Origin of the sequence: Enterobacter cloacae complex sp. SYL003, from assembly GCF_049236925.1 — a bacterium.
GTDB lineage: Bacteria > Pseudomonadota > Gammaproteobacteria > Enterobacterales > Enterobacteriaceae > Enterobacter > Enterobacter intestinihominis.
Genome location: NZ_JBMKJK010000006.1, coordinates 114,014 through 170,539 on the forward strand (window position 1 = coordinate 114,014; position 56,526 = coordinate 170,539).

The window sequence follows — 56,526 nt, forward strand, 5'->3', positions numbered from 1 at the left end:
GCAGTTCGGACAGAACTGTATCGATGCCTTTCTTATCGATTACACGCATACCTTTAGCAGATACGCGCAGGGTGACAAAACGCTTCTCGCTCTCAACCCAGAAACGGTGAGAGTGCAGGTTCGGCAGGAAACGGCGTTTAGTCGCGTTCAGTGCGTGGGAACGGTTGTTACCGGTCACCGGACGCTTGCCAGTAACTTGGCAGACTCGGGACATGTCTATTCTCCAAAAATCAAATTAGCTCGAGCTTCGTATGGGGTATCGGCGCCTCGTCAGGCTTTACAGCCCGGTCATCGCATAGTTCTATTGAACTCTCGATTGCCAGGCCCAAATGCCAAACCCGAGATTCTCAAAGGTGGCGTAGTATACGCTGACTCGGCGGTGTGCTCAAGTCCCGAACAGACAAAGATCCCGACGGATCGCGAGAAAAGGCCTAAATCCAGCCACGTTCGGCAAAAGAAATGTACTCTCCGCGGCCAATTATCAGATGGTCCAGCACACGAATGTCCATGAATTGACAGCATTTGATAATACGTTCGGTAATTGCTTTGTCAGCTCTGCTTGGTTCTGCACAGCCAGAGGGGTGATTATGCGCGAGGATCACGCCGGCTGCATTCACTTTTATCGCTTCCCGCACAATTTCACGCGGATGCACCTCAACGTGGCTCAATGTTCCCGAAAAAAGGCGGGTATGTTTCAGTACCCGGTTTTTGTTGTCGAGAAAGATCACCATAAAGATCTCCCGCTCCAGATCGGAAAGCTGGCTTTGCAGAAATTCGCGGGTCATATCGGGGGTGAGGATCGGGTCTTCTTCCTCCATACGCACGTTGTAAAATCTCCGGGCCAGCTCCGCAATGCCCCGCAGCTGGGCATATTTCGCCACGCCAATACCCTCAACGTGCGTAAACGCCTCCAGCTCGGCGGTCAACAATCCATACAGTGAGCCGAAATGCTCTATCAGCTCTTTCGCCAGCGTAAATACCGTTTTCCCCGGCGTGCCTGTGCGTAAAAAGAGCGCCAGCAGCTCGTCGTCCTTTAACAACGTGACGCCATGGCGCAGCATTTTTTCACGCGGTAGCAGCAGTTCAGTCTCTTCCATGCCCGGCCTCCTTCTGTTTGCCATTATGCTGCCACAGGCAAATTCGGGGCTCGACGCTGGCGTTTCGTTCTTGCGTAGCGCCTCGCAAAGTGAATTGAGGACATCATCACCCCGTTTTAGGGATTGTGATAAAATGCCCGCTCTCTGGTGAAACCCAACAGGAAAGAATCATGATGAGCCTGGCCGGTAAAAAAATCGTTCTTGGCGTCAGCGGCGGTATTGCTGCCTATAAAACGCCAGACCTGGTGCGCCGTTTGCGCGAGCGCGGGGCCGACGTACGGGTCGCGATCACCGAAGGCGGCAAAGCCTTTATCACCCCGCTGAGCCTGCAAGCCGTCTCGGGATACCCGGTATCCGACAGCCTTCTCGACCCGGCAGCCGAAGCCGCAATGGGCCATATTGAGCTGGGGAAATGGGCCGATCTGGTTATCCTTGCCCCCGCCACGGCAGATGTAATTGCCCGCGTGGCGGCCGGGATGGCGAACGATCTGGTAACGACCATTTGCCTCGCCACGCCTGCGCCCGTCGCGGTTGTACCCGCAATGAACCAGCAGATGTATCGCAACGCCGCTACCCAGCATAATCTGGATACGCTGGCCTCGCGCGGCCTGCTAATTTGGGGACCGGAGAGCGGCAGCCAGGCCTGTGGCGACGTGGGGCCAGGGCGTATGCTCGACCCATTGACGATTGTTGATATGGCCGCCGCCCATTTCTCGCCTGTCAACGATCTGCAACATCTCAACATCATGATTACCGCGGGCCCCACGCGCGAGCCGCTGGATCCGGTGCGATACATCACCAACCACAGCTCCGGCAAAATGGGCTTTGCAATTGCTGCCGCGGCAGCCAAACGAGGCGCGAACGTGACGCTGGTGAGCGGCCCGGTGTCGCTTACCACCCCTGCGTTTGTGCGGCGTATTGATGTAACTACCGCGCTGGAAATGGAAGCCGCCGTACAGGCGCATGCTCAACAACAGCATATTTTTATCGGCTGTGCGGCCGTCGCTGATTACCGCGCCGAAACCATTGCCGACGCCAAAATTAAAAAGCAAGGTGATGAATTAACAATAAAAATGGTGAAGAACCCGGATATCGTTGCCGGTGTCGCCGCATTGAAAACTCATCGTCCTTACGTTGTTGGGTTTGCCGCAGAAACGAATAATGTGGAAGAATATGCCCGGCAAAAACGTACCCGCAAAAACCTCGATTTGATTTGCGCGAACGACGTATCGCTGTCCACGCAAGGATTTAACAGCGACAGCAACGCATTGCACCTTTTCTGGCAGGATGGAGATAAAGTCTTACCGCTTGAGCGCAAAGAACTCCTGGGCCAACAATTACTGGACGAGATCGTTACCCGTTATGATGAAAAAAATCGACGTTAAGATTCTGGACCCGCGCGTTGGCAAGCAATTTCCGCTGCCAACGTATGCCACCTCCGGCTCTGCCGGTCTTGACCTGCGCGCCTGTCTCGATGACGCCGTAGAACTGGCGCCGGGTGCAACGACCCTGATCCCGACCGGGCTGGCGATTCACATTGCTGACCCGTCACTGGCAGCGGTGATCCTGCCGCGCTCTGGCCTGGGCCATAAGCATGGCGTCGTGCTGGGTAACCTGGTCGGCCTGATCGACTCTGACTATCAGGGTCAGCTGATGGTATCCGTCTGGAACCGTGGCCAGGACAGCTTCACCATTGAACCGGGCGAGCGTATCGCGCAGATGGTGTTTGTACCGGTGGTGCAGGCAGAATTTAACCTGGTGGCAGACTTCGACGCTACCGACCGTGGCGAAGGCGGCTTCGGCCATTCCGGGCGCAAATAACCGCCCGACAAACACGCATCTCAGAGCGCCATAATGCAATAACAAACCGCAAACGTCAGTTTGCGGGTCGCTGTGTGGTTGCCAGCCTGACAAGTGCTTATTTTCAGGGGTATTTTGTAACATGGCAGAAAAACAAACCGCGAAAAGGAATCGTCGCGAAGAAATACTTCAATCTCTGGCTCTGATGCTTGAATCCAGCGACGGCAGTCAACGCATCACCACCGCCAAGCTGGCGGCCTCTGTGGGCGTGTCAGAGGCGGCGCTGTATCGTCATTTCCCGAGCAAAACCCGGATGTTCGACAGCCTGATCGAGTTTATCGAAGATAGCCTGATCACGCGCATCAACCTGATTCTGAAGGATGAAAAAGACACCAGCACGCGTCTGCGTCTGATTGTGCTGCTGATTCTGGGCTTTGGTGAACGTAACCCGGGTCTGACCCGTATTCTTACCGGCCACGCGCTGATGTTTGAACAGGATCGTCTGCAAGGCCGTATAAACCAGCTTTTTGAGCGTATCGAAGCCCAGCTTCGTCAGGTTCTGCGCGAGAAGAAAATGCGGGAAGGTGAGGGATATAATACGGATGAGACGCTGCTGGCAAGCCAGATCCTGGCATTTTGCGAAGGGATGCTCTCCCGGTTTGTGCGCAGCGAGTTTAAATATCGACCAACGGACGATTTTGACGCCCGCTGGCCGTTAGTGGCAGCACAATTACAGTAACGCCATCGCCGGATGGCGGCTTCGCCTTATCCGGCCTACGAACAGGTAGGCCCGGTAAGCGTAGCGCCACCGGGCAACTGAATTATACGCCAAACTCTTCGCGGTATTGACGTACCGCCGCCAGGTGATCCGCCATCTCAGGCTTCTCTTCCAGATATGCAATCAGGTCTGTCAGCGTGATGATAGAGATCACTTTGCAGCCATAATCGCGTTCCACTTCCTGAATAGCAGAGATGTCGCCACGCCCGCGTTCCTGACGATCAAGCGAAATCAGCACACCCGCAAGCGTTGCACCGTTAGCCTGGATAATTTCCATCGATTCACGGATCGCGGTACCTGCGGTGATCACGTCATCCACCAGCATCACGCGGCCCTGCAACGCACTGCCGACCAGATTGCCGCCTTCACCGTGGGTTTTGGCCTCTTTACGGTTAAAGCAGTACGGTACGTCGCGGTCATGGTGCTCCGCCAGCGCCACCGCCGTGGTGGTTGCAATTGGAATGCCTTTGTACGCGGGGCCAAACAGCAGATCGAAATCAATCCCGGAATCTACCAGCGCTTCGGCATAGAAGCGGCCTAACAGTGCCAGGTCGCGCCCGGTATTAAACAGCCCGGCGTTGAAGAAATACGGGCTTTTACGCCCGGATTTCAGCGTGAACTCGCCAAACTTAAGTACCTGCTTGTTAAGCGCAAACTCAATAAACTGGCGCTGATACGATTTCATGGATTTGCTCCTTTGTCTTTTCAGTCTTACAGGCAAAAAAAAGGCGACTCATTGGTCGCCTTAAAATCAATTTTCTAACGCCGCTTTCTGCGTCGCTACAATAGATTCAATACCCCCTCGGGCCAACGCCAGCAAGGTGAGTAGTTCTTCGTGAGTGAATGGCTCGCCTTCTGCCGTGCCCTGCACTTCAATGATGCGACCATCTTCGGTCATCACCACGTTCATGTCGGTTTCTGCGGCAGAATCTTCAACGTATTCCAGATCGCAAAGCGCTTCGCCGTTAACAATACCAACGGAGACAGCAGCAACCATCCCTTTCATTGGGTTGGTTTTCAGCTTACCGGCGGAAACCAGCTTGTTCAGCGCATCTGCCAGCGCCACACAGGCACCGGTAATGGAGGCCGTACGCGTGCCGCCATCGGCCTGGATCACGTCGCAGTCCAGCGTGATGGTGAACTCACCCAGCGTTTTTAAGTCAACCGCGGCGCGGAGCGCACGTGCGATCAGGCGCTGGATCTCCATAGTACGGCCGCCCTGCTTACCTTTTGCCGCTTCACGGGCATTACGGGTATGGGTTGCGCGCGGCAACATACCGTATTCCGCGGTGATCCACCCCTGCCCCTGACCTTTCAGGAAGCGAGGCACGCCCTCTTCGATGGACGCGGTGCAAAGCACTTTGGTGTCACCAAACTCAACCAGCACGGAGCCTTCAGCGTGTTTTGTATAGTTACGGGTCAGGGTGACGGGACGCACCTGGTTGGTGCTACGACCTGCTGGACGCATGATGGATTCTCCGGCTTGAAACGAATGTGGCTGCGCATTATACGGATAAAGGACGCTTATTCCTATCCTGAGAAGCCCCTGAAAGCTATAATCCCCCCATCTCTCCTTTAAAAACGGGAATGTCTATGATCCGCAGTATGACCGCCTACGCCCGGCGTGAAATCAAGGGTAGCTGGGGTAGCGCTACCTGGGAAATGCGCTCGGTAAACCAGCGCTATCTGGAAACATATTTCCGTATGCCGGAACAGTTCCGCAGCCTGGAGCCTGTGGTGCGTGAGCGTATCCGTACGCGTCTGACCCGCGGGAAAGTGGAATGTAACCTGCGTTTTGAGCCCGATGCCAGTGCACAGGGCGAACTGATCCTGAACGAAAAGCTGGCAAAACAGCTGGTTAATGCGGCGAACTGGGTCAAAATGCAAAGCGATGAAGGCGAGATCAACCCGGTTGATATTCTGCGCTGGCCTGGCGTGATGGCCGCCGGAGAGCAGGATCTGGACGCGATTACCGCTGAAATCCTGGCTGCACTCGACGGCACGCTGGATGACTTTATCGTTGCCCGCGAAACCGAAGGCCAGGCGCTGAAAGCGATGATTGAGCAACGCCTTGAAGGCGTGAGCGCCGAAGTGGCTAAAGTGCGCGCGCATATGCCAGAAGTGCTGCAATGGCAGCGTGAGCGACTTGTCGCCAAACTGGAAGAGGCGGAAGTTCAGCTGGAAAACAACCGTCTGGAACAAGAGCTGGTGCTGATGGCGCAGCGTGTAGACGTGGCTGAAGAGCTGGATCGTCTGGAAGCGCACGTTAAAGAGACCTACAACATCCTGAAGAAGAAAGAAGCGGTAGGCCGCCGTCTCGACTTTATGATGCAGGAGTTCAACCGCGAGTCGAACACGCTGGCGTCTAAGTCTATCAATGCAGAGGTGACCAATTCAGCAATTGAACTGAAGGTCCTGATTGAGCAGATGCGCGAGCAGATCCAGAATATCGAGTAATACCTTTCAGGGTGGTGTCTGGCACATCACCCATTACTTTTTCTAATCCTTATTTATCCTTACTTTCTTTGCCTCCCGCCTTATCACAAGCCCGCCTGGCATGCGTTGATAAATTCCTTTAGGGCAAATCCCCTCGCCTTAGAAAATCTCAATCGTGATCTTGCGCACAAATCGCTAATCTCCTCCTCTTCATTCCGGAGGGTTTATGCTGCTTCACATTCTCTATCTTATTGGCATTACCGCTGAAGCCATGACCGGCGCGCTCGCCGCCGGACGTCGCCGTATGGACACCTTCGGCGTGATCATTATTGCCACGGCCACTGCGCTCGGCGGCGGGTCCGTGCGCGATATCCTGCTTGGCCATTATCCGCTCGGCTGGGTTAAAAACCCTGAGTACGTCATTATCGTGGCAACGGCAGCCGTGCTAACCACGATTGTGGCCCCGGTGATGCCTCATCTGCGCCGCTTGTTCCTGGTGCTGGATGCGCTTGGGCTGATTGTTTTTTCCATCATTGGCGCACAAATTGCTCTCGATATGGGTGAAGGCCCGGTTATCGCCACCATTGCGGCGGTGATCACGGGCGTGTTTGGCGGGGTGCTGCGCGATATGTTCTGCAAACGTATCCCGCTGGTTTTCCAGAAGGAACTGTATGCCGGCATCTCCTTTGCCGCGGCAGTGCTTTATGTCGCCTTGCAGCACTATGTCACCAACCACGATGTGGTGGTTATCTCCACGCTGCTGTTTGGTTTCACCGCGCGTATGCTGGCATTGCGCCTGAAGCTGGGCCTGCCGGTTTTTCATTACAAGCACAATGCGCATTAAGGTCAGAACCCGTTAATGTGCTGCTCAGCCAGCCACCTTGCCAGCCTATCAACAGGAGGCGCATGCAGCCAGTTAACGACCTGCTGCGCCTTCTCTTCACCTGTTCCCGGCAAAGCCTGCCAGTCAGCGGCGCTCCGCTGATTCAGCGCCTGCCACGACGCCGCCCCAACCGCATTCAGCGTGGCTTTTGTCAGCGGGATCCCCATCGCTGTGACCCAGCGAATAAAAGGTTGCTTGCGCACCATATTAAAACGATGCCAGAGCGATAACCCGCGCCCGGCGGAAAAGCCAGGCGTGGACTGTAGCTGCGCCTGCGTCAGTGTTAACCACGAAAAAATATGCTCGAAACGATGCGTCTGATGAAGCGTTCGCCAGCCCGCCTCGCCTAACCCCTCGATCCCTAGCCCTTGTTTTGAGCTAAGCCACGTCAACCGGGCAAAGAACTGTTCCATACACGCTGGTGAGGCATAAAAACAGGTCAGCGAGTGGTACTGCAGGGCCGGAGGTTCTGGTTTTTCCCTGTTCGCTCCCCGCCAGACAACTCGATCGAATCGGGGGATCCCCTGCCCGGCGAGGCTTATCAGAACCTGATCGCCGGGAACAATATCCAGCCGCTGCCAGCGTGTGACCGACCCCAGGCTCACCCGCCGCACCTGTTTATCATCAAGCTTTACTGGATCCAGTTCGGCTACAACGGACACCTTGCCCGTTCGCCCGACGCCAAACTGTATCCCTCGCACTTCAGCAACCTGAGCGACAGGCGTATATTTCCATGCGACAACCCAACGGCCTTCACCGGGTAACCAACCGTCGCCCGCGGGTTCATCCGCTGAACGCACCACAATGCCGTCCGTGGCAAAGGGCAATGCTGTTGTATGCCACGCTGAACGCTGCGCTTCGACCGCATTCACAGACGCGGCGGGCAGCGTATAACGCGCCGTCAGGGTGAACCCGGCTTTTGACAACGCATCCAGAGATACCTGCATCTCTTTAGGTCCATCCGGCCAGGCCCAGATAAACACGCCGAGCTGCCTGAGAAGTGCGCTATCGTTATGACGCATCATGGCGCCCGCCACTTTTGCCCGCATGTTTATCCCCCCCATCTGACGCTGGATGTGGTTTTCATGAATCCAGAACAGTTCACCCTGTAAGACGCTATTTGCCAGGGGGCCGGACAGGTTTTGCGGAACAGAGGGGATTGATCGAACCTGCGCCGTCCAGTCTTCACCTTTCACACCGTTGCCACGGCTAATGGCCCGGACAAGCTTCCCGCCCTGGTACACCAGCGTCACAGCCACGCCATCCACTTTGGGCTGCATCCAGAGATGTTGCCGGGCTCGCATCCACTGGCTGAGCTCAGCTTTACTGGCAACCTTATGCACGCCCGTATGCGCAACCGGGTGTGTCACACTACCTGTCAGAGGTGGCGGTCTCTCTTCGGAAGAGACATGACCAAAGCAGCGCTGCCACTGGTTCAACCGCGCGTTAAGCTGATCGTAAACCCCGTCATCAACGTCACTGACTCCCTGCTTCCAGTAAGCATCGTCCCAGCGTTTGATCTGCGCGCTCAGCGCTACAATTTCCTTTTCTGCTTTTGCCTGCGACCATACCGGGCATACCGCTAACCCGGTGCTACACCACAACAGCGCAAACCCGCTTATCCATCGCCACATTATTACCCCTCCTTTGCGTTGGAGGAGGTATAACCCGGTATTGAAAACGACGCGAATGGCAACGTTACGCTTTACGAGGCGTTATCCAGCGTTTCTTTTTGTTGCTGCAAACCGCAGACAAAACCTGAAAACGGCACGCAAAATTTAATCATCCACGGGAAAAAGTGTGACAAAGGCTACGTCACACAGCGGCGACGTGTATAATAAGCCCGTATGTAGGACTTCTTCGTTAACACATACAAAAGACTCTCATGGCTCAAGGCACGCTTTATATTGTTTCTGCCCCTAGTGGCGCGGGTAAATCCAGCCTTATTCAGGCACTGTTAAAAACCCAACCGTTGTACGATACGCAGGTTTCTGTTTCTCACACCACGCGAGCACCGCGTCCGGGTGAGGTGCACGGTGAACACTATTTCTTTGTGAATCACGACGAATTCAGAGCGATGATTGGCAGAGACGCGTTTCTTGAACACGCAGAAGTATTCGGTAACTACTACGGTACTTCGCGTGAAACCATTGAGCAGGTTCTGGCGACCGGCGTGAACGTGTTCCTGGATATCGACTGGCAGGGCGCGCAGCAAATTCGTAAGAAAATGCCTGATTCGCGCAGTATTTTTATTCTACCGCCATCGAAAGATGAACTGGATCGCCGCCTGCGGGGTCGCGGCCAGGACAGCGAAGAAGTTATCGCGAAGCGTATGGCACAGGCTGTTGCAGAAATGAGCCATTACGCGGAATATGATTACCTTATTGTGAATGATGATTTTGATGCCGCGCTGAGCGATCTCAAAACTATCCTTCGCGCAGAACGTCTGCGTATGAGCCGCCAGAAGCAGCGACATGACGCATTAATCACCAAACTGTTGGCAGACTGAACCCACTTTCAGTATCATGCCCAGTCATTTCTTCACCTGTGGAGCATTTTAAGTATGGCACGCGTAACTGTTCAGGACGCTGTAGAGAAAATTGGTAACCGTTTTGACCTGGTACTGGTCGCCGCGCGTCGCGCTCGTCAGATGCAGGTAGGCGGTAAAGATCCGCTGGTACCGGAAGAAAACGATAAAACCACCGTTATTGCACTTCGCGAAATCGAAGAAGGTCTGATCAACAACCAGATCCTCGACGTGCGTGAGCGCCAGGAGCAGCAAGAGCAGGAAGCCGCAGAACTGCAGGCCGTAACCGCCATTGCTGAAGGTCGTCGTTAATTAAACCTGCGGGTCGCCCTTGTATCTGTTTGAAAGCCTGAATCAACTGATTCAAACCTACCTGCCTGAAGACCAGATTAAGCGTCTTCAGCAGGCGTATCTCGTTGCACGTGACGCTCACGAGGGCCAGACACGTTCAAGCGGTGAACCCTATATCACGCACCCGGTAGCGGTGGCCTGTATTCTGGCCGAGATGAAACTCGACTACGAAACGCTCATGGCCGCCCTGCTGCATGACGTGATTGAAGATACCCCTGCCACCTACCAGGACATGGAACAGCTGTTTGGCAAAAGCGTTGCCGAGCTGGTGGAAGGGGTCTCTAAGCTTGATAAGCTGAAATTCCGCGATAAGAAAGAGGCGCAGGCCGAAAACTTTCGCAAGATGATCATGGCGATGGTGCAGGATATCCGCGTCATTCTCATCAAACTTGCTGACCGCACCCACAATATGCGCACGCTGGGCTCACTTCGCCCGGATAAACGTCGCCGCATCGCCCGTGAAACCCTCGAAATCTACAGTCCGCTGGCGCACCGTTTAGGTATTCATCACATTAAAACCGAGCTGGAAGAGCTGGGTTTTGAAGCGTTATACCCGAACCGCTATCGCGTGATTAAAGAGGTGGTGAAAGCCGCTCGCGGTAACCGTAAAGAGATGATTCAAAAGATCCTCTCTGAAATCGAAGGGCGCTTGCAGGAAGCCGGTATTCCGTGCCGCGTCAGCGGTCGCGAAAAGCATTTGTACTCTATCTACTGCAAAATGGTGCTCAAGGAGCAGCGTTTTCACTCGATCATGGATATCTACGCGTTCCGCGTCATCGTCCACGACTCGGACACCTGCTACCGCGTGCTGGGGCAGATGCATAGCCTGTACAAGCCACGTCCGGGGCGCGTCAAAGATTACATCGCCATTCCAAAAGCGAACGGATACCAGTCTTTGCACACCTCGATGATTGGCCCGCACGGCGTTCCGGTTGAGGTGCAAATTCGTACCGAAGACATGGATCAGATGGCGGAAATGGGTGTCGCGGCGCACTGGGCTTATAAAGAGCACGGCGGCGAAAGCAGCACCACCGCGCAAATCCGCGCCCAGCGCTGGATGCAGAGCCTGCTGGAGCTGCAACAGAGTGCAGGTAGCTCGTTTGAATTTATCGAGAGCGTTAAATCCGATCTCTTCCCGGATGAGATTTACGTTTTCACGCCGGAAGGGCGCATTGTCGAACTGCCTGCGGGCGCGACGCCGGTCGACTTCGCTTACGCCGTGCATACCGATATCGGCCATGCCTGCGTGGGTGCCCGCGTCGACAGGCAGCCTTATCCGCTGTCGCAGCCGCTCTTCAGCGGGCAGACTGTCGAAATTATTACCGCGCCGGGCGCACGTCCTAACGCCGCCTGGCTGAACTTTGTCGTGAGCTCAAAAGCGCGCGCAAAAATCCGCCAGCTGCTGAAAAATCTCAAGCGCGACGACTCCGTTAGCCTGGGGCGTCGTCTGCTCAATCACGCGCTGGGTGGCAGCCGCAAACTGGCAGAGATCCCACCAGAAAACATTCAGCATGAGCTGGAGCGTATGAAGCTCGCCTCGCTGGATGACCTGCTGGCAGAGATTGGCCTCGGAAACGCCATGAGCGTGGTCGTGGCGAAGAACCTGCAACAGGGCGAAACGACAGCCGTTCCTGCTAACGCGCAAAATCATGGTCACCTGCCAATCAAAGGCGCTGACGGGGTGCTCATCACCTTCGCCAAATGCTGCCGCCCTATCCCGGGCGACCCGATTATTGCGCACGTCAGCCCGGGTAAAGGGCTGGTGATCCACCACGAATCCTGCCGTAACATCCGTGGCTATCAGAAAGAGCCTGAGAAGTTCATGGCGGTCGAATGGGATAAAGAGACAGCGCAGGAATTTATCACTGAAATCAAGGTGGATATGTTTAACCACCAGGGTGCACTGGCGAACCTGACGGCAGCGATCAACACGGCCTCGTCAAACATTCAGAGCCTGAATACTGAAGAAAAAGATGGCCGCGTTTACAGCGCCTTTATTCGCCTGACCGCCCGTGACCGCGTACATCTGGCCAATATTATGCGCAAGATCCGCGTGATGCCGGATGTCATTAAAGTCACCCGTAACCGAAACTAGCATTATGAATTCAACACGTTACGAGCGAATCTGCGAAATGCTCGCCAGGCGTCAGCCTGATCTGACGGTTTGCATGGAGCAGGTCCATAAACCTCATAACGTTTCTGCTATCGTCCGCACCGCAGATGCCGTCGGCGTGCATGAAGTCCACGCCGTCTGGCCAGGCGCACGTATGCGTACCATGGCCTCCACCGCCGCAGGCAGCAACAGCTGGGTATCCGTGAAAACTCACCAGACCATTGGTGAAGCGGTCTCGCACCTGAAAGGGCGTGGCATGCAGGTTCTGGCAACCAACCTCTCTGCTAAAGCCGTGGATTTCCGTGAGATCGACTACACCCGTCCGACCTGCATTTTAATGGGCCAGGAGAAAACGGGGATCACGCAGGAAGCACTGGATTTGGCTGACCGGGACATCATCATTCCGATGATCGGCATGGTCCAGTCACTCAACGTGTCGGTCGCCTCAGCGCTGATCCTGTATGAAGCGCAGCGCCAGCGTCAGAATGCCGGAATGTACGAGCGCAGCAACAGCATGCTGCCGGAAGAGGAGCAGCAGCGCCTGCTGTTTGAAGGTGGCTATCCGGTGCTGGCTCGCGTTGCGAAGCAGAAGAAATTGCCTTACCCCCACGTCAACGCGCAGGGCGAAATTGAAGCCGATGCCGAGTGGTGGTCCACCATGCAGTACGCAGGGTAAATCATGGAAGGCCGCCTGCTGGACGCCATACCGCTCAACAGCCTGACGGGCGTGGGCGCGGCACAAAGCAGTAAACTGGCGAAGATTGGCCTGCACACCGTGCAGGATCTCCTGCTCCACCTCCCCCTGCGTTACGAAGACCGTACTCAACTTTATAAAATTGGCGATCTGCTGCCCGCTATTTACGCCACCGTTGAAGGGGAAGTGCTGAACTGCAACATCACCTTTGGCGGACGCAGGATGATGACCTGCCAGATCAGCGACGGCACCGGCATTCTCACCATGCGCTTTTTCAACTTCAATGCGGCGATGAAAAACAGCCTTGCCACCGGACGACGCGTACTTGCGTACGGTGAAGCCAAACGGGGCAAATACGGCGCGGAGATGATCCACCCGGAATACCGCGTGCAGGGCGATCTCAGCTCACCTGAGCTACAGGAGACGCTCACGCCGGTCTATCCAACCACCGAAGGCATTAAGCAGGCCACGCTGCGCAAGCTCACCGACCAGGCGCTGGAGCTGCTCGATACCTGCGCCATTAACGAGCTGCTGCCGCCGGAGCTGGCGCAGGGCATGATGAGCCTGCCGGAGGCGTTGCGCACCCTGCACCGTCCACCGCCAACGCTTCAGCTCGTTGATTTAGAAAGCGGTAAACATCCCGCCCAACGGCGTCTTATCCTTGAGGAATTACTGGCTCACAACCTGAGCATGCTGGCCCTGCGCGCAGGTGCGCAGCGTTTCCACGCGCAGCCATTAAGCCCGCATGATGAGCTCAAAGATAAGCTGCTGGCCACACTGCCGTTTAAACCCACCGGCGCCCAGGCGCGGGTCACCGCCGAGATCGAACGCGATATGGCGCTGAATGTGCCGATGATGCGCCTGGTGCAGGGCGACGTGGGTTCCGGGAAAACGCTGGTTGCCGCGCTGGCCGCGTTACGCGCTATCGCCCACGGCAAGCAGGTGGCGCTGATGGCGCCGACAGAACTGCTGGCCGAGCAGCACGCCAACAATTTCCGTAACTGGTTCGCCCCACTGGGGATCGAAGTGGGCTGGCTGGCCGGGAAGCAGAAGGGCAAAGCACGTCTTGCGCAGCAGGAAGCCATTGCCAGCGGGCAGGTGCAGATGATTGTCGGCACGCACGCCATTTTCCAGGAACAGGTGCAGTTTAACGGCCTGGCGCTGGTCATTATCGACGAACAACACCGCTTTGGTGTTCATCAGCGTCTGGCGCTGTGGGAGAAAGGTCTGCAACAGGGCTTCCACCCGCATCAGCTGATCATGACCGCCACGCCGATTCCGCGCACCCTGGCGATGACGGCCTATGCCGATCTGGATACCTCCACCATCGACGAGTTGCCGCCGGGCCGAACGCCGGTGACCACGGTTGCCATACCGGACACGCGGCGCAGCGACATCATTGACCGCGTGCGCAACGCCTGTACGCAGGAAGGGCGTCAGGCGTACTGGGTCTGCACCCTGATTGAAGAGTCTGAGCTGCTGGAAGCGCAGGCTGCCGAAGCCACATGGGAAGAGTTAAAGCTCGCCCTGCCAGAGCTGAACGTCGGTCTGGTTCACGGGCGCATGAAGCCTGCCGAGAAGCAGGCGGTGATGCAGTCGTTCAAACAGGGCGAGCTGCACTTACTCGTTGCGACCACGGTTATCGAAGTGGGCGTGGATGTGCCGAACTCCAGCCTGATGATTATTGAGAACCCGGAGCGTCTGGGCCTGGCGCAGCTCCACCAGCTACGAGGCCGCGTGGGCCGTGGTGCGATCGCCTCTCACTGCGTGCTGCTCTACAAAGCCCCGCTGTCGAAAACCGCGCAGATGCGTTTGCAGGTATTACGCGACAGCAATGACGGCTTCGTCATTGCGCAAAAAGATCTGGAGATCCGCGGCCCGGGCGAACTGCTGGGCACGCGTCAGACGGGTAACGCCGAATTTAAAGTGGCGGATTTGCTGCGCGATCAGGCCATGATCCCCGAAGTACAACGCCTTGCGCGTCATATTCATGAACGCTACCCCGAACAGGCGGCAGCGTTAATTGAACGCTGGATGCCGGAAACCGAGCGGTATTCCAACGCCTGACGGTCAGCCAAACATCGGCAGCATCAGGTAGAGCTTAATGACCAGCGCGTTGACGATATCAATGAAGAATGCGCCCACCATCGGCACCACCAGAAACGCCATGTGCGACGGGCCGAACCGTTCGGTGATCGCCTGCATATTCGCGATGGCCGTTGGCGTCGCTCCCAGACCAAACCCACAGTGGCCCGCAGCCAGTACTGCCGCATCATAGTTTTTGCCCATCATGCGCCAGGTAACAAAGATGGCATACAGCGCCATAAACACGGCCTGTACCGCCAGGATCGCCACCATCGGCAGCGCCAGCGAGGCCAGCTCCCACAGCTTGAGGCTCATAAGCGCCATCGCCAGGAACAGCGACAGGCTGACGTTACCCAGCACGGACACCGCGCGTTCGAAGACGCGGTAGAAGCCCATCTGCGCCAGACCGTTGCTCAGGATCACCCCGATAAACAGCACGCAGACAAAGGTTGGCAGTTCGAAAGCCGTTCCCGCCAGCCATTGCGCAACGATTTTGCCCACGGTGAGGCAGATGGCAATCATGGCGATGGTTTCAATCATCACCAACGAGGTGATGCTGCGACCAACGTCCGGTTTTTCGAACGCGGTCGGCACCATTTCATCGTCTGGTCTGCCTTCCGGCGTAGTGGAATGTTTCACCAGATAGCGCGCCACCGGGCCGCCAATCAGCCCGCCAAGCACCAGGCCAAAGGTCGCGCAGGCCATTGCCACTTCCGTTGCGTTTTCAAAGCCATAGCGTTCGATGAACAGCTTGCTCCACGCCGCGCCCGTTCCGTGGCCACCTGACAGGGTAATCGACCCCGCCAGCAGACCCATCAGCGGATCCAGCCCCAGCAGCGACGCCATACCGATGCCGATGGCGTTTTGCATCAGCAGCAGGCCCACCACGACAATCAAAAACACGCCCAGCACCTTGCCACCCGAACGCAGGCTTGCGAGGTTAGCGTTCAGGCCGATAGTGGCAAAGAAGGCCAGCATCAACGGATCTTTCAGGGACATATCAAAATCAATTTCCCAACCCATGCTTTTTTTCAGTACCAGCAGGGCCAGCGCCACCAGCAATCCACCGGCTACAGGTTCAGGAATTGTGTACTTTTTCAGAAAGGAAACACTGTGTACCAGCTTGCGACCAAGCAGAAGAACCAGCGTTGCGGCAACAAGGGTCGACAACGTATCGAGATGAATCATAAAAGGCTCCTGTTATGCGCGTGTTCCATACACACGCGGCGTTATCCTGGGCCGGGTGATGCTCGTCATGAGCCGCCGGCGCGAAAAGTGTAATTTTTTTTTCCTGTTCGTTGTAGAAAACCTGCTCACACCGGCAGATTTTCTCTCTTTTTTTTGCTGGCAATCGTTTGCTTTTACCAGGTGGTCAGCTAAAATGCCCGCTTTTCCACCGTGGGATTGCCGCCGATGTCTGTTAACACTCTGGAGTCTGCTGATGCGCAACCGATTGCGCAGAAGCAAAACAGTGAACTGATTTACCGCCTTGAAGATCGTCCCCCGCTACCTCAAACCCTGTTTGCCGCCTGCCAGCATCTGCTGGCGATGTTCGTTGCGGTCATCACGCCGGCTCTGCTGATTTGTCAGGCGCTGGGGTTACCGGCGCAGGATACGCAACACATCATCAGTATGTCTCTGTTCGCTTCCGGTGTAGCCTCCATCATTCAAATTAAAGCCTGGGGTCCGGTGGGTTCGGGGTTGCTGTCGATTCAGGGCACCAGCTTTAACTTTGTGGCGCCGCTGATCATGGGCGGTACGGCACTGAAAACCGGCGGCGCAGATGTCCCGACGATGATGGCGGCGCTATTCGGCACCCTGATGCTGGCAAGCTGCACAGAGATGATCATCTCCCGCGTTCTGCACCTTGCGCGCCGGGTGATCACCCCGCTGGTCTCCGGCGTGGTGGTGATGATTATCGGCCTGTCGCTGATTCAGGTGGGTCTGACCTCCATCGGGGGCGGCTACGCGGCAATGAGCGACCATACCTTCGGCGCGCCGAAAAACCTGCTGCTGGCAGGCGTGGTGCTGGCGATCATTATTCTGCTTAACCGCCAGCGTAACCCGTACCTGCGCGTGGCTTCGCTGGTGATCGCCATGGCGGCCGGTTACCTGCTGGCGTGGGCGCTGGGCATGCTGCCGGAAAACACCACCCCAACCAACAGCGCGTTGATTACCGTGCCAACGCCGCTCTACTACGGCCTGGGCATTGACTGGAGTCTGCTCCTGCCACTGATGCTGGTCTTTATGATCACCTCGCTGGAAACCATTGGCGATATCACTGCCACCTCCGACGTGTCCGAGCAGCCGGTCTCCGGCCCGCTGTACATGAAACGTCTGAAAGGCGGCGTGCTGGCGAACGGACTGAACTCGTTTGTCTCGGCGGTGTTCAACACATTCCCGAACTCCTGCTTCGGCCAGAACAATGGCGTGATCCAGCTGACCGGGGTTGCCAGCCGCTACGTGGGCTTTGTGGTGGCGCTGATGCTGGTGGTCCTCGGCCTGTTCCCGGCGGTAAGCGGGTTTGTGCAGCACATCCCTGAGCCGGTCCTGGGCGGCGCGACGCTGGTCATGTTCGGTACCATCGCGGCCTCCGGCGTGCGTATCGTCTCCCGCGAGCCGCTGAACCGCCGCGCAATCATGATTATTGCGCTGTCTCTCGCCGTAGGGCTTGGCGTCTCCCAGCAGCCGATGATTTTGCAGTTTGCCCCGGACTGGGTGAAAAACCTGCTCTCTTCCGGCATCGCCGCGGGCGGTATTACCGCTATCGTGCTGAATCTCATTTTCCCGCCTGAAAAGAACTGATCCCCACACGGCAGGCTGTCAATGCCTGCCGTGACATCTCTTTACACCATTCCCGCCTTGAGCATTGCGCATAAATCGTGCATAACACCCTTATGTGCGTTTCGCGGGAAGGAAGACCATGAAATTTATTGGAAAGCTGCTTATCTATCTTCTGGTAGCCCTGCTCATTGTAGTGCTCGCCTTTTATTTTCTGCTCCAGACCCGCTGGGGCGCATCGCAGGTCAGTAGCTGGATCACGGTGAATACCGATTACGAGCTCAACTTTGACCTGATGGATCACCGCTTTTCATCCCCTTCTCACATTCTTCTGGAAAACGTTACCTTCGGACGAGATGGCAAACCGGCCACGCTGGTCGCTAAAAAAGTGGATATTGGCTTAAGCAGCCGCCAGATCACCGACCCGCTGCATATGGACGCCATCACCCTGTTCGATGGCACGCTGAATTTATCTCCACAGACGGCGCCGCTGCCGTTCCAGGCCGATCGTCTGCAACTGAATAACATGGCCTTTAACAGCCCGAATACGGAGTGGGATCTCAGTGCGCAAAAGGTGACCGGTGGCGTCAGCCCGTGGCAGCCCGAGGCGGGGAACGTACTGGGGAAAAATGCGCAAATCCAGATGAGCGCCGGGTCGCTCACGCTCAACGGCATACCGGCCAACAACGTGCTGATTCAGGGACAACTCAACGGCAAAGAGGTGGTGCTCAATACCATCGGTGCCGATATGGCGCGCGGCTCGCTTACGGGGTCGGCTCAGCGTAATGCCGACGGTGGCTGGGTTATCGACACCCTGCGTCTGAATGAGATCCGCCTGCAAAGCGACAAATCGCTGCTGGATTTCTTCGCCCCTCTCTCCACCCTGCCTTCGTTACAGATTGGGCGGCTGGAAGTGACCGATGCCCGTCTACAGGGGCCAGACTGGGCGGTAACCGACCTTGATCTTAGCCTGCGTAACCTCACCCTGACTAAAGGTGACTGGCAAAGCCAGGAGGGACGGTTATCCATGAACGCCAGCGAATTTATCTACGGCTCGCTGCATCTTTTTGACCCTATCCTGAACGCGGAATTCTCCCCGCAGGGCATTGCGCTGCGTCAGTTCACTTCCCGCTGGGAAGGGGGCATGGTGCGCACCTCCGGCAACTGGCTGCGCGACGGGAACGCGCTGGTGCTGGACGACGTTGCCATTGCCGGGCTGGAATATACGCTTCCGGAAAACTGGAAAACGCTGTGGATGGATCCGCTTCCGGCATGGCTGAACAGCGTGACGCTGAAAAAATTCGGCCTGAGCCGCAACCTGGCGATCGACATCGATCCGGCGTTCCCATGGCAGATCACCTCCCTCGACGGTTATGGCGCTAATCTGCGTCTGGCGCAAGACCACAAGTGGGGCGTGTGGGGCGGTAACGCAACCCTGAACGGGGCGGCAGCAACCTTTAACCGCGTCGACGTGCGACGCCCGTCGCTGGCGCTGAATGCCAACGCCGCAACGGTAAACATTACCGACCTGAGCGCCTTTACCGAGAAAGGGATCCTGGAAGCGACCGCCACCGTGTCACAGCTGCCACAGCGACAAACCACCGTGAGCCTGAACGGGCGCGGTGTACCGCTCAACGTCTTGCAGCAGTGGGGCTGGCCAGCGCTGCCGATTGCGGGCGACGGCAATATTCAGCTCACCGCCAGCGGCAGCGTGCAGGCGAATGCGCCGCTGAAGCCGACGGTGAACGGGAAGCTGAGCGCGGTAAATATGGATAAACAGCAGGTGCAGCAGACGATGACCGGCGGGATGGTGTCGGCGGTGGCTCCGGCACAGTAAAAAGCCGGGTGGCGGCTTCGCCTTACCCGGCCTACGAGGTTTTGGTTCCCTCTCCCCGTGGGTGAGGGCATCAGACCGCATAATTACCGTAGGCCCGGTAAGCGAAGCGCCACCGGGCATTTTTCCAGCTCAGAGGTGGATCACCACCTCATCCCCCTCGGCTTTCACCACCACACCCCATTCGCTGCCCGCATGTGAACCGCCTTTTACGCCGCCGACCTTCTGCACGTTGCGCAAGCACACCGACCAGTTTTGCGCATCTCCCGTGCCGGTAAAGGTCACGACGTCGCCCTGACGTGACGCCTTCAGCGTAAACAACACGGAACCGTCCGCCGCAGGCACTTCACTCACCGCCGTTGCGCCATCGCTCAGGTTGAAGAGCTGGAAGGTTGTCCCCTCGTGCCACGCATAGTCCGGCTTCTGGTTATTATTGCCGAGCGCCAGCAGCGTGTTGTCGCGCACATAGACCGGCAGGCTCTGGAAATCGTGCTGCTGCTTATGCCAGCGGCTGCCCTCGATTTCATCGTTGTGCCACAGGTGCGTCCAGCGCCCTTCCGGCAGCCAGAACTGCACGTCGCCCGCCTCGGAGAACACCGGCGCCACCATCATCGAATCCCCCAGCATGTACTGGCGGTCGAGGTAATCGCACGCCGGGTCGTCCGGGAACTCCAGCATCATCGCCCGCAGCATCGGCGTGCCGAACTCGCGGGCCAGCGCAGCCTGACGATACAGGTACGGCATCAGCTGGCATTTCAGCTGGGTGAAGTGGCGCACCACGTCGCAGGACTCATCATCGTACGCCCACGGCACGCGGTAGGATTTGCTGCCGTGCAGGCGGCTGTGGCTGGAGAACAGCCCGAAAGCGCACCAGCGCTTATAGACGTGCGCCGGAGCGGTGTTTTCAAACCCGCCGATATCGTGGCTCCAGAATCCGAAGCCGGACAGGCCAATCGACAGCCCGCCGCGCAGGCTTTCCGCCATCGATTCATAGTTGGCGTAGCAGTCGCCGCCCCAGTGCACCGGGAACTGTTGCGCACCCACGGAGGCAGAACGGGCAAACAGCACCGCCTCTTCTTCTCCCACCATCTCTTTCAGCACGTTCCACACCAGTTCGTTGTAGATGTAGGCGTAATGGTTGTGCATCTTCTGCGGATCGGAACCGTCAAACCACTGGACGTCCGTCGGGATACGCTCGCCGAAGTCGGTCTTGAAGCAGTCGACGCCGATCTCCACCAGGCCTTTCAGCTTGTCGGCGTACCACCGGCACGCGTCCGGGTTGGTGAAGTCGTAGATCGCCAGCCCCGGCTGCCATTTGTCCCACTGCCACAGGGAGCCGTCCGGGCGCTTCAGCAGGTAGCCCTTCTCTTTCAGCTCACGGAAGATCGGCGATTTCTGGCCGATGTACGGGTTGATCCACACGCAGACCTTCAGCCCTTTCTCTTTCAGGCGGCGGATCATCCCTTCCGGGTCGGGGAAGGTCACCGGGTCCCACTCAAAATCGCACCACTGGAAGGCTTTCATCCAGAAGCAGTCGAAGTGGAACACGTGCAGCGGCAGGTCGCGCTCGGCCATGCCGTCGATAAAGCTGTTGACCGTCGCTTCGTCGTAGTTAGTGGTGAAGGAGGTGGTCAGCCACAGGCCGAACGACCACGCCGGCGGCAGCGCCGGACGGCCGGTGAACTGCGTATAGCGGTTTAATACCTCTTTTGGCGTCGGGCCGTCGATCACGAAGTACTCCAGATACTCCCCTTCCACGCTGAACTGCACTTTGGACACTTTCTCGGAGCCGACTTCAAACGAGACATTTTCCGGGTGATTCACCAGCACGCCATAACCACGGTTGGTCAGGTAGAACGGAATGTTTTTGTAGGACTGCTCGGTGCTGGTGCCGCCGTCGCGGTTCCAGGTTTCGACCGTCTGACCGTTGCGCACCAGGGCGGTAAAGCGCTCGCCCAGACCGTAGACCGTTTCCCCCACGCCCAGATCCAGACGTTCAAACACATAGTTGCGATCGGTGTTGGTATCCTGCACGTAGCCGTTGTTTTTCAGCTGGCTGCCGGTAATGCGCTGGCCGTTGCGCAGGAAATCCAGCGCCCAGAACTCGCCTTTGGTGACGCGCACGCTGACGCTGCCGCTTTTCAGCTCGGCAAATTCGGCGTTGTTTTCAATCTCAACTTTTACATCCTTCAGAACGTTCAGCGGATAGTGCGGGCCGTTGTTCAGCGCACCCTGGAAGTGCTCAATGCGCACCCCGATAATCCCTTCCTGCGGAGCAAACAGGCGCACCGTGAACATCAACGTGTCGAGCTGCCAGGTGCGTTCGCGCACGTCACGCGGCGCCACATACACCACCAGGTCATTGCCCTGCTGCTCCACGTCGAACACCTGTACCGGATACGTCACGTTAAGGCCCGGTTGGATAAGCCAGTTTCCATCACTGATTTTCATGCTTACGTCCTCTTAGTTCTGCAATTCTTTACTGACCGGCAGGTTTTCAAACTCCTGCTGATTGCGGCGCGCACCCTGCGCCAGCTCGCGCAGGATTTTGGTCAGGAAGGGGGTTTTCAGCGTGTAGTAGCGTTTGGCGATAATGGCGCTCAGCACGTAGCAGATCGCCGGAGCCAGCGTAAACAGACCGATAATGATGCTGATGGTCGCGCTGTTCTGGGTTTTGGCTGCCGCGTCGTAGCCGCCGCCTGCCAGCATCCAGCCGATCATCGCCCCGCCCAGCGCCAGGCCGAGTTTCAGCACGAACAGCGTACCCGCAAAGCTGATGCCGGTCAGACGTTTGCCGTTGGTCCATTCGCCGTAGTCGACGGTATCGGACATCATTACCCACTGAATCGGCGTCACCAGCTGGTGCAGCACGCCGATAACAAAGATAAAGCCGAACATCAGCACGGTGGCATGCATCGGCACGAAGAACATCGCCACGCTGACCACCGCCAGCGCGGCGTTGGTCCACCAGAAGATGCTGACCTTACACTTCCAGTCGGTGAGCGGTTTCGCCAGCGCCGAGCCAATCAGGTTGCCGACGCAGTAGGTGGTCAGGAACGCGACGAACACCTCCGGCGAGCCCATGATCCAGGTGCAGTAGTACATCATCGCCCCGCCGCGCACGCAGACGGCGAGAATGTTGAGGATGGTGAGCACGCCGACGATGCGCCACTGGTCGTTTTGCCAGATATCACGCAGATCTTCACGCATGGAGGTGGTGCTCGGCGGCACCTGGATGCGCTCTTTGGTGGTGAAGAAGCAGAACGCCAGCATCAGGAACGCGACCACCGACAGCACGGCGATCCCGCCCTGGAAGCCGAACGCCTTATCGTCGCCGCCGATCAGGTTCACCAGCGGCATCATCAGCACCGTGGAGAGCATGCCGCCCGCCGTCGCCAGCACAAAGCGCCAGGACTGAAGGGAGATACGCTGTGTCGGGTCGTTGGTGATCACCCCGCCCAGCGCGCAGTACGGGATGTTGACCACGGTATAAAGCAGGGTCAGCAGCGTGTAGGTGATAGCGGCGTAAACCATTTTGCCGTTGAGGCTGAGGTCCGGCGTGGTGTAGGCCAGCACGCAGACGATGCCGAACGGAATGGCGCCGAACAAAATCCACGGACGGAACTTGCCCCAGCGGCTGCGGGTGCGGTCGGCAATCAGCCCCATGCACGGGTCGGAGATCGCATCCAGCGCGCGCGCCAGCAGGAACATAGTGCCGACAAACCCGGCGGGAATACCAAAAATATCGGTGTAGAAAAACATCATGTAAAGCATGACGTTATCAAAAATGATATGGCTGGCGGCGTCTCCCATGCCGTAGCCAATCTTCTCTTTTACTGACAGTACTTCGCTCATATTTTTATCCTTCACGCTGTAGGGGGCGCTGAGACCGGTTGCATTGGTTTTAAACCATTGTTTCAGGAGCGGGTATTGCGTTTTCTGGTTAAGAGATTACGTTTCTTGTTTTTTGTGATCGGGATAAAAGTTGATGAGCACGAAATGCTAACCTGAGGATTTTCTTAAGAATTAGCTGAAACAGGGGGATTCAGGTCAAAAGAGAGGTGAAAAAAGTGGTGTGGGGTATGTGGTAAATGCCTGAAAGTAGCTATAATGCGCCCCGCCTCCATGTAGCAATGCAGGCGCGGAAGATCGTCATCTCCGGTGAGGTGGCTGGACTTCAAATCCAGTTGGGGGCGCCAGCGTTCCCGGGCAGGTTCGACTCCTGTGATCTTCCGCCAATAATTTTGGTGTGTATTCTTATGCAAAATTTTAAATATCAAATTCAGCTTGAATTTTTGACAAAATTTTTGGTCCCACTCCGGGGACATCTTTTATCATTTCAAGAGTTAACATCCCATTTTCTATTCTTTTTTTCACTATATTTTTGGCAATCCCCCTTTTAACATCAAGTATAACCTCCAATTCATCAATAGACGCTTCGTTAATGTTTTTCTTCCCATTCCTATGTTTTTCTAAGTTTATATACTCAAGGATATCAGAAATCATTAAATATGTATGAAATACGGCTTTTGTAGCTTCTATTTGAGTTAACTCTGAATGAACCCCTTTATTTGTTAGCTTATAAGAACCTTGCAGCCATGCACCTAAGTAATCAACATGAGACTTAGCCAAATCTTTATTACTGGAAGATGTTATTGAATCATCCATAAAAGCCCACAATCTATTTATATACTGCCCTTTACCCAAAGCTCTCCCATTTCTTTTCTCCTCGCTGGGCGGATATAACTCATCAGCTAAACCTTCTATTAAGCGGCGACAAGATGTCAAAGCATGTGACCATTCTTCTGGTTTATCTGAAGAAAGAGCTTTGAAGGCTAGCATTAACTGCTCACCTAGCTCTTCTTTTATTTCAAGTAATCTATCATCTACAGCATCTTTTAGAGTATCAAAACAACTTTTAACTGTTCCTGAAAACTTTAATCTTTTGAATAACTCTTTAGCATATTCATGTGCAAGTTTCCTAACATAGCTTAAATGTTTATAGAGATCATTTTTATAATAAGTTCCATCATTTCCATCTTTAAGCCTTACCAGATCAAAATATCTTTCTTCTAAAAAACCTATTCCAACATAACCACCCCCAGATTCATTATATTTTGAATTTAATTCTTCAGTGTTGAAATGTTTCTTATTAAGACCTAATTTCTTCAAATCTTCATATTGAGCGGTTATTTTAGTAGAAAGTTCATCATAGATTTTTGTTCCTTTTTTCTTACCATGTATTTCCCTATAAAGATTTAAAAGCCTCCCTAAAGGATCAGTGTATTTTTGATCAGCCAATTGTATTGCACACCACTTTTTAATATCTTCATCTTCAACTAAATCAGCGGCTCTATATAATTTTTGAATTGCCGAAAAAATTGTTCCTTTGGGGGACTCTAAATCATTTAAAGTTGACTCAAGCAGTTTTAATGCCTCTGATTGTATTAACATACTATTCTCCATTGAGGTTATCTTGATAAGAACTTAGTAATTTTTAGTTAACCTAAGCCTACAAGCCTCTTTCACCCACTTACTAAAATTCCCTTTACCCGCAGCCTTCTCAATCTGTTCCAAAAGCTCATCCTCAAAACGGATGTTCTTCATCGTGCTTTTGGTACGGTCAAAATTTGGTTTCTTTTTTTCTTGCATGGTAGGTACCACTTCGGTTAATTTATCTTCATGTGGTACCTACCACATGGATTCGGAATTCTGCAACGCCCCGCAGTGTTGGAGCACTAAAGGGCGTCTAACCTCACCAACTATCAAGGAGTTGATTATGGCTGATTCGCATTCTACCCCAGACACCGACCAATCCGGAACCGAGCATTCGTTAATTGTGGGATACCGCCCGAATGTTTACGACAAATCTACGCCGAGAATCATCCTTTCCGGCAAGTGGCTGCGCGCGGCGGGGTTTGATACTGGACAGCAGGTCACGGTAAAGGTCATGAAAGGATGCATCGTTCTGGTGGCGTATAACGAGCAGGAGCAGCGTTTGCAGGACGATTATAAACGGACGAAAGCAAAGCTTATTGAGATAGAGGACGCGCTTGCAGCGATCCAAATTCCACATGCTGGAAAGCGCCTCGCAAAATCAAATACAAACCACCTGGCTTAGCGGCTGTTTCTGGCATACTACGAGCTTACAGACATTATCCTTATGAAGCATTTCTGATAAGGGTGGACGGGTCGAAAATGCAGTTGTTCGGTTTTATCGAACAACTGCCAGCGAGGCAGCCAAGTGAAAACCTTAAATGAAGTGATTGCGTCACGCTCACCGGAAAGCCAACAGCGCATTCAGGAGATGGCAGAGGAAATGTTCCTCGAAACCGGTCTGCAACTTCTGCGTGAAGAGCTCCAGCTTTCGCAAAAACATGTCGCCGATCTTATGGGCGTAAGTCAACCTGCGGTAACACAGCTGGAGCAGCGTGGAAACGATCTGAAGATTGCTACGCTTAAGCGTTACATCGAAGCGATGGGCGGAAAACTTAGCATTAACGTGGAACTACCCACTGGCAAGCAGGTTGCGTTTCATCTCTAGCGCGATTGTATCTGTAGTTGATGGCGCAACTATAGAAGCCGCATTTTACATCCACCTCAGAAAATTAATTCTGCGACGTGCGCCACACCCCAGGCGTACAACCATACTCCGTCTGAAAATGACGAATAAAGTGCGCGCAGTCGCTGAACCCCATCCGCTGCGCAATATCCGTCACGCTTTGCTGCGAGTTCTTCAGCAGCCAGCAAGCATAGCGCAGTCTGGCGCTGCGGATAAATTCGCGGGCCGTTTTGCCGAATTCTGCGTGGAACAGACGGTTGAGCTGGCGTTCACTCAATGCCACTTCTCGCGCAAGCCCGGCGGTGGTGAGCGGCCGGGTCAGGAACTGTTCTATCAGCATGACGGCGCGGCGCAACCGCGAGTCAGGGATAAGCGCAAGATTCGCCGGACGTGGGGTGGCAATTTCATGCGGAACGAGCGACAAACGCTGACAGGTGGTGCTGGCGATATCATCCCCGGCATGGGCGCGGATAAGCTCAGTTGCCAGCGTCAGGGTGGAAATACCGCCCGGGCAGGTCAGCACATCGCCATCGTCGATGAAATCATACCCTTGCTCAGCATAAACCAGCGGGAAAGCCTGCCGAAATGCATCAAGGTGGAAAGGATGGATGGACGCTCGTCGTTCATTCAGCAATCCTTCCTGTGCGAGGACAAAACTGCCGGTGCCAATGCCAATGAGCGGAACCCCGGCATGGTGGGCATGTGCCAGATACGCTTTATCCCCCTGATATCCTAAGTCCAGATACTGCAATTCACCGCCGATAACAGCAAGGTAGTTAAAACTTTCCGGCGGGGCATGGGGGGAATCCGGTCTCATGATTATTCCCGCATTGCTGATAATCGGGATATCAGGAAACTCACTTATCAGGCTGATTTTAAATGCTAATTTATCCTGCGCTTTCGCTGCATAACGCAGCGCCTCCAGCAACCCAGAGACGGCCAGGAGTGAATAACGGGGCCATAATATCAACCCAATATGCAGACACTTTTCCGGTACTGATTTCCCCCCATCGGAGGAGTCAAATACACTTTTCATTTACTTGCCAAATTTAAAATTAATTACATTATCGCAACATGATCTGTCGCACTTTATATTTCTAAGATAATCCTGATATTTTAAATCAAGCATAAATGAGACGGGAGGAAAATATAATGCTTTTCTCGTTTACATCATTCTTTTTTTGAACCACGACACACATATGTCGGTAATGTTCCTAAGGTAAAGATATAGTTACCATTATGTTGTTCATTGATACGCATATAAATACTCTTGCCCGGATAGACAAAAAATTGCGGTTCATATTTTTCCAGCCAGCTGTCTTCAACATTATCGTCCGGGAACGTCATATTTTTTTCTGACGTCAGCAAATAGAGGCGATCTTTTCTCTCCACCCGAAAGGAAATTTTCCTGTCGATGGTTTTACCCGGATCGCTCTTTGCCCGGCCATTCATGCTCAGGGTGCCGAATTTCCCGTCGAAGGTGTAATTCAGCCAGACCGTCAGCGTCTCATCCGGATGGTGCTGTACCAGATTAGCCTGGCATGAAAAAGGCTGAACGTAAGATCGGTGCCACAGGTAATAGCCCGTCAGCACGCCTGCCGTGACGAGGCCCGTCACGATGACATACAGCATCTGCCGAAAACGAGTCATGCTAGCTATCCTTCAGGAAATAATCAGATATACAGCGGTTCGGTTCTTTCATTGGCCGGTCGCAGCGAATAACCGACGCACGAGGAAGCAGGGCGTACCAGCTGATGTAAACCCAGGGATATTGCGCGCATTCAGCCTTGAATTGTTCTACATAGGTCAGCGCGGAAGCGCGTTCAGCGTGAGTCTGAATGTCGTTCGCAAGATAAACGCGACAGGCCCCGACGGATGCCGCAAAACGGTAATCCTCAACAAAACGGTTTTCCCTGGCGCTCATATATCCCGTCACGCCTGCCCCGGCCAGGATGACCAATAGCCCCATGACGACAGCCAGCCAGCGCGTGGGCTTCCTGGCAACGGGCGCTGCTGGCGCGGAGGATGCAGAGACCTCCTCGATCGCTGGCGCCTCCATACATTGTCCCTCTGCGGGTTGAGGCGCGACGGGTGAAGACTCTCTGACAGTTATTTGCGTGTCGCTTGCCAGCGTCAGCCCAATCCGGGGAATGGTAACGATAGGGTCAGTTTCAAAACCAATCTTTTTGAGCCCTTTGCGCAGAATGGAGATGTTCTGGTAATAGGTATTGGAGGAGACAAGCATGCCGCGGCTTTGCCAGACAATATCAAGGAACTCTTGCTGAGTGACAATCGACCCCGCTCTGTCGATTAATAACAACAGGCATCGGCCTGCTGGCGAATTTAACACAACCACACGGTCAGGATTGTTGATATCACGTAACGTGCTGGCCGCAGGATGAAATTCGACGATATTATTTATAATGTAATGCTTATGCATAGGGGCAGTATGAATTCTCCGGTTAACAGATGTTGAACCTGAGTCACCGCATGTATGTGATGACATTCGCGTCGGGATTAATGTGACTGATTAACAGCATGCTGTATATCTTCGCCATTGGCGAAAAATCTTAATTTATATTTCATCCCTTAAGCTTCACTGAACCTGCATAAGAACTCAACCCTTGTAGAATGCGGCTTGCAGAGCCGATTCATCCGCGATCATCCTCATTATGATGTTTTGTGAAGTGAATTTCCGCTCCACAGAAGTATCTGACTATCGACAGCATCTCTTTTATCTGAGCCTCTCCTTTTGGCGCACTCCTCGCCTCTTGACATTGACAAATATCTACATAAAAAAACATTGTACGCCACGGACATGCGTGTCTGAAATATTCAGTACTCTTAAGCCTTAAGCTTTCTCAACCTTACAAATATCAATAAGTTACATGGTTTTTGTATGCTTTTCACCCACCTCTCTATCAGTTTTTATCGATGATAACATTCGTAAATTGTTATTCCCCGTCAGCAACTTCACACCCGCACTGACACCAGACGACAAACTCCTTACAAAACATTTATCAAAGCTAAATTTTCATTAAAAATAGCGGCTATCATAATTTACAGAAAGCGAAGCGGAATAAGACCAATCAGAGGGAAGCGTCGTAACCGGTCTCGATCTTAGTAATTAATACAATTTTAGATTAATTCAGATTACCTCTTTATTGGCCGACGTATAGTAGGCCTACACTATGCAATACGTCATTGCTTCGAGAATACTGGCGATACCCTTATAAATAATTCGCCTGATTACTATTATAAATCGAGGAATAACATGACGAACAATAACCAAATAACACAGCAAATTACTGTTGCATTGATGGGCGGCGATCATTATGCAAGAAACGGCATTAAAACGTTATTACGCAGCATCCGCGACGACCTTCACATCATTATCATCGAAGGAGGTTATCAGGAACTGGATAAGGCGCTCTCATCGATTCGTATCGATATCTTATTTATATCCGGCACAGAGAAATACCATACAGGGTATGGCTCACTGAAATATTTAAAAAAAATCAAAGCCACGCATCCTGAGGTGATTATCTGCCTGTACTCAACCTCTGCCCATTCCCTGTTATGGGCCAGGGAAGATATTGATGCCTATATCTCGCTACAGAACACGGTTTATCAGTGGCGGATAAAGCTAGCAAAAATGGTCGATAGCCATTATCGGCCCCAAAAGCAGCCAGCGGCGTTATCGCTGACGCCTGGAGAAAGGAGGGTATTAAAGGAACTCAGGAACGGACTGGATATACGTTACATCGCAGAACTGGAGAAACTTTCTTATCGCCGCGTGAGCGCTTTAAAAAGCTCAGCGATAAGAAAACTCGGGCTCAGGAATAAGACAGATTTGCTGGTCTTTTTAACCAGTTAGACCTGCCGCTTTCAGAGCAAATCTCGTAATAAAAAAACCAAGGAACCATGAAATGAAAGCACGCCTTACTTGTCATTCTCTGCTGGCATTAAGCATTGCCGCCCTGCTGCCAGCGGGCTCAGCACTGGCCGCCACCACCAGCGGCGGCACGGTTAACTTTAGCGGTAAAGTGGTGACCTCCGCCTGTGCCATCAGCGCCGGTAGCGCGAATATCGACGTCGACATGGGTGAAGTGCGTACCGCCACGCTGGCTGCCGCAGGCAGTGAAGCCAGTACCGCAAAAGCCTTCTCCATCACGCTGGAAGATTGCGAAATCGCCGATACCTCCGCGTCCACGGAAGATAACCCCATTGCCGCAACGACTGTGGCTATCACCTTCACCGGTACGCCGGACAGTACCGATGTGAATAGCCTGGCCGCGGGAGTAAACGGCGGCGCGGGCTCGGCGCAGCATGTCGCTATCCGTCTTTATGATGAACAGGGCAACGTCGTCAGGCTGGGTGAGCCGGCAGCAGCGATCCCCCTGCGTGCGGGGGCGAACACCCTGAACTTCAGCGCGAAATATTACTCCCCACTGGGCAACGCCACGGCGGGTGATGCCAGCGCGGTCGCAACCTACACCGTGACCTATTCGTAATCTTCAGGCCCGGTCTGCTGGCCGGGTCTGACTCAGCTTTCAGGAGACGCACAATGCGCGTAAACACATGGATTTGTCTGGCTGGCACGTTATGTTCATCCGCCGTGTATGCAGGCGGCGTGGGGTTGGGTGCAACGCGGCTGGTCTACGCAGGCGCGACGACACAGACGATGATGCAGGTAAGAAATACCCACCCTGATGCCACGTTCCTGATCCAGTCATGGATGGAAGACGAGAAAGGGAGCCGTACCAACGACTTCGTCATCACGCCGCCGCTGTACGTCATGAAGCCCGCCAGCGAAAGCGCGGTGAAAATCATGTTCAGCGGCAACGCCCTGCCAGCCGATCGCGAAACGCTGTACTGGATGACGGTCAAAGCTATCCCACAGCAGGTTAAAAACGGTTCCGGCAATTCGCTGCAATTCGCCTCTGCCAACCGCATCAAGGTCTTTTATCGCCCTGAGTCGCTTCGGGAAGGCGCAGGAGAGGCATGGAAAAACCTTGCCGGCGCCTACCGCGCGGGCAAGGTCACGCTGACCAACCCAACGCCGTATTACCTCACCACCATTAACCTGAAAATTGATGGCAGGCCGGTGTCGCCCGTCATGGTGCCGCCGAAAACCAGCGTGACGCTGGCAGACACCTTCAGCCATGCGAGCAGCATGAGCTACCAGACGATTAACGATTATGGGGCCTGGACGCCCGTCACCCGCACGTCATTGTCCCAATAATAAAAACAGTAAGGCGTGACCACATGAAAATTAAAATCCTGTGCGCCACGGCGATCGCCCTGGTGATTCGGCAAGCCGTGGCTGCCGAAAGCGAGCTGCACTTTAATCCTGCGTTTCTCAACGGCGAGCGCGCCAACAGTGCCGATCTCGCCTGGGTCAACGCCGGGAGCGCGTTGCCGCCGGGCGAGTACAATCTTAACGTGTATATCAACACCCAGTTCGCGTTCACAGGTAACGTCACGTTTCGCGTCGCTGAAAACACCGCCGGTGAAGCCCTGCCGTGCCTTACGCCTGCGCAATTCGCCGCACTTGGCATCGACAGCCGTCAGGCGAAAGGGGGTGAGCTGTCGCCTGCGCAGCGCTGCATTTTTTTAACCCGGTCGTTCGCCGATACCCGGTTTGATTTTGACCAGAGGACGCTTACCCTCAACTTCACCGTACCGCAAAGCGCGATGCGCGCTCTGCCGCGCGGGTACGTCAGCCCGGAGAGCTGGGAATCCGGCATCCCTGCCGCGTGGCTGAACTATGTGGTCAATGGCGCGAATAATGACTACCGGGGCGAGACGCGCACGCGGGAACAACAGCTGTTTGTGAGCCTGAACAGCGGCGCCAACCTGGGCGCATGGCGGCTGCGTGATTTCACCACGTGGACCAAAGAGAGTAACGAGCTCACCCACGTCCAGACCTGGCTACAGCGGGATATCCGCGCCCTGCGTGCCCAGGTTTATGCCGGTGAAACGTTCACCTCATCGCAGGTGTTTGACGCCGTTGGCCTGCGTGGGATTGCCCTGAAGACCGATGACAATATGTTGCCCGCCAGCCTGAGCGGTTACGCGCCTGAAGTGCGCGGCATCGCGCGCAGCAATGCCACGGTGACGGTTCGCCAGAACGGTAACGTTATCTATCAAACCTCGGTTCCGCCGGGGGCGTTTGTGCTGAAAGATCTCTATCCAACCTCTTCCGGCGGCGATCTCGCGGTCACCATTCAGGAGAGCGACGGCAGCCAGACGCAATACACCCTGCCCTTTGCCAGCGTGCCGAATCTGGTGCGTAACGGTCAGGTGAAATATGCTCTGGGGGCCGGGAAATACCGCCCTGCGGGCAATCAGATCTCGTCCTCCTTCGCGCAGGGCGAGCTGTTCCTGGGCTGGCGATACGGTCTCACGTTTTATGGCGGGGCGCAGTTTTCCGATCGCTACAACGGCCTGGCCTTCGGTATCGGGCAGAATCTCGGCCGCTTTGGCGCCTACTCCCTCGACCTCACCCATGCCCGCAGCCAGCTGGCTGATAATCAGCACTACACCGGGGATTCGGTGCGCCTGCGGTACAGCAAGCTGCTGAACGATATCGGTACGCGGGTCAATTTCTTCTCGCTGCGTTACTCAACGGCAGGGTTTTATACTCTCAGCGATACCACTTACAAAGGCATGGCGGGCGGAGCGCCAGAACAGACCGTGGAAGACGATGGCACCGTCACCACTCACTACGACACGGTTTACAACCTGCATATGTCGCGTAAAGCAAAAAATCAGCTGCTGTTGTCGCAGCCGATGGGCGAATACGGCGCGCTGTCTCTGTCCTGGGATCAACAAACCTACTGGAATACGTCAAAAACCACGCAAAGTTTGCAGTTCGCGTGGAACGCAACGTTTCGTAATCTGTCGCTTGGCATCAGCGCCCAGCGTAGCTCTAGCCTGTACGACAACAAGAAAGACAATATCCTTGCGTTGTCCCTGTCGGTGCCGCTGGGTAACCCGGCGCTGTCGACCCGTCTCCGTTTTACCGCTACCCATGCGGATCCCGCTGGCACCACCGCGAGTACCGGTGTCAGTGGTTATCTGCCAGGACAGGAGAATCTTTTCTATAGCGTCAACCAGCGCTACAGCGCGCAGCAGCACTACGGCGGCGATGCCGCGCTGCAATACGAGGGCGCGTGGGGAGACTATAACCTGGGCTACAGCTACGCCGGTGACTCCCGCAACCTCAGCTACGGGATGAGCGGCGGTGCGGTGCTGCATGAGGATGGCCTGACGCTGAGCCAGCCGCTCGGGAACACCAATATCCTGGTGAAAGCCCCAGGCGCCAGCCATGTCGCCGTGCTCAACCACAGGGGCATCAAAACCGACAGCCGGGGCTATGCGGTGATCCCGTACGCCACGCCGTATCGCGTTAATCAGGTTGCGCTGGATGTCACCACCGTGGGCAATGACGTGGAGCTTGAGAACGCCATCGCCAATAAAATCCCCACCGACGGGGCACTGGTTCGCGCCACCCTCACCACGCGTCAGGGGGCAAAAGCGATGTTTATCGTGCGTCACGCTAAAGACGTGCTCCCCTTCGGCACGCTGGTCTCGTCAGAGGATGACAACGCCAGCGGTATCGTCGGCGATGGCGGCAGCGTGTATCTGACCGGCCTGTCAGCGAAGGGAACATTGCATGCCGTATGGGGACGCGACAGCGCCCAGCGCTGCACGATCCGCTATGCGTTGAACCCGAAAAATTATCAGGCCCGCACCGGGCTGTATTCCCAGGAGGTCATATGTCAGTAACCGTCCGGTTTCTCCCCCTGATCCTGCTGATGTTCATCACCGTCCCCGTACGCGGCTATGACGTGCTGGTTTCCGTGACCGGCAACGTGATCGGCAATACCTGTATTGTCTCGGAAGATTCGAAGGAGCAAAACGTGCCGCTGGGCACCCTCGGCGTGAAGCAATTTAGCGAGGCGGGGGCAGTCAGCAATATCAAAACGCCCTTCACGCTCACCCTTGAAGCGTGCGGCCCTACCTTTGCTGGCGTGAAAATCCGCTTCAGCGGTACGCCGGATGACGAAAACCCGCAGCTTCTGAAAGTCGCTGACGGCGGCGCGACCGGCGTGGCGGTGCAGATTCTGGATAAAGACAGCGTACTTATCCCGCTGGACACCCAAACCACTGCTTACGGCGCGGCGGGGGATGACAGCGTAAAAATGACCTTCTATGCGCGACTGGCCGCCACGGGTGCGCCGGTCAATGCCGGAGACGTTTCGGCAGTGGCGACCTGGACGACGGAGTATCAATAATGCGTTTACTGTTTTTAGGCCTGTTTTTCATGACCTCTCAGGCGCTTGCCCTCTCCTGGACATCGGATATCACCCTTTCGCCAACACCCATGTCATGGTCCGGCCCGGCAGACTCCATCGTGCCCGGAAATACGATCGGCTCTGAATGGAGCGCCACTGCGAGCGTCTCGGAAGTGTTCTGGTGCGGCCTGGTTTTTACCTGCTCCAAAGGGACGCTGGAGCCGAGCAGCAGCGTAACGGCCACCGGCATCACGGTTATTCTTGATGGTGCAAATTACATGGTATTTGAAACGGGCGTGCCCGGCATCGGCTTCATTCTTGGGCTTAAAGATTATAATGGCACCACCTATGTCCCGATGCAGACGGGCATTACGCAGAGTTATCCGGCCGACGGGACTAACGGTTACGCCTCCACACTGGGCTGGTCGGCAAAAGTGACGTTTATCAAGACCGGCGTTCCGCTGAAATCCGGCGTATACCAGACCCCCACCATTAACGCGGCGATCCTGACGGCCTATAACAACGAAGTGAAAACTGCGCAGGTGATCATCAACCCGACCACCATCACGGTGACGGCAAGCGGCTGCACGGTAGGCACGAAAAGCGCCAACGTCGACCTGGGCACCATTGATGTTCACACGCTACCCAGCGTAGGCAGCACCTCGCCATCGGAGGCGTTTAACGTCAGCCTGACCTGCGATGAGAACGTGGCGGTTAACGCAGTAATGACCGATCAGACCACGCCGTCAAATACCTCGTCGGTCGTGACGCTGACCGGGGACTCCACGGCCTCCGGCATTGGCGTGCAGTTTTTCTATAACGGTACCGGGCCGCTGATGATGGGGCCAGACAGCTCGGCCGCAGGCACGACGGGACAGTTTTTCATCCAGACCACCAGCGCAGCACAAACGCTATCGCTGCCGTTCCAGGCGCAGTACATCCGAACCGGAGAGCTGGTCCCCGGCTCGGCTAACGCCCTGGCGAGCATTACGTTTTCGTATCAGTAGGTCAGTGTTTAACCCACACCAGCTGATCGACCCGGAATCCCAGATCGCGTGCGGTATTCAGGTAGTCCTGTTTTACCGCCTCCGGAATGGTCGGGGTGCGCGATAAAATCCACAGGTAGTCGCGGTTCGGGCCGCTGACCAGCGCGTACTGGTACTTATCGTCCAGCTTGATCACGTTATAGCCGCCGTAGAACGGGCCGAAGAACGATACCTTCAGCGCAGCCGTAGTCGGTTCGCCGGTAAAGTACGCCTTTCCTTCGCTCTCATTCCACTTGTTCTTCACCGGATCATAGCCACGATTCAGTACGCTGATACCGCCATCGCTGCGCTTGCCGTACGTCGCGGTCACCTGTTCCAGACCGCGCTCGAAGCGATTTTCCAGTCGGGCGACTTCATACCATTTGCCGAGATAGCGGCTGGCATCAAAGCCGGTAATGGGCTGCACGCCTTTCGGCGGCGTGGGAGATTTACAGGCAACCAGCGTCAGCGCAATGGCGACACCGGTAACGACAGGCCATAGCCTCATGAGAACTCCTTTCATTTACGCGGTTGGACGTTAAGTGTAGCGCACCCGTGCGGCGCTTCATCCCGTCGGGGAATATTCGTAGTATATTGAGACTACTCCTTCTCTTCGGATGCAGACATGGCTTACTCCATCGGCGAATTCGCCAGACTCAGCGGCATCACCGCCACCACGCTGCGGGCGTGGCAGCGACGCTATGGATTACTCAAACCCGAGCGTACGGACGGCGGTCACCGCCTGTACAGCGATGAGGACGTTCAGCAGGCGCTGAAAATCCTCGACTGGGTTAAAAAAGGCGTACCCATCGGCCAGGTAAAATCACTGCTGGAACGCCCTGTGCCGCGCCGCGCCAATAACTGGCAAACCCTGCAACAGGCCATGCTGCAAAAGTTGCAGGAGGGGAAAATTGAATCCCTGCGTCAGATGATTTACGACGCCGGACGCGAATATCCAAGGCCAGAGCTGGTCACTAACGTGCTGCGTCCGTTGCGCAGCCAGATATCGGCCAACGTCGCCGCCGCCATGACGCTGCGTGAGATCCTCGACGGCATCCTCATCGCCTACACCTCGTTTTGCCTTGAGGGCGATAAAAAAGCGCCGGGCGATAATATCCTCATCAGCGGCTGGCATCTGAACGACCCGTGTGAGATCTGGCTTGAAGCTCTGACGCGCACCGGCCAGGGCCACCGCATCGACATACTGCCGGTTCCCCCTGCCGCGCTGGCCCCGGAAATTTTTCCGGATCGCAAATGGCTGCTGGTTACCAGCGGTAAACTTACCGCCGCGCGGAAAAAGCAGGTTGCGCAGTGGCAGCAGCAGGTTTCCCTTGAGGTAATTATCCTCTGATTATTTTCTGCTGTGGCAAACTTCACGAAAAGTTGAATATTTTTTCGCGCAGCGAGTGCTAACGTTTTCCTGTCACCGACAACTCAACAGGAAAACACGATGAAAAAGACACTCCCTCTGATGATACTGGCTACAATGGCTTTCGCCCCTGCCGCGTTCAGCGCCCCGGCAGGCACCCTGAGCGTCCACGTTCTGGACCAGCAAACCGGTATGCCGCCAGCAGATGTGGCCGTCACGCTGGAAAAGCAGGAGCAGAACAAGTGGACCCCGATTGCCAGCGGTAAAACTGACCACGACGGGCGCATCAAATCGCTCTATCCGCAGGATCAGGATATGGCGCCAGGCGTGTATAAAGTGACCTTCAAAACCGCAGATTACTTCCACGGCAAAAAGCTGGACTCCTTCTTCCCGGAAGTGCCGGTGCTGTTCACCGTCACCCGCACCAATGAAAAACTGCACATCCCGCTTCTGCTCAGCCAGTACGGTTACTCAACTTACAAGGGCAGCTGATTGCTCTTGATTTTAAAGACGATTAAAAAATAATCCCGTCAATACTTGGACAAATACGCATTGTTGTGTAACTTTTAGATATGAGATCGGGAGGTGCACATCATGACAACAAAACCTGTGCTGGGTATTAGCGGATGTTTGACCGGTTCCGCCGTTCGCTTTGACGGCGGACATAAGCGTATGGGCTTTGTGATGGATGAGCTGGCGCAGTGGGTCGCTTTCCGCCCGGTATGCCCTGAAATGGCTATCGGCCTGCCCACGCCCCGTCCGGCGCTGCGCCTGGTGATGACCACCGGCGGCGAGACAGAAATGCGATTCAGCAAAGCGCCGCAAGATGACGTCACGCAGAAGATGGCCGCATTTACGGCAGATTATCTGCCGAAAATCGGCGATCTGTCAGGGTTTATCGTCTGTGCAAAATCCCCTAGCTGCGGCATGGAGCGCGTGCGGCTGTACGACGAAAACGGCAACCGGGGCCGCAAGGAGGGTGTCGGGCTGTTCACCGCCGCCCTCCTTGAAACTTTCCCCTGGCTGCCCGTCGAAGAAGACGGTCGCCTGCACGATCCGGTACTGCGGGAAAACTTTGTTGAGCGCGTTTTTGCTCTCCACGAACTGAACGTAATGCGTAAAAATGGCCTGACGCGCCGTGCCCTGCTGGACTTTCACAGCCGCTATAAGCTTCAGCTTCTGGCGCACCATCAGGCAGGCTACCGTGAAATTGGTCCGTTTGTGGCATCACTGCATGAGTGGGACGATCTGGACGCGTTTTTCGTGGCCTATCGCGACAAACTGATGAATATCCTGAAAAAACCCGCTTCGCGGAAGAATCACACTAACGTGCTGATGCACATCCAGGGCTATTTCCGTAACCAGCTGAACAGCCGCCAGCGCGGAGAACTGCGTGATGTGATCCTGCATTACCGGGACGGACTGCTGCCGATACTCGCGCCGCTGACGCTGCTTAAGCATTATCTGGCTGAATACCCTGACCGGTATCTGATGACGCAAAACTACTTTGATCCCTATCCTGATGATTTGGGTCTGCGTCTGGCCGTTACCTGATAAGAAAGAAGCGAAGGCCCATTGACCCACAGAGGCCCAAAGCTGTACCCCGTTTAGACGACACCCTCACTGTCGTCTTTTTTTTGCGCTCAGCGTAAAATACTGTAATTCTGTACAGGTCAAGCATGCACAGCGGAGTACCCCGATGATCAAAAATCTGCATATTCAGAACTACCGCTCAATTCGCGATATGTCGCTTGAGCTGGAACAGCTCAACATCGTGTTCGGCCCCAACGGCACCGGAAAATCCAATATTTATAAAGCGATTTACCTGATGCACAGCGCGGCGCAGGGGCAATTCTCCCAGGCGCTGGCAAACGAGGGGGGGATTTTGAAAGTGTTCTGGGCGGGCAAAACCCGCAGCGATCAGCTGCGGCGCATGAACCTGGCGGTGGAAACGGAAACCTATGAATATGAGCTTCAGGTCGGGTTCGTGGAAAAGCTGCCCTATCCCTCACAGTTTCAGCTCGATCCGGTGATCAAAGAGGAAGCTATCTGGCTGAGCGGCCAGCACCGTCGTCCGTCGTCACAGCTGATGAAGCGTAAGAATCAGGCGGTTTTCCTGAACAACGTGCATCACGAAAAAGTGACCCACAGCGGTACGCTGTATGAGAACGAGTCGGTGTTCGGGCAGCTCGGCGAACCGCACCTCTATCCCGAAGTGTCGCAGATGCGCGAGTCCCTGCGTAACTGGCGCTTTTATCATGAGTTTTCCGTCTCATCCGGCTCGGCGATCCGTGCGCCGCAGGTGGGTTTTCGTTCCCCGGTGCTGGCCAGCGACGGTGCGAACCTGGCCGCCGCGTTTCAGACCATTGTCGAAATTGGCGACGAGCTGCTGCTGATGCGCATTCTCGACCAGGCCTTCCCCGGCTGCGTGTTTTACAGCGACAACACCGGCGGGCGCTTCCGCATGATGATGCAGCGCGAGGGGCTAAGCAGACCGCTGGAACCGGCAGAGTTCTCCGACGGCACGCTGCGTTTTCTGTGCCTGGCGGTGGCGCTGTTAAGCCCGCGCCCTCCCGCATTTATCGCCCTCAACGAACCGGAAAACAGCCTGCATCCGCAGATGCTGCCCGCTCTGGCAAGCCTCATTGCCGAGGCCAGCCGCTACTCGCAGATCTGGCTCACCAGCCACTCGCCGGAGCTGGCGCAGTTGATTGAGAAGCACCGATCGTTTTCGCTGTATCAGCTGTCGATGGTGGAGGGGGAGACGCGGATGGAGCGGCTGGGGTAATGCATTTCTTTTATGCAGTCACCACTTTCAAGGTCGCCATCAACGACGAAGATGATTTCCGTCGGTATATACCTTCGGCGAATTCTGCGCTCGCGACAGATTATCAAATTTATTGTTGCCAGTTTCTGATGCCAGGATAATCTGTAAACGTTGGTTATCAGATGAGAAAATTAAAATGGATATTGTACTTTTCCCTGGTCAGAACGCCCGCGCATGGGCTGAAACAATGATAAATCTTGAAGCCCGCAAGCTCATCAATACTGCGAATATTGTCGGAGGGCAACATCTCAGCGACGGACTCGCACGGATTAAATTTATGGATGATATTCGGCAGTTTGTGATGCAACAATTTAGTGCTACCCGGGCAGCCAGAAGTGATGAGGAGTGCATGGAATGCCTGAAAAACATCCGGGCTGAGAACGAAAGTCTTCTTGAGCAAAGCAGAATGCTTCGCTCCCGTACAGCTCAGCTTTTTGCTCAGATTGAACTGGTTAAAGAAAATAACAAAGTCGTCGGTTACGTTATCTCATCGATTAAGGTTGTGCTTTCAGGGTTACAGATTGTTGCAGGTGTTGGTGCAATGATGACAATGAATCCAGTGGGTGCGCTTGCAGGAGCGATTCTGGTTATGGATGGTGCAAATGCCATTTCAAAAGAAATTAACAGAACGCTTCAACATCAACCAAACTCCGAAGGTATGCTGGCAGATGGCGTCATGGATATCGCTCAGTTTATGGGATTTAAACGTGAATCAGCACTTGGGGTATTCAATAGCGTAAGCCTGGCAGCAAGCGTCTATACGGTATTTGGCGCCATCCGGAAACCCGAATCATGGCGTCTGTTTCGTTATCTCCCGCTGGATTTCTACCGCAAAGTCGACGGAATGAATCGCGCAGCGCTCACTATGAAAATTGTCGGCTGGGGTGTCTCTGCAAAAGTCTCGTTTGATTTAATTTCTAATGCGTCTGGCCAGAACTAATGTATTTCTTTCTGAAGCGCCAGGCTTTGTAAGCAATGATTGGGGGTTGAAAAAACCAGGCAATAATCAATACGATGAAAAGAGAAATACCGCCGGAAACAATATTGTAATGTTCAGCGAAAAAAAGAAGCGCCAGGAAAATCAGAGCCACAGCCGCAGTAATACACAGTACCATGATGAAACGCTTGCCCAACTCAAGCACCACCTCGAGCAGGGATGAACCATAACGGCTAACGTTTCGGTTCAGATACGCTAATTCCTTTACGGTGAAACCTGATTCAAGTAACTGCGTTTCAATATTGTTCATGCCACTACCTTTTCTTCTGGAAAGTAACGTGGATTATCTTAACCGGAAGAGAAGTGCTTGTAACCCGTCTGATGCATACCCATTACCGCCCGCTTTAAAGGCAAAGAAGTCGCCCACGTCTTTTTATTCCATCTCGCCAGCATTATTTTTCGCTGCAAACGGCTTAACGCGAAACGTCTTACGCCACTCCGCCGGACTGACGCCAAAGCGCGCCTTAAACTGCTGCCGATACGTCACCGCTGATAAAAACCCCACCTGCTCAGCGACGCTTTCGATTGGCAGACTGCCGGACTCCAGCAGGATCTGGCTGCGCCGCAGTCGCTCGGCGGTAAGCCAGTCGGCAACGCTCATGCCCGTCGCCTTGATAAAATGGCGGGTCAGCGTGCGTCGGCTCATCGACACCACGTCCGCCAGCGAATCCAGGTTATGCGGCTCGGAAATGTGCTGCTGAAGGTAGTCTATGAGACAGTTAATCCGCCCGTCGCGGGTATCTTTCGGCACAGGCTGCGCAATAAACTGCGCCTGCCCGCCCTCGCGGTGCGGCGGGACGATCATCCGGCGGGCAATCTGATTGGCGACGACGCTGCCAAAGCGCTGGCGGATGATATACAAACAGCAGTCGAGCGCGGCGGCGGTACCTGCCGAGGTGATCACATTGCCGTCGTCCACGTAGAGCGCGTTGATGTCCAGTCGAACGTCCGGAAACAGCGTCTGAAACTGGTGTTCAAACTCCCAGTGGGTGGCGGCCCGTTTGCCGCTGAGTATGCCGGCATAGCCCAGCACAAACGATCCCAGACACAGCCCAACAATTTCCGCCCCGTTGTCTCTGGCCTGAACCAGGCTGTCGAGCAGCGTCTGAGGCGGGCGCTCCAGTACGTGCTGCCAGTAGGGTACAACCACAATTTCAGCCGATGCGATCGCGGAAAAATCCTGCGTCGCATGCAGGGCAAAACCGTCTTTCGAGGTCAGGAATCCCGGTTTTTCAGCGCAGATCGTGACGTTAAAGCGCTTTTCCCCGGATACCGTATCGCCAAACAGAATGCAGGGGACGGAGTAGTGGAACGGGCTAAACCCGTCCACCGCGACAATAGCAACGTTAACAAGCGGCATCTGTCTCTCCTTTCCCCTTTAACACTCAGAATATAACGGTTTCGCCGTCCTGAGGAATGCTCACCGCGTCACTTATCTCGTTGGCGTCAACAAACTCGCGCAGCGCGCGGCGGGTCAGCAGGCAGTGGTTGATAGCTTCCATATGGGTCGCCACGATTTTCGCCTGCGGCAACAGGAAATGCACGTTAAGCAGATCTTCTTCCCCCATGATAATTGGCCCAAACCCGATGACGTGGGCGTAACCAGCGTTGAGCACGACAACGTCCGGCTGATGCTTTTGTAGATCGGCCGCAACCGCGTCGCGCCAGATGGTATCCCCTGCGATATAAAGCGTCTTCTCATCGGAATGACGGAAGACCACGCCGCAGGCTTCACCCAGACGCTCTGCCAGCTCCGGCACGGCATAAGCGCGGTCAGTGCCGTGCTGGCCGCCATAAGTTTTCGCAATCCGGATATCTCCGAACGTCGTTTCGTCGGTCATGACCGTCAGGTTGTGAAAGCCCTGTCCGCGCAGCAGCGCGGCATCGCTATCATTTTGCACGTAGATCGGCTTGTCTTTGGCGATCAGCTCAACGGCATACTGATCCCAGTGATCGTCATGGGTATGGGTGACGATCACCGCATCGGTGTCCAGCAGCGTTTGAACGTCAACGGGAAGCTCGACCATCGGGTTGCGAATATCGGCCCGCGCGGTGCCGGGAAAACCCGGATAAGCACCTTTTGGCGCCAGCATTGGGTCGATTAAAAAGCGTTTTCCCGCGTAAGTGATCAGCTGGGTGGCATTGCGAATTTGCGTAATGTTCATGGGCTATCCTCCGGTTGGTATGAGAAGGAGAATAGCCCCAGGGTGCCGTTAAGAATGTGGGCTAAAGGGCGATGATCGATGAAATCGGGTCAATCGATAAACCGCTTGCGCACCCTTTCCAGCGGCGCAATCAGCAGATTGATAAGCGGTTTACGATCGATAACGATATCGGCGTTCACCGTCATCCCGCCCATCAGCATGCGCTTTTTCTTGTCCGGGTCGGTAAACCAGGAGGGGACGCGCACTTTAGCCAGGTAGTAGTTCTGCCCTTCCTGGAGCGGGATCAGCGCCGAATGGGCATCAATGTTTACCTCATAGAAATCGGACAGCGTCGCCTCCACGGAACCGTATTTGTCCACGGGCCAGGAGTCGAAGCGCAGCTTAACCTTATCGCCTTTCGCCACGCGCCCCACCCCCGTTGCCGGAACATACAGGTACCCCTCCATCGTCGCCGCGGTATTTTTACGGATCACCACCACCACCTCGCTGTTTTGCGTAATGGCCCGGCCTGGCGGGAAGTTAATCGCCACCACGTAGCCATCTGAAGGGGCCAGCATCGCCATGGTGGAACTCCCCCGGCTGGACAGGTTGCGATCGATTTCGCTGATGCGGTTTTTCACGTACAGCTGCTCTTCGCTCAGCGAATCAATTTGCGACTGGGTGCTGTCGGTCAGGCTGGTTTTGCGCGCCTCAAGCTCAAGAATAGTGCTCTCCTCCAGCGTCAGGTTGAGCTGGGCGTTGAGCACATCGTTATGGCTTTTATCGAGATCCACTTTGGAGACATAGCCCTTCCCGGAGACGGATTTCCACGCCTCGTAGGTGTCGGTGCTGTTTTTTAACAGCGCGCGCAGCTTCTTCACCTTATCGCGGGAAACGGCGATCTGCTTGTCAGTGAGAGCCAGCTGCTGCGCCAGATTTTTGCGATACGATGCTATCGAGTCCTCAATGGCCTGGATGCGCTGCTCGCTGCGCTTTTTCTCCGCTTCCATCTGCTGGCGGTCAAACTGCACCACCGAGCCCTGCTTGCCGCCATAGTCCTGCGACACGGTGAACAGCGGATCGTTTTCCTTCACGTACTGGCCGGGCCGGACGGCAAAATCAACAAGGGTTCCGGACTCTCTGGCGCGCACCTCCACATCGCCCTGCGCCGGGATCAGCACCCCGCGTGCCAGCGTGGTTTCCGAAAAGTTGAAAGCAATCGCAAAGACCAGCAGGCAGAGAAAAAAGGCGATGAACAGCGTCAGCACGGTTTTCAGCCGCGGCGCGTTGATTTGATAGCTTTTTGAGAAGTGGTGCGGGATTAGCGCCCGACGCTGTCGGCTTCGGTTTTTTAATTTCACGATATGTCATCCATGATAAATCACTGAAAGATCGTCCCATCCACTCCAGAGCGTGGGGGTTTTGCGCAGCGCGTTCAGCGTGTCGGCGGCGGCCAGACGGTAATCCTCTGGCGCATACGCCTGGCTCTCCAGCCCAAACTCTGCCGCGTGCAGCGAACAGACCGGCAGCAGCGTTCGGACGCTGTAGCCATAACGCGATAAAAACCGCGTGGAGACGTCCGTTAACCACGCCTTGCGATCGCCTGCCTGAATTGGGAACAGTGGCGCATCCGGCAGGCGTTCATCCATCAGCAGCACCGTCACCAGGCGCTGAGGGGCGAAAAACGAGCCGGCGCGCCGTCCGTCGTGTGCGGCCATCAGCTTGTGCAGCGCAGGGTGACAGGTAATAAACTGAAAGCGCACATCATCTGGCGCGGTGGCGAGCAGCGCATCCATAATCAGGCCAAAGCCCGCCCAGCGCATGCCCAGAAGCAGGGTGCGAGGCGAACTGTGAAACCCCTGATCCTGCGTCCACTGCGCCACGTACGCATGCAGATCGAAGCGAACGTTGCGCGCCCACAGCGCGGGCGGGAAGATCTGCTCCACGAAGTTAAACCCGCTCAGCTCATGGGCGTTCTGATGCAGAAAATCAGCCGGCACATCGGCCTCCGGGCAGGGCATAAACTGGCTGTAGTTTTGCGCAATCCGGTTTGCCATTAAGGTGCGTCCTGCCTGGCGCGCGCAGAGTCGGGCATAGAGACGCGGCAGAAACATCATTGCTCGCTCTCCCGCAGGGTGCCGTTTTCCATGGTATAGAGACGCCCCTGGCAGCCCACCACGTCCGGCGAGTGGGTAACAAATACCAGGCCAATCCCCAGGCTACGCAGGTTCGCCAGCACCTTTTGCGCGGTGGTCTTATCAAGGTTCGCCGTCACTTCGTCGCAGAGCAGTAGCTTAGGCTGGCTGTACAGGGCGCGCGCCAGGACCAGACGCTGCATCTCCCCGGCCGAGAAAAAGGTGTTCCCCGGCAGCATCTCCGTTTCGTAACCGTGCGGCAGACGGGCGACGACGTGGTCCACTTCCGCCAGCCGACACGCGGCGATGACCTGCTCTTTATCCGGCGCGCTGTCAAAGCAGGCGATGTTGTCCAGAATCGAGCCGGTGAAGAGAATATCGTCTGCATGGACAATGCGGATGTGCTGGCGCAGCGAGGAAAGATCGCACTCTTCAATGGGGATCTTATTGATCCGCAGCGTGCCAGACGATGACAGCAACATGCCGGAGATCAGACGCAGCAGCGTGGTTTTTCCCGACCCGCTCTGGCCCACAATCACCGCCTCTTCGCCCTGCTTCAGGGTCATGTTGATATGCTGTAGCGTGGCCTCCCGGCCTGGATAAGCAAATGAGACATCCTCAAATTGCAGACAGACCGGCGAGGTGACAATCCGCTTCCCAAACTGGCTGGTTTCAGAGGGGGCAAACAGCAGGTCGCCCACGCGATCCAGCGGCCCCTTAAGGGCATTTTTGTCCAGCAGCTTCTGCGCCACCTGCACCATGGCATCGGAAAAATAGCGCTTATAGCTGATATAGGCGTACAGCATCCCGATACTCATCTGCCCTTCCAGGATCAGCCACGCGCCAAAGCAGACCACCAGCAGCTGCTCGGCATTGATCACCAGCAGCGAAGCCACGTCAAAGCGGGCCAGCAGCCGCTCTTTACGCATCAGCCCGGCGATGTGTTCGCGCTGGGATTTGTCCATCACCGCATCCCGGGCCTGCTCCATATTGTTCGCCTTGAGCGTAATGATCCCTTTCTGTGTCTCTACCAGCAGAGATTCATACTGGGCGGTACGCTCGATGGAGTCATCCACCGCGCGTTGATAGGGGCCGATCAGCGAAAAGCGGATCAGGAAAAACACACCCATCAGCAGCATCGTCAGCAGCGCAATTTTGACGTTATACAGCAGCATAAACAGCAGGCTGGTGACGGCGATCAGGCTGGAAAAGAGAATTTGCACGTAACCATTGCTGATGAACTCCGCGCAGGCGTGGAGCGATTTTTCAATAGCCAGCACGATGCCCGGCGGGCGCGAGCGGAACCAGCTGGTCTGGGTGCGCAGCATGTAGTGGCGCACGGACTGGCTTAAATCGTCATAGGCAATGTTACGCATCAGGATCTCAAGCAGCTGCTTGAGGAATTTACCGATGACTTCAAAGATAAAGACGATAGCGAAGATCGCGGTGAGCAGGATCACCAGATCGCTGTCGCTGCGGGAAATGGCCTCATCCATAATCAGCTGCACGTAGGTGGGGCTCGCCAGCATGGTGATGAGAGTAAAAATACAGAGCACAAACAGCAGCAGCTGGCGCTGGAACAGGCTCGGAGATTTATTGGCTAACCGGCCAAGCGTGAGCTTTTCATCCGGGGATTTCTTTTCGAAACACGGCGTGGGCTTAAGCTCAAGCACATACCCGGAAAACAGTTTTTCTGCCTCTTTCAGGCGGTAACGACGCACGCCGCTGGCCGGGTCGTGAACGGTCACGCTGCGGCTGTCGATCTTCACGATGACCACGAAATGGTTGCCGCGCCAGAAGGCGATGAGCGGCAGCTCAGACGTTTCTATTTCAGTGATTTCGCCTTTAAGCACCCGGCCAGACATATTTTTATCGCTGGCAAGGGTCAACAATTCCGCCATTGAGGTTCCCGCATCGGCGGAAACGGAAATCTCCCGGCGCAGCTGGCTGACGGAGACATGGTGGTCATAGTGCCCCAACACCATCGCCAGGCAGGCCAGTCCACATTCGGTAAATTCATGCTGGCGAATAACAGGGGTCTTACCCTGTTTTTTATACTGAAAGAGCGAAAACATAATGATCCGTGGCTGAAATAAAAAAATGGCCCGGCAATGCGGGCCATGCGTACAACGTGCTTCTCGCTTAAGCGCTGAAGAAACCGCCGATGAAGCCGCCCACCAGGCCGAATACGCCGCCGATGGTGCCGCCCAGCGCGCCTAACATCTGGCTGCCCGCGTTATAGCCCGCGCTTGCGCCCTGAATAGCGGCAGCAAACGGATCCCAACCACCGATGATGGCCTGTGCTTTTTTGAAATCGATAACTTGCATGATACTTTTCCTGTAAACGTGAATTAGTTGTAGCTACCAACCAGCGCGCCCAGGAAGCCCATTGCGCCACCCAGAACTCCGCCAACCACACCGCCAACCATGCCCATGATGCTGGCGCCAGTGTCGTAACCCAGCTGTGCACCTTTAACCAGACCAGCGAACGGGTTTAACGCGCCGCCAATAATGTCTTTCGCTTCTACGAATGAAATCGCTTTCATTTTTATCTCCTGTAGTGATGGATCTTTAGCATGATGCTAAAGGCTAATTTCCTTTTATGAAGGAAAGCGGTTGCTACGGGCAGGTGGTCAGCGGAATGATTTTATTGCCATAAATAATCATTCGTCTTGCAGCCTGCCCGGCATTATCTATTTCCAGCCGTTGCCCCGGAGGAATATATTTTGAATTATTGTATTGCGTACTGCACCCGACCGAGGAAACATATTTAAAATAGGTATTCCCGGTATTACTCACCACCCCGTTGCTAAACGCATAATCAAAATGTCGTGTCCATGGACGGACAATCAAAATAGCCTCAAGCGAGACCACCACATCCGACTGGATGCGCTGGCCTTTGCGCGTGATGACCTTTGCCTGGAGCGGCGTCTCGGTGAATTTTACGCGATAGTATCGCTCTTTGTTGTCATGCGGGCCGGTATAGTAAAATTTAAAACCCGCGCGCTCACCGCTCCCCAGCGTTAATTGCTTAGGCGAATACATGACTTCGCCGTCTTTTATTTCGGTTTCTTTTCCCTTCTCTTTAGGAACGTCTACCTGAATAAGCGAAACGGTATAATTCTGACGTTCGCTGGTATCGTTTTTTATCGGCTGAAAAACAACTTCTCTTTCGGGAAGAAAATCAATATTCAGACTTTCGATAATTAAAGCATTTGCCCCTGTGGAAATGAAGCAATTTATTGCAAAAATAGCCAGGAATTTTCCAGTCATGGTTGATTAATTCCAGGATGCGCTAACATCTATTCTTCCCTGCGCGGTCACTTCGCCAAACCAGCTATTTCCGTCATAGGTGGTCTTCGATACCGGATTATCCATAACGAACTGGAGGATCAGCGGTGTTTTCCAGAGCCACATATCGGTCACGCCGGAACTCATTTTGTCCCACTCTTCCGCATGGGTGGCTGGCGCCGGGATCGACAGTACCTCGCCTTTACAGTTATGCGCCATGCGCGTCTGGCTTTTCCCCACCAGCACGTTGCCCGGAATGGGAACCGTAAAGCCGTTGCCGCTGAAGGCGCAGTAGTCCACCCCATTCAGGCTTTGAGTAGGCCCGGTGACTTTTACCGTGACCGCAATCGCCGCATCTTTTTGCGCCCCGCTGTAGGTGATGGTGTAGGGGATCTCAATGGGTGTTTCGCCGATGGCGCCTTTCCCGGAGCCGCCCAGACCGTCAGGATCGAGGGCGTAATCCGGGTTGTCGGGCGTAATCTCCAGCCCCGGCTGAATAGGGTTAATCACCAGGCCGCCCCCCGGCTGGAAGCAGAAATCCGCCGCCAGCGAGCTGTTGCCGGGCGTCAGGCACAGGCTGACGATATTGCCAATGCTGCTGCCGTCCCCCGCTTGCGCCACGCTCAGAATTAACGCTTTCGGCAAAAATATTTTAAGGTACGCTTTGCCGCCGTTTTTCTGCGGCGCCGCGAGGAAGGTGTTTGCCAGGACACGCGTATCACTCAGGATACCGCCGGAGATACTGTACCAGGTGTTTTCATCGAAGGTCAGCTCGGCGGCAAGCCCGGTGCCGCCGTTCATGTGCGATTGCAGCACGCTGTTGACGCGGGAAGAGGTGAGCGCCAGCCCCCCGTTGTAACCGGAGATATCTTCCCCAACAAACGTGTATTCAAGCAGGTCGCACAGCACGCCAGAGATCGTGTTGCGGGTGTATTTGGTGCAGGTGGCCCCTGTTGATCCATCGACAATCGTCACCTCGCCGCTGATCGGGTCAATCCCCAGGTTGAGCGCCCTGGAGTTGGTCATGGTCAGCGTGCCCACCTTGTGAAGCGTATTGGTGGTGGTCACTTTGTTGATGGAGCTGATTTGCGGCGTGGAGGTAATGGTCACTTCATCCCCTGGCGCGGCGTTGAGCAGATAGTTAAAGAACGGATCGCCCAGGACCCAGCGCCCGTATGACGTGCCGGGCTCCATCACCGGCGGCTTAACCACCATCGACGTATCGGTATAGCGGGTCGTCGGGGTGTACCCCGTGTTGCCGCAGGACGAGGAACACGCCGTCCCTTTAAAGAACGGAGAGGCGCTGGAACCGGTCACCGAAAAGTCGATGGTCAGCGCGCTGCCTGCCGGACCGCTGTAGCTGTTGTCCGGGATGTAAGTGGCGATACCGTTATTCGTTTTCGCGCTCAGCGTCGGCCACTCACGCGAACCGTGTAAAAACGCGGTCGAGGTGCTGTTCAGACTAAACAGCCCCGCGCTGTTTCCCGTACCGTTATTGTCCGGATTATTAATGGCGAAATAGGGCAGCTCCTGCGCATGGGCCACCGCGCTCATCAGCAGCAAATTAAGAGCGAATATCTTTTTCATCGTCACGTTCCTGCGTTCCTTTTGCTTCCTGCCAGACGAAATCGCCTTTGTCGCAGGAGATGTCCCCGAGCCACAGCGCACCGCGGTTAGACTCAATGTCCAGGCGCACTTCGCAGACGCTGTCGTCCGGCGTGGCGATACTCAGGACAGGGTTGTTCTTATCAACGTCGATCACGAAGCGTCCGTCGTTCTCCGTCCGGGTCAGCCCAACGTGGTTTTTGATCTGCGTGGCGCCAATCGGATTGCCGTTTGCATCCACAAGGCGGCCAAACAGGGTGACGATTTTCTTCACCTGCGGCTTCATCACCACGGTATTGCCCGGATAAACCGTGATATGGCGACGCGCATTCGCGCCAATCTCATAGCTTTCCGTACCGGTTTCACTGTTCATCACTTCCAGGTCATAAGCCTGGTATGCCGGCAGCGACAGCCAGGTTTTATCCCCTTTGATGCGTTCTGCCCGGCCGTTAAGCTTCAGGGTCAGCGCTTCATCAGATTTGAGACCGGTACTGACAATCACCCCTGCGCTTTCGGTGCCTTTCCCGGCGGCGATGGCCTCTTTGGACCAGCCCACGCTGCCGTCACTGGTCAGCGTGGAGTTCCATCCTTTACTCATGCCGCTCTGGACGCTGAGGATGTTGCTGTTCCACGGCGTGTCGAAGTTCACGCTGCCGCCGCCGCTTACGCTGCGATCCTGGCGGCTGTTAAAGGCTTTCGAGACGTTGGCGGTGGCCGATTTCAGGTAATCGCCTTCAAACTGGCGGCTGGCGCTGACGTTCAGCGCCGTGCCGGTATCGCGATTGTGGGAAACGCCAACCGACACGGTATTTCCGAGCGGTATGGCGAAATCGAGCATCACGTAGCGATCTTTCTCTTCGTAATACCCGTCGTATTTGTTGCGCGACATCCCCACCCGCAGGCGCGCTGTACCGTAGCGACCGGCGTATAACCCCTGGGAGTAGTCCAGCTGATAGCGTTTATAGCGATAGAGGTCGTCCTCCTGACGCATCAGACTCAGGTTGCCCGCTGAGGGCAGGCCGAACGACGGCAGGCTAAAGGAGGCGCCCCAGGTGTTGCCCTTGCTCTCATAGATATCGAGGAACTTGCCGCTGGAGAGCTGTTCATGGGAGTACCAGACCGAACCCATCTGCCACGGCAGGCTGAGATTCGCGCCGTAGTTGGCGCGGTACGTTCCGTCGGAGGCGGCCATGGTCTGGGTATTCACCGAGAAATAGCCCGTCAGGTTCAGGGAGGCCCACAGCTCGCTGACGATGTGTTCCCGCATCATGTAGGTGGAGGCGTTCCAGTCGACCATCCCGCTGCGCTTGCTGAACGAGGCCCCCACCAGCGACATGGTGTCTTTATGTTTGGTGTCGTAATCGTAGTAGTAGGTGTTGTCCTGCTCGTTTTTGTGTTTCGCGTATTTTTTATAATTGACGACGGATTTATCGCGGCTATACATCCCGCCCCACATCTGCCAGCGCAGTGTTTCCGACACGTTGCTGGAGAACGGCTTATTCACGGTGTACATGCTACGCGACACGGTGCGGCTTCCGCTCACCACCTCAACTTCGATGCTGTAGATCCCGTAGGGCAGGCTGCTGGTGTCAATTTCATGGTTGCCGACGTCAAAGCGCTGAATCCCGATAAGCTGCCCGTCACGACGAATACGGGCCTCGCCCGCCGTGGGGAAATAGACCACCACAGGCGTCAGAGAGAGCGTGTTATCGCGCTTACGGGAGTTGGCCTGGTTGCCCATGGAAACGCCGTAGACTTCACCGCCGGAAATCCCGCTGACGCTCGCCAGAGACTGCATCGCCCAGCCGTTCAGCATGCCCGCGGCGTAGCGCATCCCCTGATAGTCGCGCTCCCACATAACCGCGTTCATCTGGGTATCGCTGCTGCTCTCGTTGACGTAGCCAGAGCCGTCGATCAGCACATGATCAACGCCCATTGAGATCCAGTTTCTTGCGTTCAGATAGCCCGACGACCAGCTATCACCGTAGCCGCTCTCGGTGTGATACGCCCCGAGGTTGTAGGAGAACGTGCCGCTCAGGTCGTCAGACTCCGGCGCATCAATGTCCACCTCACGCGGGCGAATATTCACCCCGTAGTCGCTCTGCGACAGATTCAGCAACAGGCGCATTTTTTTCTGATCCAGCTCGAACGCGGACCCCGTACTTACCGGAATGCGCATCTGGTCATCAAACTGCTTGTCGTTAATGCTTTGCAATAACGTTCTCATCTCTTTTGACAGACGAATGCCGTTATCAGACTCCTGGACCTGAACGTCCCTCAGCCCCAGCTTCAGATCTTTTGCAAAGAGCGTCACGTCACCGATACGAACATATTCGCTCGCCGTGCCTTCGTGGTTCCCTTGTTGTGCTGAGTGTGGACGCGTATTCACCAGATAGACGGGAATTTTGATCCCCTGCTCCAGCAGTGCATAAAGCGAGTCGGGAAAACGGTAATTAGCGATAACCACGGAGCTTGAGGCTGCATGCGCAAGCGCGGGCAGCGTGCCGGATGCGCAAGCCATCATCACCGGCAACACTAATTTATTTTTCACCATGCATCCTTACTTAACAGGTATGAACTGTTTCAGGTCCCATATTCCGAGATGAAAATGGTTATCCGTAACGTTGATATCCTCGATAGCGCGCGAGGTATCCGGCATCAGGTAGAAGTTTTTGGTACACGGCGTAGTCGGTGATTCCGGATTCGGCTTCAGGCAGGTTCCGGTCGCATTGACGCGAAAAGCGGTGTTCCCTTTATTGGTTATTTTTCCCGCCACATAGACGAAGTCGATCTTCTTATCACGGGGCTGAACCACCAGAATGGTGCTCACCACCGCGCGCGTCATCCCGGTACCGTTTTTTGGTGAACCGCTGTCCACCTCTTCGCTCACCCCTTCATCAGTGAAGGTAATGCGGTAGTAACGCTCTTTGTTATCGGCGTTCCCGTGATAGTAAAATTTGACAATATTGCTGGTACCGGCGGGCATTACCATGCGCGTGGGCGTCAGCAACAGCTCGTCCACTTTCTCCGGATTAATGACGATCCCTTCATCCATTGGGCTACTGATCCGCTGTGCGCGAACAGAAACAATACGCACGCTGTCTGCTTCGTTTTTTATTTCCTTGGCGGTGGAGTCAGCATCCGCAGGAATAATGGTGGTGACTTTTCCCACATTAATGGCCAGCGCGGAGGAAGAGATAAATAATAAAAATAAGAAGGCGGATTTGAGGTTAAACATGCTATTTCCCTAAACAGGGGCTTGCGCCCCTGGATCGATCAGGCCTTAGCCCCAGGTTGCGCGGAACGCAACAGATACGGTCCCTTCCCACAGGCTGTTGGTCAGGTCTTTGAACTCTTTCGCAGTACCCGCGTTGTCCTGAGCGGAGTCAACGTAGAAGACGAATTTGTCCTGGCCGGTAATTTCGGTATCTGCCGCCGCGCCTGCGCTGGTGGTCAGGTTCCACAGGCCAGAAGAGACGCCGGTGTTAGAAGAAGAATCAACCAGCGTGGTCCATGCGGTTGATTTCGCCCCCACGGTGCCACCAATAGAGCCCAGGTCGTTACCGCCCCAACGCGCACCCACTTTCAGCTTGGTCGCTTCACCGCCCACGCTGAACAGCGTGTTGTTTGAATCGTCGAGGATAGCTTCGAGTTTGAAGCTGGTCGCCGTAGAGTGATCGCCACGGATAGCCACATCAAACAGACCGGTATCGGTGTTGAAAGATTTGGTATTGGCGCTGTAAACGAAGTTCAAAGCACGCGTTGGCGTAACAACCAGGTCGGATTCGCTGTCTTTGGTCGCGGTTGCCTGCCAGGTGGCAGAAGCCGTCGTTTCTGCTGCATTAACTGCGCTCAGGGCAGAAACAGACAACAGGGAGCCCAGAACGATAGCGTTCAGTTTGTTCATTTATTTAGTCCTTCAAAAAAGAATCCACGTGTATAAAAAGGGGAGCCCCTTTTTCGAGGCGGAGTATAGACAGCCGCAAAATAACGAGGCAATACAGAAAAATTCACTCGCCGGAGAATAACAATAAAAATATAAATAAATTTCTCGTATCTTATTGTTACGTATTGAGTAAATCACTCAATTTCCCGAGCAATAGATAAATATCGATTTTTCAGTAAAGAGAAATATCAGGACGTCGGAACAGCCACACACATCATTACAGGCAAAACCAGCCCCTTAATTAACCAGGCGTGCGGTTTAACGCGGGTAATATAGAAGAAGTTGATATTATCAAGTAACATTTCGTTTACAACGCCATCCGGTGCCGCATCATCTTCAGATTTATTCAGCTTTTTATCCTTAATATAAAAGATATTGCTTCCGTCGACTTTTTCCACGCTGAGCGTGTAATTTCTGTCAATCAGGTAGCTTTTGCCCTCTTTCTTGAGTACGCCTTTATGAATAACCGTCACAACATCTTTGTTGTTAAACAGGAAAAGCGTGGTTAGCGACATATCGGTTAACTCACCCGTGGAATAGGTTTTCCAGGAAATGGTATCTGACTGGCAGCCAAACCCCTCATCCTGCGTTCTGGTAAAATAGATCCACAACAACGCGATGGCAGACAGCGCCAGTACGATACTGAACAGTACACTCATTTTAGTCCTTGACATATTTTAACTCCCGGTCAGGCTTCTGTAAGAAATGCAGTTCTTATAATCGTCGATACTGTCCTGCTGATAACAGATGGCCAGGAAATAATTTTCTATCTGCGACTTTTTAAACCTGGAATAGTAAGCATCTGCAACCTGGTGTTGACAGTCGATATGTTGACTGGCAATGACCTCTTTTACGTGATTAAAGTAGTGCTGTCGCGGCTGATACATATTCTTATCGATCAGGTATACCGTACACCGGTCCACTTTACCGAGCAGATGCATATCAGAATCTTTCAGGCTCTCGGCATAGGAATCCCTTTGGTGCAACAGTAAAACAGCGGTGCCGATAACGGTAATCAGTAATAACGTGCAAAGAGAAATAAAGAGTCTGTGCAGCGATATTAATTGTTTAGGCGGATCGGCATCTTTCTTATGCGCTAGCGTATCGAATGCTTCAGAGGCAGATTGTTCACTAAGCGTTGAAACAACCGGCGGCCTGACCGTGTGATGTTCAATATGCGCGGCAAGGCTAAATCCCTTGCCACGTATCGTTTTTATCAGTAAAGGATCGCATCCTAAAGTACGAAATGCTTTTCTGATTTCACTTATGGCAACATTCAGACTCACCGAAGAACCAGAGAAACCATGATCCTCCCAGACCTTCTTTATCAGGTCGTCTCTGTCGAGAGTTTTACCATTATTGATGATAAGTTCATAAAGCAGACGACCCGCCTGGTTAGATAACTTAATGGATGACTCTTCCTCTCCATTAATCATGATCATACCGGTGTCGACTTCATAAAGCATTGTAAGATCAATGAGATACTTCATATTATTATTACGCCATTGTTAAAATTATGTGCATTTGCCAGGCAATAATAAGTCTAAAGTTTGTGTGGTCAAGTCGCGTGATATTAATTGAGAGATGAATTCATAAAGCTTCATTAATTAACAATTATTAAATCATTAATAAAAATATTCGAACTAACGCATTTAGGTTAAAACATTAAAAAAAACTAACTCGCAAGATTATAATCTTAAACTTTAGAAGTTGTTGGAATAATGTTTTGTTATGTACTTTTTTAGTGCAACATAATATCGTCAAAGCATTCTCCCGAGTCGCCATGCGTCTAGCCGGTACATCAGGGACATGTGTAGCCGATTAACATTCATTTTAAATAACACAAATCTTCATGGAGTTTATCATGTTCAAATCGATCATGACCGTATCACTGTTGGCCGCCGCTATTGCTTCTACCAGTGCAGTTGCCGCAGACAATTCAGCGGGTGGTATCATTAACTTTACCGGCGCTATTACCGATACAACCTGTACCATTAACGGCGGTAAAAGCGCGGACTTTACCGTTGCGCTTTCCCCTATTTCGGTAAAAGATGCAGGCACCACGGTTGGCCTGATCACTAAGAATAAAAAATCTATTGCGCTGACGTTCTCAGGTTGTTCACCAGCAGCCGGAACAACCGGTACCCCGCTGAAAGTGTATTTCTCCAGCGCGGATAATATTTCCACTGACGGTAAATACCTGCTGAATAACAGCGTGAACGAAAGCGATGCCAGTGTGGCACGTAATGTCGGTTTTGCGTTAGTGGAGCCAGGTTCGTCTACGCCAATTACCCTGAACCAGCCTTACACTACGGATATTATGGGTACAGCGACCGCGCCAGATTCCGAGACGCTGACGCTGGATGTTTATTACTATAAACCGAACGCCGCTGCCGCCACCGTGGGCGAGTTAAGCTCCAACGTAACGTATACCATTTCCTACCTGTAATAATGATTATACAGGCTCTGTTTTCGCAGAGCCTGTATTTAAGGTTGCAATCATGCGCAAGACAATTTTGCTGGCAGGCTTACTGCTAAGCACCGGTCACTCATGGGCCAATATTGTCATTAATGGCACCCGTGTCCTTTATCCTGAAAATAACAAAGAGGTGATCGTCCAGTTAATGAATACGGGCGATGCGCCCGCTCTGGTGCAATCCTGGATAGATGACGGTGATATTAATTCCACGCCGGAAACAGCCAATGTGCCGTTTCTGCTGTCGCCGCCGGTGATAAAAGTTAACGAACATAATGGCCAACAGCTTCGTATTAAAAAGCTGCCGTCCAGCTTGCCTGCGGATCGCGAATCCGTCTTTTTCCTGAATGTCCTCGACATTCCGCCCAGACCTGAAAATCTGCAAAATCAGAATACCGTTCAGCTGGCGATTAAATCCCGTATCAAACTTTTTTACCGGCCCGCTGCGCTGAAAGGCACGCTGGATG

56 protein-coding genes and 1 tRNA gene (2 of these 57 only partly in view) are annotated in these 56,526 nt (G+C 54.5%); 28 read left to right on the top strand and 29 right to left on the bottom strand.

Annotated features, from left to right (window positions below; translation table 11 throughout):
• Together rpmB and radC are read right to left on the bottom strand one after the other, a co-directional pair.
• Positions 1-214: the 5' portion of a 50S ribosomal protein L28 gene (rpmB, locus tag ACOT1A_RS09790; RefSeq protein ID WP_002436699.1), read on the bottom strand. 23 nt of this gene lie to the left of the window's left edge; only the first 214 of its 237 coding nucleotides appear in the window; its start codon is at positions 212-214; its stop codon lies off the left edge, out of view.
• Between the two features lie 217 nt (positions 215-431).
• On the bottom strand, positions 432-1,097 hold the full coding sequence (gene radC / locus ACOT1A_RS09795) for a RadC family protein (protein ID WP_022646621.1): 666 nt from the start codon (positions 1,095-1,097) through the stop codon (positions 432-434).
• A gap of 173 nt (positions 1,098-1,270) precedes the next feature.
• Between radC and coaBC the strand changes: the two genes are divergently transcribed.
• The 3 genes from coaBC (at position 1,271) to slmA (ending at position 3,636) form a co-directional block, all read left to right on the top strand.
• Positions 1,271-2,482 (top strand): bifunctional phosphopantothenoylcysteine decarboxylase/phosphopantothenate--cysteine ligase CoaBC, encoded by a 1,212-nt coding sequence (coaBC, locus tag ACOT1A_RS09800; protein ID WP_087878399.1) that lies wholly within the window; start codon positions 1,271-1,273, stop codon positions 2,480-2,482.
• Positions 2,460-2,918, top strand: coding sequence for a dUTP diphosphatase (gene dut / locus ACOT1A_RS09805; RefSeq protein ID WP_045621029.1), 459 nt, complete (start codon positions 2,460-2,462; stop codon positions 2,916-2,918). The genes coaBC and dut overlap by 23 nt, the downstream gene beginning before the upstream one ends.
• Before the next feature lie 121 nt (positions 2,919-3,039).
• Entirely contained in the window at positions 3,040-3,636 is a 597-nt protein-coding gene (gene slmA / locus ACOT1A_RS09810; protein ID WP_003860901.1) for a nucleoid occlusion factor SlmA, read from the top strand.
• Positions 3,637-3,718: 82 nt separating this feature from the next.
• On the opposite strand, the gene pyrE is transcribed toward slmA, so the two are convergent.
• On the bottom strand, positions 3,719-4,360 hold the full coding sequence (gene pyrE, locus ACOT1A_RS09815) for an orotate phosphoribosyltransferase (RefSeq protein WP_032622050.1): 642 nt from the start codon (positions 4,358-4,360) through the stop codon (positions 3,719-3,721).
• A 66-nt stretch (positions 4,361-4,426) separates the two neighbouring features.
• The gene (gene rph, locus ACOT1A_RS09820; RefSeq protein ID WP_063137882.1) at positions 4,427-5,143 is read right to left on the bottom strand and encodes a ribonuclease PH; all 717 of its coding nucleotides are present in this window, start codon (positions 5,141-5,143) and stop codon (positions 4,427-4,429) included.
• A gap of 125 nt (positions 5,144-5,268) precedes the next feature.
• Between rph and ACOT1A_RS09825 the strand changes: the two genes are divergently transcribed.
• Both ACOT1A_RS09825 and ACOT1A_RS09830 read left to right on the top strand, forming a co-directional pair.
• Positions 5,269-6,132: a YicC/YloC family endoribonuclease gene (locus tag ACOT1A_RS09825; protein WP_003860907.1), complete on the top strand. Its 864-nt coding sequence runs from the start codon at positions 5,269-5,271 to the stop codon at positions 6,130-6,132.
• 205 nt (positions 6,133-6,337) lie between these two features.
• Positions 6,338-6,955 (top strand): trimeric intracellular cation channel family protein, encoded by a 618-nt coding sequence (locus ACOT1A_RS09830; RefSeq protein WP_023299016.1) that lies wholly within the window; start codon positions 6,338-6,340, stop codon positions 6,953-6,955.
• Between the two features lie 2 nt (positions 6,956-6,957).
• Here the strand turns inward: ACOT1A_RS09830 and ligB are convergent, their stop codons facing one another.
• The gene (gene ligB / locus ACOT1A_RS09835; RefSeq protein WP_105322878.1) at positions 6,958-8,628 is read right to left on the bottom strand and encodes an NAD-dependent DNA ligase LigB; all 1,671 of its coding nucleotides are present in this window, start codon (positions 8,626-8,628) and stop codon (positions 6,958-6,960) included.
• A gap of 251 nt (positions 8,629-8,879) precedes the next feature.
• Between ligB and gmk the strand changes: the two genes are divergently transcribed.
• The 5 genes from gmk to recG are packed head-to-tail and all read left to right on the top strand — an operon-like array spanning position 8,880 to position 14,746.
• Entirely contained in the window at positions 8,880-9,503 is a 624-nt protein-coding gene (gene gmk, locus ACOT1A_RS09840) for a guanylate kinase (protein WP_006177710.1), read from the top strand.
• A 54-nt stretch (positions 9,504-9,557) separates the two neighbouring features.
• Positions 9,558-9,833 carry a DNA-directed RNA polymerase subunit omega gene (rpoZ, locus tag ACOT1A_RS09845; RefSeq protein WP_000135058.1) on the top strand — a complete coding sequence of 92 codons (276 nt, stop codon included), beginning with the start codon at positions 9,558-9,560 and terminating at the stop codon, positions 9,831-9,833.
• Positions 9,834-9,852: 19 nt separating this feature from the next.
• On the top strand, positions 9,853-11,967 hold the full coding sequence (gene spoT / locus ACOT1A_RS09850; RefSeq protein WP_022646616.1) for a bifunctional GTP diphosphokinase/guanosine-3',5'-bis pyrophosphate 3'-pyrophosphohydrolase: 2,115 nt from the start codon (positions 9,853-9,855) through the stop codon (positions 11,965-11,967).
• 4 nt (positions 11,968-11,971) lie between these two features.
• Positions 11,972-12,661, top strand: a complete 690-nt coding sequence (gene trmH, locus ACOT1A_RS09855) for a tRNA (guanosine(18)-2'-O)-methyltransferase TrmH (protein WP_032622047.1) — start codon at positions 11,972-11,974, stop codon at positions 12,659-12,661.
• 3 nt (positions 12,662-12,664) lie between these two features.
• Entirely contained in the window at positions 12,665-14,746 is a 2,082-nt protein-coding gene (gene recG, locus ACOT1A_RS09860; protein WP_421625516.1) for an ATP-dependent DNA helicase RecG, read from the top strand.
• A gap of 3 nt (positions 14,747-14,749) precedes the next feature.
• On the opposite strand, the gene gltS is transcribed toward recG, so the two are convergent.
• Complete coding sequence (gltS, locus tag ACOT1A_RS09865) at positions 14,750-15,952, bottom strand: sodium/glutamate symporter (RefSeq protein WP_006812438.1); 1,203 nt, start codon at positions 15,950-15,952, stop codon at positions 14,750-14,752.
• A gap of 225 nt (positions 15,953-16,177) precedes the next feature.
• Between gltS and xanP the strand changes: the two genes are divergently transcribed.
• On the top strand, positions 16,178-17,569 hold the full coding sequence (xanP, locus tag ACOT1A_RS09870; protein ID WP_015570053.1) for a xanthine/proton symporter XanP: 1,392 nt from the start codon (positions 16,178-16,180) through the stop codon (positions 17,567-17,569).
• 118 nt (positions 17,570-17,687) lie between these two features.
• Positions 17,688-19,382, top strand: coding sequence for an AsmA family protein (locus ACOT1A_RS09875; protein ID WP_276169987.1), 1,695 nt, complete (start codon positions 17,688-17,690; stop codon positions 19,380-19,382).
• 129 nt (positions 19,383-19,511) lie between these two features.
• Here ACOT1A_RS09875 and yicI read toward each other — a convergent pair whose 3' ends face one another.
• Entirely contained in the window at positions 19,512-21,830 is a 2,319-nt protein-coding gene (gene yicI / locus ACOT1A_RS09880) for an alpha-xylosidase (RefSeq protein ID WP_165715888.1), read from the bottom strand.
• Between the two features lie 12 nt (positions 21,831-21,842).
• Positions 21,843-23,234, bottom strand: a complete 1,392-nt coding sequence (locus ACOT1A_RS09885; RefSeq protein ID WP_015570055.1) for a glycoside-pentoside-hexuronide family transporter — start codon at positions 23,232-23,234, stop codon at positions 21,843-21,845.
• 288 nt (positions 23,235-23,522) lie between these two features.
• Here ACOT1A_RS09885 and ACOT1A_RS09890 point away from each other — a divergent pair.
• Positions 23,523-23,617, top strand: a tRNA-Sec gene (locus ACOT1A_RS09890).
• A 31-nt stretch (positions 23,618-23,648) separates the two neighbouring features.
• Here ACOT1A_RS09890 and ACOT1A_RS09895 read toward each other — a convergent pair.
• Positions 23,649-24,833, bottom strand: coding sequence for a helix-hairpin-helix domain-containing protein (locus tag ACOT1A_RS09895; protein ID WP_155024885.1), 1,185 nt, complete (start codon positions 24,831-24,833; stop codon positions 23,649-23,651).
• 33 nt (positions 24,834-24,866) lie between these two features.
• Entirely contained in the window at positions 24,867-25,031 is a 165-nt protein-coding gene (locus tag ACOT1A_RS09900) for a YlcI/YnfO family protein (RefSeq protein WP_155024886.1), read from the bottom strand.
• A 127-nt stretch (positions 25,032-25,158) separates the two neighbouring features.
• On the opposite strand from ACOT1A_RS09900, the gene ACOT1A_RS09905 reads away from it, so the two are divergent.
• The gene (locus ACOT1A_RS09905; RefSeq protein ID WP_063150631.1) at positions 25,159-25,500 is read left to right on the top strand and encodes a SymE family type I addiction module toxin; all 342 of its coding nucleotides are present in this window, start codon (positions 25,159-25,161) and stop codon (positions 25,498-25,500) included.
• 123 nt (positions 25,501-25,623) lie between these two features.
• Entirely contained in the window at positions 25,624-25,923 is a 300-nt protein-coding gene (locus ACOT1A_RS09910; protein ID WP_023299004.1) for a helix-turn-helix domain-containing protein, read from the top strand.
• A gap of 64 nt (positions 25,924-25,987) precedes the next feature.
• Here ACOT1A_RS09910 and ACOT1A_RS09915 read toward each other — a convergent pair whose 3' ends face one another.
• The 3 genes from ACOT1A_RS09915 to ACOT1A_RS09925 form a co-directional block, all read right to left on the bottom strand.
• On the bottom strand, positions 25,988-26,758 hold the full coding sequence (locus tag ACOT1A_RS09915) for a GlxA family transcriptional regulator (RefSeq protein WP_237765595.1): 771 nt from the start codon (positions 26,756-26,758) through the stop codon (positions 25,988-25,990).
• Positions 26,759-27,111: 353 nt separating this feature from the next.
• On the bottom strand, positions 27,112-27,591 hold the full coding sequence (locus ACOT1A_RS09920; protein WP_022646606.1) for a hypothetical protein: 480 nt from the start codon (positions 27,589-27,591) through the stop codon (positions 27,112-27,114).
• Between the two features lies 1 nt (position 27,592).
• A complete protein-coding gene (locus tag ACOT1A_RS09925; protein ID WP_126291583.1) occupies positions 27,593-28,381 on the bottom strand; it encodes a winged helix-turn-helix domain-containing protein in 789 nt (262 codons plus the stop codon).
• A gap of 834 nt (positions 28,382-29,215) precedes the next feature.
• Between ACOT1A_RS09925 and ACOT1A_RS09930 the strand changes: the two genes are divergently transcribed.
• Genes ACOT1A_RS09930 through ACOT1A_RS09955 form a run of 6 tightly spaced genes read left to right on the top strand, consistent with a single transcriptional unit; the run spans position 29,216 to position 35,251 of the window.
• The gene (locus tag ACOT1A_RS09930) at positions 29,216-29,818 is read left to right on the top strand and encodes a helix-turn-helix domain-containing protein (RefSeq protein WP_045308231.1); all 603 of its coding nucleotides are present in this window, start codon (positions 29,216-29,218) and stop codon (positions 29,816-29,818) included.
• Positions 29,819-29,870: 52 nt separating this feature from the next.
• A complete protein-coding gene (locus ACOT1A_RS09935; RefSeq protein ID WP_023299002.1) occupies positions 29,871-30,455 on the top strand; it encodes a fimbrial protein in 585 nt (194 codons plus the stop codon).
• A gap of 53 nt (positions 30,456-30,508) precedes the next feature.
• Positions 30,509-31,186 (top strand): fimbrial biogenesis chaperone, encoded by a 678-nt coding sequence (locus tag ACOT1A_RS09940; RefSeq protein WP_023299001.1) that lies wholly within the window; start codon positions 30,509-30,511, stop codon positions 31,184-31,186.
• Between the two features lie 23 nt (positions 31,187-31,209).
• Entirely contained in the window at positions 31,210-33,735 is a 2,526-nt protein-coding gene (locus ACOT1A_RS09945; RefSeq protein ID WP_045308232.1) for a fimbria/pilus outer membrane usher protein, read from the top strand.
• Entirely contained in the window at positions 33,726-34,244 is a 519-nt protein-coding gene (locus ACOT1A_RS09950) for a fimbrial protein (RefSeq protein WP_038415006.1), read from the top strand. Before ACOT1A_RS09945 ends, ACOT1A_RS09950 begins: the two co-directional genes overlap by 10 nt.
• The gene (locus tag ACOT1A_RS09955) at positions 34,244-35,251 is read left to right on the top strand and encodes a fimbrial protein (protein ID WP_022646599.1); all 1,008 of its coding nucleotides are present in this window, start codon (positions 34,244-34,246) and stop codon (positions 35,249-35,251) included. The genes ACOT1A_RS09950 and ACOT1A_RS09955 overlap by 1 nt, the downstream gene beginning before the upstream one ends.
• Position 35,252: 1 nt before the next feature.
• Here ACOT1A_RS09955 and ACOT1A_RS09960 read toward each other — a convergent pair whose 3' ends face one another.
• The gene (locus ACOT1A_RS09960; RefSeq protein ID WP_022646598.1) at positions 35,253-35,777 is read right to left on the bottom strand and encodes a lipocalin family protein; all 525 of its coding nucleotides are present in this window, start codon (positions 35,775-35,777) and stop codon (positions 35,253-35,255) included.
• Between the two features lie 117 nt (positions 35,778-35,894).
• Between ACOT1A_RS09960 and ACOT1A_RS09965 the strand changes: the two genes are divergently transcribed.
• The 5 genes from ACOT1A_RS09965 (at position 35,895) to ACOT1A_RS09985 (ending at position 40,405) form a co-directional block, all read left to right on the top strand.
• Positions 35,895-36,620 (top strand): MerR family transcriptional regulator, encoded by a 726-nt coding sequence (locus ACOT1A_RS09965; protein ID WP_022646597.1) that lies wholly within the window; start codon positions 35,895-35,897, stop codon positions 36,618-36,620.
• A gap of 99 nt (positions 36,621-36,719) precedes the next feature.
• A complete protein-coding gene (uraH, locus tag ACOT1A_RS09970; protein WP_046621820.1) occupies positions 36,720-37,130 on the top strand; it encodes a hydroxyisourate hydrolase in 411 nt (136 codons plus the stop codon).
• Positions 37,131-37,232: 102 nt separating this feature from the next.
• A complete protein-coding gene (locus ACOT1A_RS09975; RefSeq protein ID WP_126314414.1) occupies positions 37,233-38,192 on the top strand; it encodes a YbgA family protein in 960 nt (319 codons plus the stop codon).
• A gap of 145 nt (positions 38,193-38,337) precedes the next feature.
• Positions 38,338-39,426, top strand: coding sequence for an AAA family ATPase (locus ACOT1A_RS09980; protein ID WP_023298997.1), 1,089 nt, complete (start codon positions 38,338-38,340; stop codon positions 39,424-39,426).
• 175 nt (positions 39,427-39,601) lie between these two features.
• The gene (locus ACOT1A_RS09985; RefSeq protein WP_022646593.1) at positions 39,602-40,405 is read left to right on the top strand and encodes a DUF4225 domain-containing protein; all 804 of its coding nucleotides are present in this window, start codon (positions 39,602-39,604) and stop codon (positions 40,403-40,405) included.
• On the opposite strand, the gene ACOT1A_RS09990 is transcribed toward ACOT1A_RS09985, so the two are convergent.
• The 15 genes from ACOT1A_RS09990 to ACOT1A_RS10060 all read right to left on the bottom strand — a co-directional run bounded on the left by ACOT1A_RS09990 (position 40,383) and on the right by ACOT1A_RS10060 (position 55,073).
• Complete coding sequence (locus ACOT1A_RS09990; protein WP_022646592.1) at positions 40,383-40,712, bottom strand: hypothetical protein; 330 nt, start codon at positions 40,710-40,712, stop codon at positions 40,383-40,385. The two genes, ACOT1A_RS09985 and ACOT1A_RS09990, sit on opposite strands and share 23 nt — an antisense overlap.
• A gap of 123 nt (positions 40,713-40,835) precedes the next feature.
• Positions 40,836-41,822, bottom strand: coding sequence for a GlxA family transcriptional regulator (locus tag ACOT1A_RS09995; protein WP_022646591.1), 987 nt, complete (start codon positions 41,820-41,822; stop codon positions 40,836-40,838).
• A 25-nt stretch (positions 41,823-41,847) separates the two neighbouring features.
• Positions 41,848-42,627, bottom strand: a complete 780-nt coding sequence (locus ACOT1A_RS10000; RefSeq protein WP_126314412.1) for an MBL fold metallo-hydrolase — start codon at positions 42,625-42,627, stop codon at positions 41,848-41,850.
• A gap of 89 nt (positions 42,628-42,716) precedes the next feature.
• The gene (locus ACOT1A_RS10005) at positions 42,717-43,967 is read right to left on the bottom strand and encodes an HlyD family secretion protein (RefSeq protein ID WP_023298992.1); all 1,251 of its coding nucleotides are present in this window, start codon (positions 43,965-43,967) and stop codon (positions 42,717-42,719) included.
• Positions 43,968-43,973: 6 nt separating this feature from the next.
• A complete protein-coding gene (locus ACOT1A_RS10010) occupies positions 43,974-44,723 on the bottom strand; it encodes a hypothetical protein (RefSeq protein ID WP_126314410.1) in 750 nt (249 codons plus the stop codon).
• On the bottom strand, positions 44,720-46,816 hold the full coding sequence (locus ACOT1A_RS10015) for a peptidase domain-containing ABC transporter (protein WP_032626638.1): 2,097 nt from the start codon (positions 46,814-46,816) through the stop codon (positions 44,720-44,722). The genes ACOT1A_RS10010 and ACOT1A_RS10015 overlap by 4 nt, the downstream gene beginning before the upstream one ends.
• Before the next feature lie 67 nt (positions 46,817-46,883).
• Positions 46,884-47,069, bottom strand: coding sequence for a hypothetical protein (locus tag ACOT1A_RS10020; RefSeq protein WP_001196016.1), 186 nt, complete (start codon positions 47,067-47,069; stop codon positions 46,884-46,886).
• A gap of 23 nt (positions 47,070-47,092) precedes the next feature.
• Complete coding sequence (locus tag ACOT1A_RS10025; RefSeq protein ID WP_022646586.1) at positions 47,093-47,287, bottom strand: hypothetical protein; 195 nt, start codon at positions 47,285-47,287, stop codon at positions 47,093-47,095.
• A gap of 73 nt (positions 47,288-47,360) precedes the next feature.
• A complete protein-coding gene (locus ACOT1A_RS10030) occupies positions 47,361-48,014 on the bottom strand; it encodes a hypothetical protein (RefSeq protein WP_006812468.1) in 654 nt (217 codons plus the stop codon).
• 6 nt (positions 48,015-48,020) lie between these two features.
• On the bottom strand, positions 48,021-49,619 hold the full coding sequence (locus tag ACOT1A_RS10035) for a hypothetical protein (protein ID WP_022646584.1): 1,599 nt from the start codon (positions 49,617-49,619) through the stop codon (positions 48,021-48,023).
• Entirely contained in the window at positions 49,597-52,191 is a 2,595-nt protein-coding gene (locus ACOT1A_RS10040; RefSeq protein ID WP_276169985.1) for a CS1-pili formation C-terminal domain-containing protein, read from the bottom strand. Before ACOT1A_RS10040 ends, ACOT1A_RS10035 begins: the two co-directional genes overlap by 23 nt.
• 6 nt (positions 52,192-52,197) lie before the next feature.
• Positions 52,198-52,875 (bottom strand): fimbria/pilus periplasmic chaperone, encoded by a 678-nt coding sequence (locus ACOT1A_RS10045; RefSeq protein WP_022646582.1) that lies wholly within the window; start codon positions 52,873-52,875, stop codon positions 52,198-52,200.
• Between the two features lie 45 nt (positions 52,876-52,920).
• Positions 52,921-53,544: a common pilus major fimbrillin subunit EcpA gene (locus ACOT1A_RS10050; RefSeq protein WP_003860995.1), complete on the bottom strand. Its 624-nt coding sequence runs from the start codon at positions 53,542-53,544 to the stop codon at positions 52,921-52,923.
• A 227-nt stretch (positions 53,545-53,771) separates the two neighbouring features.
• Positions 53,772-54,242, bottom strand: coding sequence for a hypothetical protein (locus tag ACOT1A_RS10055; protein WP_022646581.1), 471 nt, complete (start codon positions 54,240-54,242; stop codon positions 53,772-53,774).
• An 18-nt stretch (positions 54,243-54,260) separates the two neighbouring features.
• Positions 54,261-55,073, bottom strand: coding sequence for a winged helix-turn-helix domain-containing protein (locus ACOT1A_RS10060; protein WP_022646580.1), 813 nt, complete (start codon positions 55,071-55,073; stop codon positions 54,261-54,263).
• A gap of 374 nt (positions 55,074-55,447) precedes the next feature.
• On the opposite strand from ACOT1A_RS10060, the gene ACOT1A_RS10065 reads away from it, so the two are divergent.
• Entirely contained in the window at positions 55,448-56,032 is a 585-nt protein-coding gene (locus tag ACOT1A_RS10065) for a fimbrial protein (RefSeq protein ID WP_276169984.1), read from the top strand.
• A gap of 52 nt (positions 56,033-56,084) precedes the next feature.
• Positions 56,085-56,526, top strand: partial view of a fimbrial biogenesis chaperone gene (locus tag ACOT1A_RS10070; protein WP_058646781.1) — the 5' portion only. 251 nt of this gene lie beyond the right edge of the window; only the first 442 of its 693 coding nucleotides appear in the window; the start codon lies at positions 56,085-56,087; its stop codon lies off the right edge, out of view.

What these genes read in the sequence shown, in the direction of transcription:
- radC (WP_022646621.1), bottom strand. Translation starts at nt 1,097, where the DNA reads ATGGAAGAGACTGAACTGCTGCTACCGCGTGAAAAAATGCTGCGCCAT.
- coaBC (WP_087878399.1), top strand. Translation starts at nt 1,271, where the DNA reads ATGAGCCTGGCCGGTAAAAAAATCGTTCTTGGCGTCAGCGGCGGTATT.
- dut (WP_045621029.1), top strand. Translation starts at nt 2,460, where the DNA reads ATGATGAAAAAAATCGACGTTAAGATTCTGGACCCGCGCGTTGGCAAG.
- slmA (WP_003860901.1), top strand. Translation starts at nt 3,040, where the DNA reads ATGGCAGAAAAACAAACCGCGAAAAGGAATCGTCGCGAAGAAATACTT.
- pyrE (WP_032622050.1), bottom strand. Translation starts at nt 4,360, where the DNA reads ATGAAATCGTATCAGCGCCAGTTTATTGAGTTTGCGCTTAACAAGCAG.
- rph (WP_063137882.1), bottom strand. Translation starts at nt 5,143, where the DNA reads ATGCGTCCAGCAGGTCGTAGCACCAACCAGGTGCGTCCCGTCACCCTG.
- ACOT1A_RS09825 (WP_003860907.1), top strand. Translation starts at nt 5,269, where the DNA reads ATGATCCGCAGTATGACCGCCTACGCCCGGCGTGAAATCAAGGGTAGC.
- ACOT1A_RS09830 (WP_023299016.1), top strand. Translation starts at nt 6,338, where the DNA reads ATGCTGCTTCACATTCTCTATCTTATTGGCATTACCGCTGAAGCCATG.
- ligB (WP_105322878.1), bottom strand. Translation starts at nt 8,628, where the DNA reads ATGTGGCGATGGATAAGCGGGTTTGCGCTGTTGTGGTGTAGCACCGGG.
- gmk (WP_006177710.1), top strand. Translation starts at nt 8,880, where the DNA reads ATGGCTCAAGGCACGCTTTATATTGTTTCTGCCCCTAGTGGCGCGGGT.
- rpoZ (WP_000135058.1), top strand. Translation starts at nt 9,558, where the DNA reads ATGGCACGCGTAACTGTTCAGGACGCTGTAGAGAAAATTGGTAACCGT.
- trmH (WP_032622047.1), top strand. Translation starts at nt 11,972, where the DNA reads ATGAATTCAACACGTTACGAGCGAATCTGCGAAATGCTCGCCAGGCGT.
- recG (WP_421625516.1), top strand. Translation starts at nt 12,665, where the DNA reads ATGGAAGGCCGCCTGCTGGACGCCATACCGCTCAACAGCCTGACGGGC.
- gltS (WP_006812438.1), bottom strand. Translation starts at nt 15,952, where the DNA reads ATGATTCATCTCGATACGTTGTCGACCCTTGTTGCCGCAACGCTGGTT.
- xanP (WP_015570053.1), top strand. Translation starts at nt 16,178, where the DNA reads ATGTCTGTTAACACTCTGGAGTCTGCTGATGCGCAACCGATTGCGCAG.
- ACOT1A_RS09875 (WP_276169987.1), top strand. Translation starts at nt 17,688, where the DNA reads ATGAAATTTATTGGAAAGCTGCTTATCTATCTTCTGGTAGCCCTGCTC.
- yicI (WP_165715888.1), bottom strand. Translation starts at nt 21,830, where the DNA reads ATGAAAATCAGTGATGGAAACTGGCTTATCCAACCGGGCCTTAACGTG.
- ACOT1A_RS09885 (WP_015570055.1), bottom strand. Translation starts at nt 23,234, where the DNA reads ATGAGCGAAGTACTGTCAGTAAAAGAGAAGATTGGCTACGGCATGGGA.
- ACOT1A_RS09895 (WP_155024885.1), bottom strand. Translation starts at nt 24,833, where the DNA reads ATGTTAATACAATCAGAGGCATTAAAACTGCTTGAGTCAACTTTAAAT.
- ACOT1A_RS09900 (WP_155024886.1), bottom strand. Translation starts at nt 25,031, where the DNA reads ATGCAAGAAAAAAAGAAACCAAATTTTGACCGTACCAAAAGCACGATG.
- ACOT1A_RS09905 (WP_063150631.1), top strand. Translation starts at nt 25,159, where the DNA reads ATGGCTGATTCGCATTCTACCCCAGACACCGACCAATCCGGAACCGAG.
- ACOT1A_RS09915 (WP_237765595.1), bottom strand. Translation starts at nt 26,758, where the DNA reads ATGAGACCGGATTCCCCCCATGCCCCGCCGGAAAGTTTTAACTACCTT.
- ACOT1A_RS09920 (WP_022646606.1), bottom strand. Translation starts at nt 27,591, where the DNA reads ATGACTCGTTTTCGGCAGATGCTGTATGTCATCGTGACGGGCCTCGTC.
- ACOT1A_RS09925 (WP_126291583.1), bottom strand. Translation starts at nt 28,381, where the DNA reads ATGCATAAGCATTACATTATAAATAATATCGTCGAATTTCATCCTGCG.
- ACOT1A_RS09930 (WP_045308231.1), top strand. Translation starts at nt 29,216, where the DNA reads ATGACGAACAATAACCAAATAACACAGCAAATTACTGTTGCATTGATG.
- ACOT1A_RS09935 (WP_023299002.1), top strand. Translation starts at nt 29,871, where the DNA reads ATGAAAGCACGCCTTACTTGTCATTCTCTGCTGGCATTAAGCATTGCC.
- ACOT1A_RS09940 (WP_023299001.1), top strand. Translation starts at nt 30,509, where the DNA reads ATGCGCGTAAACACATGGATTTGTCTGGCTGGCACGTTATGTTCATCC.
- ACOT1A_RS09945 (WP_045308232.1), top strand. Translation starts at nt 31,210, where the DNA reads ATGAAAATTAAAATCCTGTGCGCCACGGCGATCGCCCTGGTGATTCGG.
- ACOT1A_RS09950 (WP_038415006.1), top strand. Translation starts at nt 33,726, where the DNA reads ATGTCAGTAACCGTCCGGTTTCTCCCCCTGATCCTGCTGATGTTCATC.
- ACOT1A_RS09955 (WP_022646599.1), top strand. Translation starts at nt 34,244, where the DNA reads ATGCGTTTACTGTTTTTAGGCCTGTTTTTCATGACCTCTCAGGCGCTT.
- ACOT1A_RS09960 (WP_022646598.1), bottom strand. Translation starts at nt 35,777, where the DNA reads ATGAGGCTATGGCCTGTCGTTACCGGTGTCGCCATTGCGCTGACGCTG.
- ACOT1A_RS09965 (WP_022646597.1), top strand. Translation starts at nt 35,895, where the DNA reads ATGGCTTACTCCATCGGCGAATTCGCCAGACTCAGCGGCATCACCGCC.
- uraH (WP_046621820.1), top strand. Translation starts at nt 36,720, where the DNA reads ATGAAAAAGACACTCCCTCTGATGATACTGGCTACAATGGCTTTCGCC.
- ACOT1A_RS09975 (WP_126314414.1), top strand. Translation starts at nt 37,233, where the DNA reads ATGACAACAAAACCTGTGCTGGGTATTAGCGGATGTTTGACCGGTTCC.
- ACOT1A_RS09980 (WP_023298997.1), top strand. Translation starts at nt 38,338, where the DNA reads ATGATCAAAAATCTGCATATTCAGAACTACCGCTCAATTCGCGATATG.
- ACOT1A_RS09985 (WP_022646593.1), top strand. Translation starts at nt 39,602, where the DNA reads ATGGATATTGTACTTTTCCCTGGTCAGAACGCCCGCGCATGGGCTGAA.
- ACOT1A_RS09990 (WP_022646592.1), bottom strand. Translation starts at nt 40,712, where the DNA reads ATGAACAATATTGAAACGCAGTTACTTGAATCAGGTTTCACCGTAAAG.
- ACOT1A_RS09995 (WP_022646591.1), bottom strand. Translation starts at nt 41,822, where the DNA reads ATGCCGCTTGTTAACGTTGCTATTGTCGCGGTGGACGGGTTTAGCCCG.
- ACOT1A_RS10000 (WP_126314412.1), bottom strand. Translation starts at nt 42,627, where the DNA reads ATGAACATTACGCAAATTCGCAATGCCACCCAGCTGATCACTTACGCG.
- ACOT1A_RS10010 (WP_126314410.1), bottom strand. Translation starts at nt 44,723, where the DNA reads ATGATGTTTCTGCCGCGTCTCTATGCCCGACTCTGCGCGCGCCAGGCA.
- ACOT1A_RS10015 (WP_032626638.1), bottom strand. Translation starts at nt 46,816, where the DNA reads ATGTTTTCGCTCTTTCAGTATAAAAAACAGGGTAAGACCCCTGTTATT.
- ACOT1A_RS10020 (WP_001196016.1), bottom strand. Translation starts at nt 47,069, where the DNA reads ATGCAAGTTATCGATTTCAAAAAAGCACAGGCCATCATCGGTGGTTGG.
- ACOT1A_RS10025 (WP_022646586.1), bottom strand. Translation starts at nt 47,287, where the DNA reads ATGAAAGCGATTTCATTCGTAGAAGCGAAAGACATTATTGGCGGCGCG.
- ACOT1A_RS10030 (WP_006812468.1), bottom strand. Translation starts at nt 48,014, where the DNA reads ATGACTGGAAAATTCCTGGCTATTTTTGCAATAAATTGCTTCATTTCC.
- ACOT1A_RS10035 (WP_022646584.1), bottom strand. Translation starts at nt 49,619, where the DNA reads ATGAAAAAGATATTCGCTCTTAATTTGCTGCTGATGAGCGCGGTGGCC.
- ACOT1A_RS10040 (WP_276169985.1), bottom strand. Translation starts at nt 52,191, where the DNA reads ATGGTGAAAAATAAATTAGTGTTGCCGGTGATGATGGCTTGCGCATCC.
- ACOT1A_RS10045 (WP_022646582.1), bottom strand. Translation starts at nt 52,875, where the DNA reads ATGTTTAACCTCAAATCCGCCTTCTTATTTTTATTATTTATCTCTTCC.
- ACOT1A_RS10050 (WP_003860995.1), bottom strand. Translation starts at nt 53,544, where the DNA reads ATGAACAAACTGAACGCTATCGTTCTGGGCTCCCTGTTGTCTGTTTCT.
- ACOT1A_RS10055 (WP_022646581.1), bottom strand. Translation starts at nt 54,242, where the DNA reads ATGAGTGTACTGTTCAGTATCGTACTGGCGCTGTCTGCCATCGCGTTG.
- ACOT1A_RS10060 (WP_022646580.1), bottom strand. Translation starts at nt 55,073, where the DNA reads ATGAAGTATCTCATTGATCTTACAATGCTTTATGAAGTCGACACCGGT.
- ACOT1A_RS10065 (WP_276169984.1), top strand. Translation starts at nt 55,448, where the DNA reads ATGTTCAAATCGATCATGACCGTATCACTGTTGGCCGCCGCTATTGCT.